Below are 54646 nucleotides of genomic sequence, written 5' to 3' on the forward strand. Positions count from 1 at the left end.
GCGCCTGCTATCACCCTCGTCTCGCAGGAGCGGGCGGCGCACTGGACGGCGGCGGTGGAAGCCGGGGCAAAGCTGGTCTGCGGCCCGCGCACCGCCTTTCGCACACCGGGCGGCGAGACCTGGGCGGACGGGCAATTTGGCCCACTGTCGGAGCTGGTAGGCGCGAAGCTGCTGCAATACGATTCTCTGCGCCCCACCCTCTCCCAGAAGGTCACGGGAAACGGCGGGGATTTTGAGGCACACGCTTGGGCCGAGAGCTATCGCCCACAGGGGGCCGAAACGCTTTACAGCTACTCCGGCGGCCCGCTGGACGGCCAGAGTGCGGTGATTCGCAACGGCAGCGTGACCGTGATCGGCGCGCACAGCGAGAAGCTCGTTGGCACCGTGCTGGCTGAAGTGCTGGCGGGTGCGTCCGTAACCGTCACGCCACTTCCCGATGGCGTGCGCCTGAGCCGGCGGGCCGGGAAAACGCTGCTTCAGAACTGGAACCCGGACGCGGTGGAGTGGAACGGACAGACACTGGAGCCAGTGAGTTTTACCGTGTTAGACCACGCTGTGCTGGAGAACGCTGTGCTGGAGAATAAAAATGCCTGAATGGAACCTCACGGTTGATCCGGCCACCGTGCGCGTGCTGATCAGCGGCTACCAGTCGTGGAGCGAGGCCGAACTGCGCCCGCTGACCGACGTACAGGCCACGCCCCTGATGCAGTGGCGGCAGGAGCAAGGTCACGATCCGGCCTTTCTTCCCAGTGGCGAGGCGGGCGTGTGGCGCAGCCATACCGTGCTGGCGCTGGTGCGCCCGGACGGCGGCGGCTGGGTGGGCGCAGCCAGGGACGCCACCCACAGCTTTATCCACTGGGAAGCGCGGGCCGAGGGCGACTCAGTAGACAGTGGCAGGGTGCGCGTGTCCGGCACGGTGGAGGGGCCAGAGGTGGAACTGACCTGGGATGAGACGGGCGATGTGATCGGCACGCTGGAACGCCGCGCCGCCAAACTGGGACAGACTATGCATGCCCGCACCCCCGCGCCGCAGCGGGTCTGGTGTAGCTGGTACAGCTATTACCGGGATGTGACGCTGGACGCCATGCTGGAGAACGCCCGGCTGGCCCGCGAACACAAGTTGCCCTTTGACGTCTTCCAACTGGACGACGGCTTTCAGAGCGATCTGGGTGATTGGTTCACCGCCTCGGACCACTTTGGCGGCCATGCGCGGGACCTTCCGGCAGGGTTAAAAGAGCTGGGCTTCACGGCGGGGCTGTGGCTGGCCCCCTTTCTGGCCTCGCCCACCTCGCAACTGTTCCGCGATCACCCGGACTGGATGCTGCGCGGCGGGGACGATAAGCCTCTGGCCGTCGGCTACAACTGGGGCGGGGCGTACCACGCGCTGGATACCACGCATCCCGAAGTGCTGGAGTGGCTGCGCGATCTGGCCGCCACCGCACGCGGCTGGGGCTACCCCTACCTGAAGCTGGACTTCCTGTACGGCGCGGCATTGCCTGGGGTGCGGCATGATCCGTCGGTGGGCCGGGCGGCGGCGTACCGCAACGGCCTTCAGGCATTGCGCGACGGCGCGGGAGAAGACGCCTTCCTGCTGGGCTGCGGCGCACCACTCGCCAGCAGCATCGGCATCGTGGATGCCATGCGCACCGGGCCGGACGTGGCCCCGCTGTGGGATGAGGAATCGCGCCGGGTGTGGCTGGGCGACGCCACCGGCCCCAGCGCCCGCAACGCGCTACACACGTCCCTTTCGCGCTGGTATCAGCACTCGTGGTATCAGCCGGACCCGGACGTGGCGATCTGCCGCCGCGAACTGAGCCTGCTGAACAGCACCGAACGCCACGCCATAGCCGCCATGCTGGACGTGGTGGGTGGCCTGCGCGCCAGCAGTGACCCGATTGCCATGCTGGACGCCGATGGGCTGGCACTGCTGCGAAAGTGTCTGGAGATCAGCACGCCGGACCGGCCCCTCACCCTGACCGAAAGTCTTGGAGGCGCAGTGACCCACTTTGGCCGCGCGACATTCAACCTGACCGACTCGGGTGTCGGTGACATTCCCGCGCATGGCGCAAAATGGCCGTTATGACCTCCACCGCCACCGGCCAGACCTACCAGCAGGAGTTCACCAAACCCGATGGCCGCCCGCTCACCCTTTACGGCCTGAACCCCATCGTGGTCACGTCCGTGATTCCCAGCCCCAGCACTGAGGCGGTGGACGCCCGCCCCGTCCTGCGCTGGCATCCTTTACGGGGCGAATGGGTCATGTACGCCGCGCACCGTCTGGGCCGCACTTTTCTGCCGCCGCCCGAATACAATCCTCTCGCGCCCACCTCTGACCCGGCGCATCCCACTGAGTTGCCGCGCGGCATTTACGATCTGGCCGTTTTCGCCAACCGTTTTCCCAGTCTGACGCTGAACGCTCCCGAGCCTCCAGTCGGCCCGGCCCAGACACGGGCAGGTGTGGGCGCGTGTGAAGTCGTGGTGTTCAGCCAGAACGCCGATGGCCGACTCTCTGACCTGAGCGACGCGCAGATGAGTTTGCTTTTATCCGTGTGGGCCGACAGAACCTCACGCTTCGCGGCAGGCGGCGTGATCAAAAGCGTGCTGGCCTTTGAAAACCGGGGCGTGGAGGTGGGCGTCACCCTTCACCACCCGCACGGCCAGATTTACGCCTATGACCACCTTCCCCCTGTGGCGACACGGATGCTGGAGATGGCGCAGAAACACCATGTAGAAACGGGAAACGCCTGGATTTCCGATTTCGTAGACGCCGAACGAGAAGCGGGGGAACGCATCGTCCATGACGAGGGCGCGGCGCTGAGCATCGTGCCACCCTTTGCCCGCTACACCTATGAAACATGGATTCTCCCGACGCGTCCAGTGGGCCTGCTCTCCGAGTTGACGGACGATGAGCGCGACGCCTTCGCCCGCACCTTCAAAGACGCGCTGCTGCGTCTGGACGCGCTGTTCGGCGTGCGGATGCCTTATCTGATGACAGTGCATCAGGCTCCGCTGGACGGGCCGCATCCTGAATTTCCGCTGCACATTGAGCTGTATCCGTACCTGCGGGCGGCGGGCCGCATGAAATATCTGGCTGGAACCGAGCAGGGTGCGGGCGAATTTGCCAACGACAAGTTCCCCGAAGTGGCGGCTGCAGAATTGCGGGCGGTGAATCTTGAAAACGTTTGAAGACGTGTTCGGGAGTGCGCCAGAGGTCACGGCCTCCGCGCCAGGCCGCGTGAATCTGCTGGGTGAACACACGGACTATCAGGGCGGCTTCGTGCTGCCCACGGCCATTCCACAGCGGGCGACGGTGGGCATTGGGCGCAGTAATTCCAATTCCCATGTCCTGTACAGCGCCAATCTGGAGAAGACCCTGCGCGTCCCGATGGGCGAAGTGGGCACCGAGTTCGCACCGTATCTGACGGGTTGCATTCAACTCAGCGGCGTGAATGAGGGGCTGAATGTCCACATTTCCAGCGAGGTGCCCAGCGGCGGCCTGAGCAGCAGCGCGGCGCTGGAAGTGGCGACGTTGCGGGCTTTGCGCGAGTTGTACGGGCTGGAGCTGGACGATGTGGCGCTGGCGTTGAGGGGCGTGCAGGTGGAACACGACTTCGTGGGCGTCAAGTGCGGCGTGATGGACCAGCTCGCCAGCAGTCTGGCCGACACCCACACCATGTTGCTGGTAGACACCCGCAGTCTGGAGCGCCGCGCCGTCCCCTTTCCGGCGGGGGCCGAGGTGCTGGTGATGGATTCCGGCGTGCCGCGCCGTCTGGCCGAGAGCGGCTACAACGAGCGCCGCGCCCAGGTGGAGGAAGCCGCCCGGCTGCTGGGCGTCAAGGAACTGCGCGACGTGACCGATATCAGCGTTGTGGAGGCACTCCCCTCACCGCTGAAAGAACGCGCCCGCCATGTGGTCAGCGAGAACGCCCGCGTGCTGGAAGGGTTAGAGGCCGATGCCACCCAGTTTGGCCTGTTGATGAACGCCACCCACGCCAGTCTGCGCGACGATTACGAGGTTTCGCACCCGCTGGTGGACGATCTTGTGGCCCTGCTTCAGGCCCAGCCGGACGTGTTCGGGGCGCGGATCACGGGCGCGGGTTTCGGCGGAGCAGTGGTGGCGCTGGTACGGGAAGGAACGGCGGCGGCAGTGGGCGCGGCGGTGCTGGCCGACTACGGCACGCTGGGGCTGGTGGTGGTGCCGTAACCCGCTGGACAGAAAAGGGGGAGGCATTCCGTCTGGAAGCCTCCCCTCTGCTGTTCAGGACGCGTTAAATCGAAACCCGGCCCGGCAGAGTGGTGGTGTCCTCCGGCTCCTCAAAACCGATGTCGGGGTTGCCGGGGCCGTCCTGCACCACGTTCGGGTTTTTCTCGTAACGGTCTGGAATCTTCCGCAGGCTCTCGGCGTCGCTGTGGTTCTCTGGCACTTCATCAAAATGTTCGTTGCTGGTGTGTCCGGTCATGCCTCTCAAGGTAAGCGGCGTGGGCGGCGGCTGGGTGTGTCAAAGGCCAAGACAGGTTCAGCCACAGCGTTTTACACTGACGGCAATCATGAAACCCACAGCGATGAAGAATCTGGCCGCACTCCTGACCCTCGCGCTGACGGCCTCGGCAGCGGCGCAGGCCGCCCCGCCAACCCCACGCACTCTGCTGGCCCAGGCCAGTCCTGTGGCCGCCCCGCCCGTCCCCGCCGACACCGCCCGCATCAACTATTACCGCCCGGACGGCAAATACGACGGCTGGGGCCTGCACGTCTGGGAGGACACCATCAAGCCCACCGAATGGACCGCGCCGCTGAACCAGACGGGGAAAAACGACTTCGGGGTGTACTGGGATGTGCCGATGAAAACCGACTGGAAGAAGCTGAATTTCATCATCCACAAGGGCGACGAGAAAGACCCCGGCCCGGATATGACGCTGCCTGCCGAGAAGGGCGCTCAGGCGTGGATCGTCAGCGGCAACCCGTCGGTCAACACCACCAGACCCGATACGGGGGTGCGGCAGGTGGGCGATCTGATGAAGCAACAGGCGATCATGCTGGGGCGCGATACCGTGGCGGTCAAGCCGGGATTCGCGCAGCCGGGCGCGTTCCTGACTCTGCACACCGCCCCCGACGCCTCGCTGAAGCTGACTCCGGCAGGGGTGGACGGCGGCACGACACTGACGCTGGAGGAGGTGGAGGGTGGCCTGACCCCCGAACTGAAGGCCAAGGTTCCGTATCTGGCCAATTACACGCTGCTGCGCGTGCGTGAGGAAGACCGGAGCAGGATCGAGGCGGCGCTGAAAGGCCAGCTGGCCGTGTCCTCGGTGATGCCCGACGGCACGGTGCTGGACGCGACGGGGGTGCAGACCGCGTGGGCGCTGGATGACCTGTACGCCTACAGCGGGCCGCTGGGCGTGACCTGGGCAGGCGATAAACCGACGGTACGCGTCTGGGCACCCACCGCGCAGGACGTGAAGCTGCATATCAGCGACGCGGACGGCAAGAATGAGAAAACCGTGGCCATGACCCGTGACAGGAGCGGCGTGTGGACGGTGGCGGGCGACGCGAGCTGGAAGAACCGCGCCTACCTGTTTGAAACCAGAGTGTTCGCGCCCAGCACAGGCAAGATCGAGACCAACCTCGTCACCGATCCTTATTCCGTGGGCCTGACGCCCAATAGCACGCGCAGCCTCCTGACTGACCTGAACGACGCGGCGCAGAAGCCTGCCGGGTGGGACACCCTCAAGAAGCCCGCCCTGAACTCCGTCAATGACCTCAGCTTCTACGAGTTACATCTGCGCGACTTCAGCGCCGCTGACACGACAGTTCCGGCGGCAGAGCGCGGTACGTATCTGGCCTTCACTCAGGGCGGCAGCGACGGCATGAAGCACCTGAAGGCACTGGCCGACGCGGGCCTCAAGGCCATCCACCTGCTGCCCACCTTCGATATCGCCACCATCAACGAGGACAAATCTCAGTGGAAGTCGCCGGGCGATCTGAGCAAATTTCCGCCCGACAGCGACGGGCAGCAGAAGGCGGTGAACGCCGTCAAGGACGCCGACGCCTACAACTGGGGCTATGACCCCTACCACTACATGGTGCCGGAGGGCAGTTACGCCGTGAAGGCTGACGAGCGCACCAGAGAGTACCGCCAGATGGTCATGGCGCTGAATGCGTCGGGCCTGCGCGTGATTCAGGACGTGGTGTTCAACCACACCAACGCCAATGGGCAGGCCGAGCGCAGCGTACTGGACAAGATCGTGCCCGGCTATTACCACCGCCTGAACGTGGACGGCGGCGTGGAGAACAGCACCTGCTGCTCCAACACCGCCACCGAACACAGCATGATGCGCCGCCTGATGATCGACACGCTGGTGCTGATGGCGCGACAGTACAGGGTGGATGGCTTCCGCTTCGATCTGATGGGCCACCACCTCGTGTCCGACATGAAGGCGGCGCGGGCTGCGCTGGACGCCCTGACCGTGCAAAAGGACGGCGTGGACGGCAGGAAGATCTACCTGTACGGCGAGGGCTGGGACTTTGGCGAGGTGCAGGGCAACAAGCGCGGCGTGAATGCCACGCAGGTCAATATGTATGGGCAGGGCATCGGCACCTTCAATGACCGGATTCGGGATGCGGTGCGCGGCGGCAATCCTTTCGGCGGCTTGCAGGAACAGGGCTTCGCCACCGGACTGGTGGGCCTGCCCAACGGCCAGAAGGGCGACACCGACACGGCCAAATTGCTGCAACTCTCGGACCTGATCCGGGTGGGCCTGACGGGCAACCTGCGCGACTACAAACTGATCAACGCGGCGGGGCAGACCGTAACCGGGGCAGGCATCAAATACGGCGATTCTCCCGCCGGGTACGCGGCCAGCCCGCAGGAAACCATCAACTACGCCAGCGCCCACGACAACCAGACGCTGTTCGACGCCGTGCTGCTCAAGGCACCACAGAATGCGACGGGGGCGCAGCGCACGCGGATGCAGAACCTCGCCAACAGCATCATTCTGCTGGGGCAAGGGCTGCCGTTCAGCACGTCGGGCGACGATCTGCTGCGTTCCAAGAGCTTCGACACCGACAGCTATAACAGCGGCGACTGGTTCAACACCATCGACTGGACGGGCCAGACCAACGGCTTTGGCCGGGGCCTGCCACTGGCCGAGAAGAACGCCGACAACTGGAATCTGTACCGCCCGATTCTGGGCAACGCGGCCCTGAAACCCAGCCCGGCGGACATTGCGCGGGCCTTCGACTCCTACCGCGAATTCCTGCGGGTGCGCTATTCCTCTGAGCTGTTCCGACTGGAGACGGCGGCGAAGGTGCAGCAGAATCTAACCTTCCTTAACACTGGCCCCAGACAGCTTCCGGGTGTCATCGCCATGAAACTCAGCGGGGCGGTGAGTGCCACGAATCCCTATAAAAACATCGTGGTGGTCTTCAACGGCAGCGGGAAAGACGTGACTGTAACCGACGCGAAGCTGGCGGGCCTGAATCTGAGCCTGCATCCTGCGCTGGCCGCCAGCACGGATTCCATCGTCAAGGCGAGCAAATACGCCGGAAACGGCGTGACCGTGCCGGGGCTGACGACAGCGGTCTTCGTCGGGAAATGAGCCAGAAGCCGCTGCTCGTCCTCGTGACGGGCGTACCGGGGAGCGGCAAGACCACGCTGGCCACTGCCTTGAACGAGCGACTAAGATTCGCCCTGCTCTCCCGCGATGACTTTCAGGTGCGGCTGTGGAACCTGTGGCAGGATCAGCCGGATCTGCTGCCACAGGTTTCCAGAGCGCACTGGGCGGCGTATTACGCCACGGTGGACGCCCTGCTGGATATGGGCGTCAGCGTAGTGGCCGAGGGCAGCGTCCACACCACGCGCGGCGCGGGCGAGATCGCGGCGCTGCTACCCAAAGCCGATGCGGTGGTCATCCATTGCACGGTCCCAAAAGCAGTCAGCCACGAGCGTTTTCGGGTACGGGCAGGAAAAGGGCGGCGGCTCCATCCCGCTTACACCGACGCCGAGAACTTCCGGCAGATGGAGGAGAATCCAGCCCGCTGGGCACACTTTGAGCAGCCCGTGGCGCTGGACATCCCCAAACTGGTTGTGGAGACCGGGAGCGGCTATCAGCCCGGACTGGAAAAGATCCTCAGCTTCATCCAGTCACGCGCTGAAACGTGCTCCTGAGACCCAGACCGACCTGGGGTGAGGAGCGTCTTTCACGCCTGAATAAAGACTGGCTCAGCGAAGTGGCAAACACGGATCAGCCTCCACCGCTTCTTCTGAGAAATATGAGCAACAGGGCCACAAAGTCACGCCCCTGTCTGGCGTTAGCCTTTCTTTTGTCACTGAGCCAGAGAAATACACTCAGCACCATCCCCACACCTCATCTGCATCTGACCTGGAGGTCTTCCATGAAAGTATCCACCCTGACCCGTTCCACCCTGGCTGTGCTGGCCGCGTCTCTGCTGGCCGCCGCCTCTGCCAAGCCGATCATCGTGGGAAGCAAGCTCGATCCCGAAGCGCAGATTCTGGGGCAGATGATCCTGCTGACCCTCAAGAACGCGGGCCTGGAAACCACCGACAAGACCAATCTGGGCGATACCGGTGTGAACCGCAAAGCCATCCTGGCCGGGGAAATCGACGTATATCCCGAATACACCGGCAACGCGGTCTACCTGTTCCCGGCGGCCAAGATCACGCCCAAGCAGGCGGGCAATCCCGGCACCATCTACGGGCTGGCGCGGCAACTGGACAGCAAGAACGGCATTTCGTGGCTCAAGCCCGCCAACGTGAACAACACCTGGGTGATCTCGGTGCCGCAGAAACTGGCGACGGCCCAGAAGCTCAAGAGCGTGGCGGACCTCGCCAAGTACGTCAATGGCGGTGGCAAGTTCAAGATCGCGGGCAGCCCCGAGTACTTCAACCGCTCCGACACCTTCCCGGCCTTCGAGGCCGCCTACGGTTTCAAGCTCAAGCCCGATCAGAAGCTGGTGCTGGCAGGCGCGACGCCTCCGCAGGCGCAGCAGGCCGCCTCTAACGGCACCAACGGCGTGAACGCGGCGATGGCTTACGGCACCGACGGCACACTGGCGGCCCTGAGCATGGTGGCCCTGACCGATCCCAAGGGCGCGCAGTTCGTGTACCAGCCCGCGCCGATCATCCGCACCAGCACCCTCAAGGAAAATCCGCAGGTGGAAGCGGCGCTGAACAAGGTGTTTGCCAGCCTGAACGCCAGCACCCTGCAAGGGCTGAACGCCAAGGTGGCGCTGGAAGGCCGCACCCCGCAGGCCGTGGCCGAGGAATACCTGAAGTCCAAGAACCTGATCAAGTAACCAGGGTTCTCAGAGCGGGCGGTGGAGAGGCCGGAGCAAACGGCACTCCATCGCCCCTTTTCTATCGCCTCTTCTTCATCTTTCAACAAGAAGTAAAGCGGATTGGGCAGTAAAGCATCCCGTCGTCCTCAATGATGGGAATGTTTTTCCGCCTACCCTTGCCCTCACCCCTGCCACCGTGCCCCTGATCCCAATTCCGAGGAGCTTCATCTTGACCGTCCTGAACACATGACCACCTCTCCCCTGAGTCCACAGGTCAAGCCTCGCCGCCTCGCCGCCTCGCCGGATGTGCAACTGATTTTTTGGCTGGGCGGCGCGCTGATGCTGGTGGCCTGCTTCCTGCCGTGGGCGCTGCTGCGGCCCAACCGTCTGGCATCTGGCATATATATGAATCTGCCTGTGGTCTGGATGGTGCTGAACGCGCTGCTGGCGCTGGCCGTTCCAGTCTCGGCCCGGTTCCTGCCGCGCCTGACTCCACTGCTGAGCGGCGCAGCCCTGGCGCTGGGCTTTTACCTGCTGGGGTCACAGATGACCGCCGCCATGCTGGATCAGCCGGAAATCGCGCGGGCCAGCGCCAGCAGCGGGCTGTGGGTGTGGTTGCTGGGGGCGGGGATTGCCGTGTATGGGGCCAGTCAACTGGCTTTGCCGGAGCGCTTCTGGAGCTGGCTGGCGTGGCTATGGCTGCCCGTGCTGATTGTGCTGGCCCTGACCGGACAACTGGCTGACTGGTCCGTGCTGCGCGAGCTGGACGCCCAGAAGTCGCGTTTTCTTCAGGAGGTAGGGCAGCACCTACGCCTGGTGCTGACCGGGCTGGGGCTGGCGGTGTTGATCGGTGCGCCGCTGGCGGTGTGGGTGTCACGGCGGCCCCGTGCAGCGGAGGCGGTGCTGGGCTTTGCCAACGGTATTCAGACCATTCCCAGTCTGGCGCTGCTGGGCCTGCTGATCGCGCCGCTGGGGGCACTGGCGAACGCGTTCCCATTTCTGCGAGAGGTGGGCGTCAGCGGCATTGGCACGGCCCCGGCGCTGACTGCACTGACTCTGTACGCGCTGCTGCCGGTGTTGAGGAACGGGCTGGTGGCCCTGCGTGGCGTATCACCTGGCGCGCTGGACGCCGCACGCGGCATGGGCATGACCGACAACCAGCGCTTCTGGCGGGTGCAGTTGCCGCTGGCGCTGCCCGTGTGGCTGTCTGGCATCCGGCAGGCGGCGGTGCTGCTGGTGGGCGTCGCCAGCATCGCGCAACTGATCGGCGCGGGGGGGCTGGGCTATTTCATCTTCAGCGGCCTGCAAACGGCGGCCAGCGACCTGATTTTGCTGGGTGCGATTCCCGCCGCGCTGCTGGCGATTGGCGTGGATACCCTGCTGCGCGGCCTGGAAGTCCTGCTGACCCGGCAATGGGGGAAGGCGTGAGACCGTCCGCGGACAACCCCAGAGACAGACCACCCATGCCACTTCCCACCTCCCCGGAGCAACCATGATTGAGTTGAAGAATCTGGAAAAGAAGTACGTCAACGAGACCTCCGGCGAGACCTTCTACGCCGTCAGAGACCTGAGCATTGTGTTCCCAGACGGCAAAATTACCGCGCTGCTGGGACCTTCGGGCTGTGGCAAGACCACCACGCTGCGGATGATCAACCGCCTGACCGAACCGACGGGCGGCAAAATTTTGCTGGACGGGCAGGACATCATGGCCCAGCGCCCGGAAGACCTGCGGAGGCAGATCGGTTACGTGATCCAGCAGATCGGGCTGTTTCCGCACCTGAGCGTGTTGCAGAACGTCGCCACCGTGCCGGACCTGCTGGGCCGCCCAAAGGCACAAACTCGGGAGCGGGCGCGCGAGCTGCTGGAGCTGGTGGGCTTGGAACCGGGGCAATTTGGGGGCAAGCATCCCCACGAGCTGTCCGGCGGACAGGCCCAGCGGGTGGGCGTGGCGCGGGCACTGGCCGCCGATCCCCCGGTGTTGCTGATGGACGAACCCTTCGGCGCGCTGGACCCGCTGGCCCGCGACAAGTTACAGGAAGCATTTCTGGACATCCAGCGCCGCCTGCAAAAAACGATTGTGCTGGTCACCCACGACATCGACGAGGCGCTGCGCCTGGGAGACCGCGTGGCCCTGCTGAACGCCGGGGAACTGGCCCAGTTCGGCACGCCCAATGATCTGGTGCGCCACCCCGAGAGCGAATTCGTGAGGCAGTTTCTGGGCGAGGACGCGCTGCTGCGCCAACTAGCGGGTCTGCGTGCCTCTCAACTGGCCCAGCCCGGCGACGCCACGGGCCTGCCGCAGATCAGCGGTTCTTTGAATGTCCGCAGTGCCCTGAGCGTCATGCTGGGCCAGCGCTCGGACGCCCTGGCCGTGCTGGACGCGGATGGGCAGATTGAGGGCGTCCTGACCTGGCAGGCGCTGGAAGAGGCGGGATGACCACAGCTCGCGCGACTGGGACGCGCCGCGCCGCCTCCACGCTGTTGCTGGCGTTGCTGTGGCCCGCGCTGCTGCTGATCTGCCTGATTCCGGGGGTGCTGTCGAGCCTGTTCGCGCCACTGTCGGCGGGGATTCCCCCTGAAACTGGAGACCGCCCCCTGTGGCGGTTGACCCTGATCCATCTGGAACTGGTGCTGGGCGCAGAACTGATCGTGCTGCTGATCGGCGTCCCGTTGGCGGTCTTCGTGACCCGTCCGGGCCGCGCCGCTTTAATGCGCCTGACCGAGACGATCACCGGGCTGGGGCAGACGGTGCCCACCATCGCCATTCTCGCCCTGGCCGTGCCGACACTGGGGCTGGGGTTGCCGCCCACCGTGCTGGGGCTGGTGCTGTACGGGCTGGTCCCGGTGCTGTCCAACGGCATCGCGGGCCTGCTGGCGGTAGATAAGGGCGTGCTGGACGCGGCGCGCGGCGTGGGCATGACGCCCCAGCAGCGCCTGATGCGGGTGGAATTGCCCCTGAGCCTGCCTGTGCTGATGGCTGGAATCCGCACCAGCACGGTCTATAACGTCGGCACGGCAACGATTGGTGCGGCGCTGGGGGCAGGCGGTCTGGGCAGCCTGATCATCAACGGACTGTCACAGCAAAATACGGGACTGGTATTGATCGGCGCGGTGCTGGCCGGATTGCTGGCGCTGAGTCTGGACGCTTTGCTGGCACTGGTTTCTCCAAGCGGGCGGTAAGAACTCCTGTTGGGTTCCTCACCCCGCCCTACAATGCCCCCCATGAGGATTCGTCTCGACCCCTGGCCTGTGGATACCCAGGATGGCCAGCTTACTTTGAAGCCCTTCGCCGGGCTGGTTTTTAATGCAGAGACGGAAGCGTGGGCCGCCATTGCGCCGCGTGATATTCCAGCGCGGCTGCGGCGCGTGCTGGTGGTGGACGGCAAACCACGTATGGAAGCCCGCCTGCTGCTGGACGACGAGGTAGGTGGAATGAGTCTGGCCGGATTCGGCGCGTTCGTGGCCGGAGCGGTGGACCTCTGCCCACACGGCACGCGTCAGGCCGAGTTGCTGGAAGTGGCTGCCCAGCGCATTCTGGCCTACAGCAGCGAGAGCGGCGCGGCGGTCAAGGCGGAGCGCCTCAGCCCGCGCAATCCACACACCGGGCGGCTGGAATACACGCCGCACGTCTTCACGGGCAGCCAGTTGGAGGGCGCAAAAAGCAAGGTGCAGCGCCTGATGCTGGATGCAGAGGCCGAGTTGAGCCACCGGCTGGCCTCCCCCCTGCCACTGGACGAGCATGATCCCAACGCCCTGCCCGACACGCTGGTCTTGCAGGACGGCCCGGTGCGGATCGGCGGAGCTGGCCGCGCGGTGCTGGGTTACGTCAAGACCTTGCACACCGATTACCTGGGTGCGGACCGGATTGGATTGCTGGGCACGCTGAAGCCCGGCGAACGCACCCCGGTCCTGCGCTTCCGTGTGGGCGATCAGGGCGATGGTCAGGGTTCCGAGGGCCGTGAACAGCGCTTTACGTGGTATGTCCGCCTATGCGATCCGCCGTTCTATCAGCACCCGCTGGCCGGGGTGATGCGCCTGGAAATGCACGCGCCGGAGGACAGCGACTTCGTGCCGCGTGGCGTGCTGGACATTGCCAACCTGTCGGGGCGACTGCTGTGCAAACTGGCAAGTGCGCCCCACAAGGACGCCCGCGCCCCGCAGAACCTGATTCCCACCGCCGCGCTGGAACAGGCGATGGGCCGCGCGATGGGCAGCGCCGAACTGGTCACGCGCCGCATCCGCTCGCATCTGGCCCGCGAACTGGGCAAGGAGGCGGTGGCATGACCGGAACCTCCGAGGCCCGGATTGGCATGGTGCTGGGCACCGAGGACGTGACGCCCACCGTCTTCTGGTTCGCCGTCAGTGCGGGCGCAAGCGTGCAACTGGATGACCTGATCGTGGTGGAAACCCTCAAGCCCGATGGCCGCCCGGTGCGCTTCTACGGTCTGGTGGACAATGTTCGCAAGCGGCATGAGGGCGTCACCTTCGAGAGTGATGTGGAGGACGTGGTGGCCGGAATCCTGCCCGCCAGCGTCAGCTACGCGGCGCGGGTGCTGGTCACGCGGGTGGACCCCGAGAACTTCATTCCGCCGCAGCCCGGCGACACGGTGCGGCACGCACGCGGCGACGACCTGAACATGGCCCTCAGCGCCGACAAGATGGGGCAGGCCAGCTTTCCCGGTGGCCTCCTGGCAGATGGTCAGCCCCTGCCCCTGAACTTCCGCTTCGTCAACGGCGAGAGCGGCGGTCACATCAACATCTCCGGCATTTCGGGCGTGGCGACCAAGACCAGTTACGCCCTCTTTTTGCTGCACAGTATCTTCCGTAGCGGGGTGATGGACCGCGTCGCCCAGGAAAGTGGCGGGCGCATGGCGGGCAGCGCGGGCGGGCGAGCAATCATCTTCAACGTCAAGGGCGAGGATTTGCTCTTCTTGGACAAACCGAACAGCAAGGTGGTGAAGAAGGAAGCCGAGGCGGGGGCCAACAAGGGTTTTGGCCGTGACCGCTACGCCATGCTGGGCCTGCCGATGACCCCTTTCCGCGATACCCAGTTTCTGGCCCCGCCGCGCCCCGGAGCCACTGGCAGCGCGATTGTCCCCCACACCGATCAGCGCTCGGAGGGCATCACGCCCTTCATCTTCACCCTGCGCGAGTTCTGCGCCAACCGCCTGCTGCAATACGTCTTCTCGGACGCGGGCAGCAGCCTGAATCTGGGCTTCGTGATCGGCAACATCGAGGAGAAACTGTTCCGACTGGCTGCGGCACAGACCGACAAGGGAACCGGCTTGAAGGTGGACGACTGGCAGGTAGAGCTAAGTGAGGTGCCACCCGAGGACCTGGAATTTGGCGATCTGGGCGGCATTAACCTCCGCACCTTTGACCAGTTGATCTCCTACATAGAATTCAAGCTGCTGGAGGACCGCGACGGCGAGGGCGATCCCAAGTGGGTGCTGAAACAGGCCCCCGGAACGCTGCGCGCCTTTACCCGGCGGCTACGCGGCGTGCAAAAGCACCTGACGCCCCTGATTCGTGGCGACTTAACGGAAGCCGAGGCCACCCGCTACCGCCCCAACCTGCTGAGCGGGGCGCAACTGAGCGTGGTGGACATTCACAACCTGTCCGGCCCGGCGCAAATGTTCGTGGTGGGCGTGCTGCTGCGGCAGGTCTTTGAACACAAGGAAAAATACGGGCGGCAGGACACCGTGTTTGTCGTGCTGGACGAGCTAAACAAGTACGCCCCGCGCGACGACGGCAGCCCTATTAAAGACATCCTGCTGGAAATCGCCGAGCGGGGGCGTTCGCTGGGCATCATCCTGATCGGCGCGCAGCAGACCGCTTCAGAGGTAGAGCGGCGCATCGTCTCCAACGCCGCCATTCGCGTGGTGGGCCGCTTGGATCTGGCCGAGGCCGAGCGCCCCGAATACCGTTTCCTGCCCCAAAGCTTCCGCGCCCGCGCCGGAATTTTGCAACCCGGCACCATGCTGGTGTCTCAGCCAGACGTGCCCAACCCCGTGCTGGTCAACTATCCCTTCCCGGCCTGGGCCACGCGCGGCGACGAGGTGGACGATCTGGGCGGGCGTGACGTGGTGGAAGTGGGCGAGGACTGGCTCCACTGAGCTGGGCATAAAAAAGTGCCCTTCCGGGCGTCATCAATGCTGTGAGTGACATTGGCATACAGGAGGACATGAGCGGTCAACCAGAGGGATCGCTCATGCCTTCTTGTTACAACTGCTGCACCAGAATCGGCGTGGTGGTGGGCTGCTCACTTCCGCCGGGCGGTTCCACGCTGACCGCCAGGGTCAGGCCGTTGGGGGCATCCTGCACCAGCTTGCCCTGCCCATCAATCACGCCCAGCGACACCGGAGTTTTGCCCTCAATCTTCCAGAGCTGGTAGACCTGCCCCTGCGGCGGCGCGGCGGTCAGATACAGAAAGGCGGTGCCATCACGCAAACGCACCACCTGGCCGATCTGGGATTTGTCCGCGCCAGTCAGGGGCTGGCTCACTGCGCCGGGCATGCCCGCGTAACGGGTCAGCGGATCGCTGGGAGGGCGCAATGCGAAGAACAGCGCCATCGCAGCAGCTAGGCCCAGCGTGCCCAGACCCAGGATCCAGCTTTTCCGGTCCGTGACGGGGGCATTCCCTGGGCCGGATGGTGGCCGAGCCTCAGAGAAGGACACATTGCCACTGGGAGCAGTGATTTGGGCCAGTTGCGAGGGCTTCTCGGCGCTCAAACGGGCCATCAATCGGTCAGCCGCTCCCTGCGGCACCTGACCGGGCGGCAGGCGCTCCGGCAGAGCGTGCAGGGCCGCCATATCGCTGCGGTACTCGGCCAGCAGGGCAGGGTCAGCCTGAAGGGCCGCCTGAACACGCGCCTCGTCCTGCGGCGACAGGGTTCCCAATGCCAGGGCGATCAGTTCGTCTGTTTGAATGGACATGCGTGTTCACCTGCCTTCTGCTCAGCGCCGCCACAATAAAGCGTGTGCGTTCCAATTTGAGCATATGGGATGAGAAATCGTAAAGAGAGGGCGAAGGGTCAGAGGGTGCCGGATGATCCCAGCAGGGTCTTCATGCGGCCCAGGGCCGAGCGGAGGCGTGATTTGACGGTGCCCACGGGCAGTCCCAGCAACACAGCCAGTTCGCTGTGGGTGTAGCCCCGATAGTAGGCCAGTTCGACCAACTTGCGGTGTTCCGGCTCCAGCCCCTGCACCGCTTGCTCTGCCATTAAACGGTCAGTGGGATCGGCGGCGGCAGTGGGCGCGTCCCAGTCTTCGATCTCCAGGGATGTATCAGGACGGTCTCGCAGTTCCTGCAAAAAACGGTGGTGCGCGATGCTGACCAGCCAAGTCTTGACGCTGGCCCGCGCCGGATCGAAACGTGCTGCATGCTTCCAGGCGTTCATGAAAGCGTCCTGCACACAACTTTCCACATCATCGGTCTGGCGAAGCATCCGGTAACCCAATGCGTAGAGTAGGCGGGCATACCGTTCATGAAGCTCGCGCAGGGCGTCTTCCTGCCCGCCCGCCATGGCCTGCATCAATGCCTCGTCGGGAAAATCGGGGGGAAGGGTGGGTTGATTCATGGAATGAGGATCACACTAGCAAACGTGAACTACCCTCCACTGTCACCCAGATTGGCATAACTTTATTGATCGGGGGCGCTGGGGTAAGCGCTGAGGTGAAAAACCCTATCTCAGGCTTCCACGCTCCGGGGGGTCACGGCGGCGGCGCTGATCGGGGCGGCGGCTACCTGGGCGGCAGACTGGGCCACGGTCACGGGCTGCTGGATCACGGGCGTGGCGACGATGTTCGCGCCGTCCAGTTCGTCCTTGAGACCCTGGGTACTCTTGCGGAACTCGCGCAGGCCGTGGCCTATGCTCTTGCCCAGTTCGGGCAGTTTGCGGGGGCCGAAGACCACCAAGGCAACCAGTAAAATCACGATCAGTTCTGCGGGGCCGATGTTGGGCATGGTGAAAACCTCCATTCAGGTGGGCGGGCGGGGAAACAGAACAGGGGACGGGTCGCCCGAAGGCTGACCTGCGTCCCCTGAGGACGGATGAACGTGTTCTTTAAAGCTTAGGCAGGCAGCAGTGGCCCGACGATCTTGGTCACGGTGGCCATGTCCAGAGGCTTCCAGAAGTCGGTGGGCGTGGGCGAGTAATCGAGGTTGAACATACTGGCATCAACGACGTTGTCACCGCCCTTGGGCTGGGGGGCCATGTCGGTCTGCAAGTTGGCCGGGGTGTAGCCCAACTGGCGGCGCAGTTCCTGAATACCGCTGGCGTGGTTGGCCTCAACGGCCAGCACACTGGCGGCGGCAGTCAGGTAGCCAGCGGTCAGGATCTTGTCGGCCTGACCCAGGTAAGCGCGAACACCGATCGGCTCGAAGCTGGCGGCCAGCGCCAGGAACAGCTTGTCGTCAATGGTCTTGGGCGACTTGTCGGGATTGGTCAGCAGCGGGGTGAAGTCGATCTTGGGCTTGGGAATCGCCTTTCCGCCCGCGTCCGTGATGGTCTTCTGAAGGAAGGAGACATGGGCGGATTCGTGCGCCGCGATCTGGTCGGCATACTGCTTGACGCGGGCATCGGTCAATTTGGTCCGCAATGCACCGCTGGCGGCAAACTTCAGGTAGAAATCTTCTTCCAGGTATTCCAGCAGCAGGGCGTAATTCAGGATTTCGAGATCCTGTGCCTTGCTCTTGGTGGCCACGCTGGTTTCAGCCAGGGCGGTCATGTTGATTCCGCCGAGCATCACAGCGCCAGCACCGGCTCCGGCGATTTTCAGGAACGAACGGCGGTTGGGGGTGGGGGTAGTCATGTGGAATTCTCCTCTGATTTCATGGGAACGGGTAACAGATGGCTTTGGGTCAAGCCGTTTACTTGATGACAGGCTTGACGATTGCCAGAACCTGATCCATGCTCAGCTCTTTCCAGAGGAACGTGGGGGTGGGGGAGTAATCAGCGTCAAAGTCACCCGCGATGAGGCTGGTGGGCTTTGCAGCGCTCTGAGGGGCAATATCGGTCTGACGAAGAGGGGTCTTGTTGTAGCCCAGCTTCACGCGCAGTTCCTGCACGGCAGACACATGGTTGGCCTCAACAGCGTGGATTTTCCCAGCAGCCACGATCAGCGCGGGGTTGCTCAGGCGGGCCACCTGACCCAGGTAAGCGCGCACGCCTACCGGCTCGAAGGTGGCGGCCAATGCCAGGAACAGCTCGTCATTGATGGGCTTGTTGCCGATCAGCGGGCCGAAATCAAAGGTAGGCTTCGTAACCGGCGTACCCTTCAGGCTGACGATGGTATCGGTCAGAACCTTGACGTGAGAATTCTCATGTCCCGCGATTTCAGCGGCATACTGCTTGACCTGAGCGTCCTTCAGATTGGTTGCATACTTGCCGCCCACCGCGAACATGTTGTAGAACTCGGCTTCCAGGTACTCCAGGGTCAGCGCGTAGTTCAGGATTTCGAGATCCTGCTTGGCGGCTTTCTCGGCAGGCGTCAGTTCCTTGGGCGGCGTGGGCTGATCCTGGGGGCTGCACGCCACCAGCGCTGCGCCTGCACCAGCGAGACCGATATAACCCATGAACTTGCGGCGTGACGTTGCCTGGCCCCCACTGATCTCTGCGTTCGTCATTTCCACTTTCTCCGGCATGAAACTCCTCCCTTGAGCGGCGTTGATCGCCTCTTCGTCCTCCCAGACCTTGGCAGTCTAGAAGGGGTCCAGCTCTCGCAGATGACCGCTGGGGCCTTCCGCATGAACTTTGCTCAATGGGGTATATGCACGCCTACGGGGATTGGATCACCCAGCCCAGGAGCCTAAAGGCCACATGAAGATCGGCCCGGCAATTCAGGGCACGGTCCAGGGCAGCGCCTAGACTGTCAGGCGTGAACGCTTCTTCTCCCCCTTCCCCACTGCATCTGGAGGCCACGCCGGGGCGTCTGGACGCCGTACTGGCCGCACTCACAGATCACAGCCGCTCGCAGGTGGCGGGCTGGATCGCGGGCGGCCATGTGCAGGTGGACGGCGGCGCTGCCCTTAAATCCAGCCTCAAACTGCGCGGCGGCGAACAATTGACGGTGCAGGTACCGCCCCCACCCGAAGCGGCAGTCGAGGCCGAACAGGTGCCGCTGGACGTGCTGTTCGAGGACGAGACCCTGATCGCCGTGAACAAACCCCCCGGCATGATCACCCACCCTGCGCCAGGGGTCCGCAGCGGCACGCTGGTCAATGCCCTGCTGGGCCGCATGGAATTGCCCCGGCAACTGGACTTCGACGGCGAGGGCGGCTACCGCCCCGGCATCGTCCACCGGCTGGACAAGGACACCAGCGGCGTGATCGTGGTGGCCAAGACGGTAGAGGCCCACGCCCGGCTGGCCGCCGCCTTCAAGGACCGCGACACCCGCAAGAGCTATCTGGCGATTGCCGCCGGAAGCTGGAAAGCCACCGAGCCGGTCCAGGTGGACGCGCCCGTGGGCCGCCATCCGGTCCAGCGCCAGCGCATGACCGTGGGCGGCGCGAACGCCCGCGATGCCCAGACCCTGTTCACGCCGCTCTCTGCCCACCCGGACGGGCATGGGCGCACGCTGGCGCTGGTCCGTGCCCAGCCGCGCACAGGGCGCACCCACCAGCTCCGGGTGCATCTGGCGCACCTGGGCAGCCCGATCCTGGGCGATACGGTCTATGGCCGCGCCAGCGAGGTGATCTCCCGGCAAGCCCTGCACGCGCAGTTTCTGGAACTGCCGCACCCGATGACAGGCGAGACGCTGCATCTGCACGCACCCGCGCCGGACGATCTGTTGAGCGCCTGGATAGCACTGGGCGGAGTCTTGCCGGACAACCTCGAAACGCTGGACTGAGCTGGGTTTCGATGATCCCGTCGGACAGCGGCAGAATTCGGGGCAGCGCCGCTTCCGACACTCCACACCCGGAATCTGTTTTTCTCTCTAGCAGACTGATCTGCTGTCGGTTCGATGCCCTCCAGTCACATCCAACTGAACACATCAAAAAGAGAGGGAGAGAGGACATCGCTGCCCGCCTCTCCCTCCTTTTCAATGGATCTGCGCCCAGTTGGTCTGCGCTCAGTGGCTCTGCGTTTCGGTCAGGGTGCCCGAGGGATAGCGCACGCTTTCCACCAGATCCTACACATGCTGGCTGGGGGCAGGGGTCAGGCGGCTGACCGCGAAGGCCACCACGAAGTTGATGACCATACCCACCGTACCGATACAGGTAGTGCTGATACCCAGGAACAGGTCGGCGGGCGCGCCTGTGCCGCCCAGGCTTGGGGTGAAGTTGATGATGTAGATCAGCGTGAAGCCCAGGCCCAGCAACAGCCCGGCCACCGTGATCGCCCGGCCAGCAGCCGCGCCGCTTCTCTGGCGTTGGAAATCATCGGCCTGTCATGGATGTCGTGTGATACGGATTCCGTCTGTAACGCTCTCAAACCGGGACAGCTCCGGTTCGTTCACTCCACGCCCGGAACCCGTTCTTCTCCTTCTCGCATTCGTCATGAACAGACTGTCGTCGTGGAAGAGCACCCGTATGGGGCTACTCCTCCCCATGAGGACGCTCTTCCCCTGCTAACGCAGCTCTGCGAGTCCCGCTCGGATTTCATCGTTTTTGCAAACGATTCAATCGGAGTCCGTGTACCACTGCCCCGGAGACAATTTTTCGGCTCGCCCGGCAGGCGGCGCTACAGTGAACGGCAGCCACACTCCACCGCCCGCCCTGCCGGGCCACGTTCCCGCATTTTTTTTGCCCCGGAGGTTTTTCCCGATGACGCATCCCACATCCAGCGACCACATCGACAACGTGCTGCACGAGACCCGAGTGATCCAGCCGCCCGCCGATTTCGCGGCCCAGGCGAAGGTCACGCGCGAGGAATACGACCGCCGCTACCGCCAGAGCCTGGATGACCCCGATACCTTCTGGGGCGAGGTGGCCGGGGAACTGACGTGGATGAAGCCCTGGGATCAGGTGCTGGACTGGCAGGAGCCGCACGCCCGCTGGTTCGTGGGCGGGCAGACCAACCTGGCCTACAACGCGCTGGACCGGCAGGTGGAGCGCGGTCTGGGCGATAAGCGCGCCTTTATCTGGGAGGGCGAGGACGGCGAGGTTCGCACCTTCACCTATTCGGAGTTGCTCTCACAGGTCAAGCGGGCCGCCAACGCCCTGCTGGCGCTGGACGTGCAGAGCGGGGACCGCGTGACCCTGTACCTGCCGCTGATCCCGGAGGCCGCGATTGCCATGCTGGCCTGCGCCCGGATCGGGGCCGTGCATAGCGTGGTCTTTGGGGGCTTCAGCGTTTCGGCGCTGGCAGACCGCATCAACGACTGCCAGAGCAAGCTGCTGATCACCGCCGATGCGGGGCTGCGGCGCGGCGGACTGGTGAACCTGAAAGCCAACGCGGACGACGCTGCCGCAAAGGCCCCCGGCCTGCAACACATGCTGGTAGTCAATCGCGCGGGCAGCAATCCATCCATGCAGGAGGGCCGCGACGTGTGGTGGCACGAGGCGCTGGCCGCCGCCTCTGACGAACACGAGGCCGTGGCGCTGGACAGCGAACATCCGCTGTTCGTGCTGTACACCTCCGGCAGCACGGGCAAGCCCAAGGGCGTGCTGCATACCACCGGCGGTTACATGGTCAGCACCTACCTGACGATGGAGACCGTGTTTGACCTCAAGGATGATGACGTGTTCTGGTGTACCGCCGACGTGGGCTGGGTCACCGGCCACAGCTACAGCGTCTACGGCCCGCTACTGAACGGCGCGACCGTGGTGCTGTACGAGGGCGCACCCAACCACCCGGACTGGGGCCGCTTCTGGGACATCGTGCAGAAACACAAGGTCACCATCCTGTACACCGCGCCCACCGCCATCCGCGCGCTGATGCGCCAAGGTGACGAGATCCCCGGCAGGTATGACCTAAGCAGCCTGCGCCTGCTGGGTTCGGTGGGCGAGCCGATCAACCCGGAGGCGTGGATGTGGTATGCCCGTGTGATCGGCGGGGACCGCTGCCCGGTCATCGACACGTGGTGGCAGACCGAAACTGGCAGCATCATGCTGACCACCCTGCCCGGCGCACACGCTGCCAAACCCGGCAGCGCGGGCCTGCCTATGTACGGCATCGAACCCGCCATCATGACCCGTGACGGCCAGGAACTGGGGCCGGACGACGGCGGCCTGCTGGTCATCAAGCGCCCGTGGCCCAGCATGTTGCGAACGGTGTACGGCGACGACGAGCGCTACCGCAAGAGCTACTGGGGCGAGATTCCGCATGTGTACTTTGCCGGGGACGGTGCGCGCCGCGACGCCGACGGCTACATCACCGTGATGGGCCGCGTGGATGACGTGCTGAACGTATCGGGACACCGTCTGGGAACGATGGAGATCGAATCGGCCCTGGTGGCCCATCCCAGCGTCTCCGAGGCTGCCGTGGTGGGCCGCCCCGACGACATCAAGGGCGAGTGCGTGGTGGCCTTCGTGCTGCCGCAAGGCGATCAGACCATTGATCCCAAGGAACTGCGGGCCTATGTGACCCGCGAGATCGGCGCGCTGGCCCGCCCGGACGCCATCTACATCGCTGACGCGCTGCCCAAGACCCGCAGCGGCAAGATCATGCGCCGTTTTCTGCGCCAGATCGCAGCGGGCAAGGCCATTGAGGGCGACACCAGCACCCTGGAAGACCCCGGCGTGCTGGAGCGTCTGGCCGAGACGAACGCCGTTTAAGCGGGCTGAAGATGGCCCCTTCCTACCTACTGGCCGCGCTGCCACCCCCTGAACTGGCCGCACGTATCCAGACCTTCCGCGCTGCCCACCAACTCAGGGACGCCGCTGCCGTGCCGCACATCACTGTCAAGGCCCGCAGCGGCCTCCTGCCGGAACTGGACTGGCAGGCGAACTTGCGTGAGGTGGTGGCCCGGCACGCGCCCCTGCCCATCTCGGTCGGCGGGCCGCGCCTGTTCAGCAATGGGACCGCCGTGTATCTGGAGGCGGCCAGCGTGGAGGGCGTGGACCTGCATCTGACCCTGCTGGACGCCCTCAGGCCAGCGCGTTTCTTCGGTTACGAGGGGCCGAGGCTTCAGCTTCACCTCTCGCTGGTGCTGAAACGGCGCGGCGTGGAGTTATCAGAATTGCTCACAGCGGCCCAGACCGAATTCGCCGATCTGGAGCGCGAGCCGCTGGCTTTCACGGCACGAAGGATCACCCTGATGCGCAAGCCGGGGCCGGGTGGCATTTACGCACCGTTGGAAGAGTGGCCGCTGCTGGGCTGAGGGCCACGAAGGTGCCCGGAACCGTTCGTCCCGCCCCGCGCGCACAAAAGTGTCCGACAATAGGGCATGCAAGAGAACGGCATGCCAGAAATCAGAGTGAACGGCCTGAGCGTCCGTCCCAGACGGAAAAGGATGGCGCTGCCGGACCTGGGCGGGTTTTTCATGTTCTTCGGCGTTTCCGGCACCGATCATGGCCGTGCGGCCCGACTGGAACGCCGCTTCGAGCTGGAACACTTCTCGAACGTGGTCACGCTGGACCTCGCCTCGCCGCTGGGGCCGGGGCAGTACGTGCTGCGCGGCCTGCCCCACGAGGCCAACAAACGCGGCTGGACGGTGGAAGGGGGCGACTCTGCCACAGGCCACCTGAGCGACGATGGGCTGGAGGAACTGCGGGCCTGGATGGGCCAGGGCAACCGGCGGGTGCAGGCTGAGGCCATCGCCCCGCCATCCTGAGCAGCCCACGCGTTCTGATACGGATTCCGATTGAAAGATTTACGGAAACCTTGAAATCCGAGCGGATGCGAGTGGGAAAGAACATGGGTTCCGCGTATGAACTGCGCATCCGTACCGCCCCGTACCGACAGACCCGCCCGCCTCGGCTAGTGTGAGGTATGAACACTCTGATTCTCGGGGCCACCGGCGGCATCGGCGCAGCGACGGCGCGGGCACTGGCCGGGGCCGACACCACCCTGACCCTCAGTGGGCGCGACGAGGCCAAGCTCTTGGCCCTGGCCACCGAACTGGGCGCAACATCTCACGTTGCAGACCTGGGCTACGAAAGCCACGTCAAGGCGCTATTCGATGGGCTGGAGGGACTGGACACGCTGGTCTATGCGGCGGGGGCGGCCATGCCCGAACCCCTCAAGGACGCGGACCCCGGCAAGGTGCGCGCCGTGTGGAACGCCAACTACTTTGGGGCGCTGTGGGTGCTGAAGCACGGGCTGGGGCGCATGAACAAGGGCGGGCGGGTCTACCTGCTAGGCGCACGCCCAGAGCTGGTCACGGCGCGCGGCTTCTCGCAGTACGCTGCCAGCAAGGCCGCCCTGGCCCGCGCCGCCGAGATCGCCCGCATGGAGGCGCGCGGAGTCACAGTAGCGCTGGTGCTGCCCCCCGCCGTGGATACCGAATTGTGGGCGCAGGTAGGTAAGGCTCCCAAGGGTTCCATCTCGCCGCAGGAAGTGGCGCAGGCCATCGCCACAGACCGCGCCGGAGCCGGGGAACTGGAGATCCGGGTCTTGGGCTGAGCGCTGCTCTACCCTGAGCCGATGTCGCCCACCTTCCTGCGCCCTGCCCGCCTTCCCCCCGGCTCCCGTATCGCGGCCCTGAGCCTGTCCAGCGGTTTCGTGACCGAGGTGATGGGCCGCTACCGCGCAGGAGTGCGTCAGGTGGCCGACGAATTCGGCTGGGAGATCACGCCCGCGCCGAATGCCTTGCGAGGCGAGAACTATCTGTACGCCCATCCGCAGGCCCGCGCCGACGACTTGCACTGGGCGCTGGAAAATCCTGAGATGGATGGCCTGCTGAGCATGATCGGCGGCGACGACAGCGTGCGCCTGCTGCCCTTCCTGAATCTGGACGTGATCCGCGCCCATCCCAAGCCGTTTCTGGGCTTCAGCGACAACACGGTCACGCTGTTGGCCTTCTTGCGGGCCGGGGTGATGGCCTACCACGGCCCCGCGCTGCTGACCGATCTGGCTGAAAACGGCGGCATGCACCCTTTCACCGTGCAGGGCGTCCGCCGGACACTGATAGATGAACCCCAGACTTTTGACCTCTGCCCCGCCCCGGAGTGGAGCGAACATTTCAGCGATTGGGGGGATGAAACCTTGCAGGAGATTCGCCATCCCTTCCAACCCGGCGACGGCTGGAAGTGGCTTCAGGGCGACGCGCCCGCGCAGGGCCACCTGATCGGCGGCTGCCTGGAAGTGCTGGACATGCTGAACGGCACCCCGGGCTGGCCTGTCCCGGAGTTGTGGCACGGCGCGGTGCTGGCGCTGGAAACCAGCGAGGATGTTCCCGCGCCGAATCAGGTGGGCTACTGGCTCAGAAATTACGCCGCGCAGGGCATTCTGACGCAAGCTGCTGGATTGATGCTGGCCCGCCCCAGGGGCTACACGCCGAATATGGTGCAGGAGTTATACGGCTGGGTTCGCCGCGTGCTGTGCGAGGCTGGACGCGAGGGGATGCCCGTGGTGGCGAACGTGGACTTCGGCCACACCAGCCCGCAACTCACGCTGCCTTTCGGGGCACAGGTAAGGTTGGATCCAGCGGCGGGACGGGTAACGGTCCTGCCCTGAAACCTAGTCTCCCAGCGCTAGCTCTGCCGTCTGCACATTCGGCCCTTCAAGCGGCAGGTCCAGCCCCAGCATGGCGTGGACCGAGGCCGTCCAACCCCCATTGTCCAGCGTGCGGTAATGGTGTGCCCACTGCCAGTGACGGTAGGCATCGGCGGCACGGGCCATGTGGGCCTCGTCTGCGGTGGCGTCGGCCAGCGGGTTGGCGGGGGGGGCGCTCAGGTGGTGGCGGGTCAACGCGCCTTCCAGTTCCGATAGGGTCTTCGGCCCCAGCGCGAAGGCCACCTTCCCTGGAGGCACTGCGCCGCCCGAGGTCAACCAACGCCGCAGATCGTCCTCGGTGGGCAGGGCGTACAGGATCAGTTCGTCCCCAGACCAGAGGTCCCCCGCCTCTACCAGCCGCACGCCCGGCACATTGTCGCGCAGGTAATCGGCCACGGCTGGCGTGGCGTAGGCGCTGGCCCCGGCAGTCAGGCGCTGCATGGCGGCCTTGGGATTCAGGCGGGGCAGGTCCAGACCATCAGGAACGAAGAGGTCCAGAGACACCTGAGCGGGTGGACGCAGCGCCTGCGCATGGTATTCCAGCCGGGTCTGACCGCGCCACTCGCTGACCACCAGACCGGTTGCCAGATCACGTTCTCCTGGCGTGGCGTCGTGTTCGCCGTATTTAATGCCGCGCAGTGCCCCGACGCGAAATTGCAGGCTGTCTCCGCGTTTGCCCACCAGCCGCGTCTCGGTCAATTCGTCCCGCACGTGCCACAGCGGGGGCAGATGGCCCTCGCCGAACGGCTCGAAGGTGCTGGCCCCGTCCACCAGCTCAAGCGTGGCGCCCAGCGTGGGCAGCGCCGCGTCCAGCCGCACACGCGGCACGGGCGACGGAAACTGCTGCACGTAGGCGTGGATGCGCTCGCGGAAAGCCCCGAACTGCGCCTCGTCCAGCGAGAAACCCGCTGCTCCGGTATGGCCGCCGTAGCGCTTGAGCAGATCCCTGCTGTACGTCAGCCCATTCACGGCGCTGATGCCGGGGGTGCTGCGAACCGAACCCTTGCCCTGCGCCACGATAAACACGGGCTTGTGGTAGGTCTCCACCAGCTTGCTGGCCACGATGCCCATCACGCCCGCGTGCCACTCCGGGTGCGTGACCACCAGGGCCGGGTCACTGGGATCGGCGATCTGCAACGCCTGCGCGAACATCTCGTCCTGCAACTTGCGCCGTTCTACGTTGCGAATTTCCAGATACTCGGCCAGTCGCGTGGCCTCGTGGCGGCTGGGCGTGGTCAGCAGGTCCAGCGCGACATCCGCCTCGCCCAGCCGCCCGGCAGCGTTGATTCTGGGGGCGAGGACAAAGGCCACATCCCGCGCCGTGGGCCGCTGCACCCGCCCGGAATCCAGCAGGGCGCGCAGACCGGGCAGTTCGGTCTCCCGCAACGCCTCCAGACCAGCGCGCACCAGAGCGCGGTTCTCGCCGATCAGCGGGGCCACGTCGGCCACGGTGCCCAGCGTCGCTAGGGCGGACAGCGCTCTCGGCTCGGCCAAGCCCAGCTCAGCATGGATGGCCCACAGCAGATGGTAGGCCACCCCCGCGCCGGTCAGGTTGTGCAGGGCCGGGTCATAGCCGCCCGTGAGGCTGGGGTGAACCACCAGCGCCGCCGGGAAATTGTCGCCCGGCGTGTGATGATCGGTGACAATCACCTCGGTTCCCAGCTTGAGCAGGGCGGCCACCTCGTCCACGTTGCTGACGCCGCAGTCCACCGTGACCAGCAGATCGCAGCTCTCTGCGTGTTCAGTAACCTTGTCGGGATGGACGCCGTAACCCTCGTTCAGACGGTGGGGGATGAAGCCGTGGACATTCGCGCCCAGCGCCCGCAGGCCCAGCACCAGCACGGCGGTGGCACTCACACCGTCTGCGTCGTAATCGCCGTGGATGCGGATGCGTTTCTTGCCACGTACCGCGCCCACGATGCGCCGGGCCGCCTCACGCAGCGCCGGATTGGGGGTCAGAACCAGCGGCGGATCCAGCAGCGCCGGGGTCAGGCCGCGTCCGTGCAGCACCTGCGCCAGCGGCGGCGAGACACGCCATTGCCGCATGGTCGAGAGCAGTTCCTCGCGGCTGGCAGGGGGGGCCAGCAGCCAGCGGGCCGCAGGCACAGCAGTCGGGGAAACGGCCTTCATAGAGGCTGCCTCTCGTCCGAACCGGGCACAGGACTGTTGGTCAGAAGTGCCGATGGCATGGCCCCCAGCCGCGCTTGCAGGGTAGCGGTCAGCCGTTCCTCTACCGCACGGCGCTCGCGGCGTTCATGGCGGCGGCGCAGACGCTCCTGCCAGACCGGGGGAAACAGCAACAGCGCCGCATAGGCCGCGCCGATCAGCGCGAACAAGGCCACCGTCACACCCACTGACAGCGACAGTTCGCCCCGCCCAAACGGCAGCGGCAGACGCACCAGCGCCGGGTTTTCCAGCGTGAATAGGGTCAGGTAAGCCAGGATCGCCAGTAGCAGCAGCACCTGGAGAAAGGAGACGAGGCGCATGGGAAACAGTCTAGCGCCGCTGAAGGGATTGAATGGGCATGGGCAGGTAGAGACTGAGCTGCCCAGCCAGGCCAAGACACAGGCACGAAAAAAGAAACACGAAAAAACTGGCCCCCACATAGGAGGCCAGCTTCAGGAACTCAGGGAAGGGCTTAGAAGTAGAACTTCAGGCCGGCCTTGACTGCGCCGCCGAAGCCCTTGGTGGTCTTGGCAGCAGCAGTGCTGCCGTTGTTGAAGTCGGTGCCGGTGTTGTCCGTACGGACGTTGCTCAGACCTGTGCCAAAGCCCTTGTTGGTCAGGTAGTAGCGCCCGTTGCCTTCCACGAAAGCAGCAATACTGTCGGTGACGCGGAAGTCCACACCCACCAGCGCGTTGATGTAGGTGTCAGTCGCGTTGGTCTTGGCGGTGGAGGTGCGCGACTGGCTGCTCGTCAGACCCAGGCCCGCGCCCACGTAGGGGTGAAGGTTGCCCGCACTCAGGTTGTAGGTCGCGTTCACGTCGGCGTGAATGGCGTTGTAGCCAGGCTGGTACTGGGCGGCCACACGCGCGCCGACCGGGCCGATCACGCTGGTGGAGCCGATCATCGCGCCGGCAGTGACGCACAGGTTGATCTGGGGGCTGTTCTTCTGCAACTTGTTGAGGCAGTTGCTGGAACCGTCCACGAAGTTCGCGCCGCCGCTGATCCCGGCGTACAGCGTCTTGGCGCTGGCCATGCTCATGTCGGTGCTGGGTTCGCCGATCACGACAGTGGTGCCGGGAGCAGGCGTGGGGGTGGGTGCAGGGGTGACCGTGGTGGTCGTGCCCGCAGCACCAGCGGCTCCGGCAGGACCCGCAGGACCGGCGGGGCCAGCAGGACCGACAGGGCCAGCAGGACCGGTTGCGCCAGCAGGACCGGCAGGAATGTTCTGCACAGCGGCTTCCAGCGCATCGATACGGGCCGTCAGGGCGGCAGTGTCGGCACCGGCGCTCATGTTGCCCATCTCGTTGATCTTGGCTTCCAGCGCGTCGATACGGGCCTGCTGGTCAGCGTTCAGCTTTTCCAGGTCGGTCACGCGGCCAGCGATGGCGGCCATCTCGGTGCTGACTTCCTGCATGCCGTTGGCAACAGCAGCCATGCCTTCCTGATCCATGCCGCAGTTGCTCAGCGCGCCGGTCTGGAGAAGACGGTAGAAAATCAGGGCGGCCTGGTAGCGCGTCAGGTTCTCGTTGCCACGGAAGGTACCGTCGGGGAAGCCCTGGATCAGTCCGCACTGGACAATCCGGTCCACGGCGTCCTTGGCCCAGTGCCCGGCGGGAACGTCGGTAATGGTCACGGGGACGGGGCTGGTGGCGGGCGCAGCGGTCTGCGCGCCGGCAACGCCGAGGCTCAGGGCAAGGGTGGTGATCAAAATAAGGGGTTTACGCATGTGAGGATCTCCTTGAAACTGGGCAGAGCTGAGGTTCTGAATACAGAGCAGTCCTCCTGTTTCCTACGACTACCGTAGGCACAGGACGTGAGTAGATTGTGAAATCGGCAACTTTCCCTCTTGCCCTTTTCATCAGAAGTGAGTTAGATAAGGATTCTAACATCTTACATGAGTGATGGGTGAGCAATCAATCACCATTCATATTCACCAGGAACACCGTCTCACACTCTTTTTAAGAAGTTTGTGTCCAACCACAATCGACCAGTCAAAATATAGAAACAGAATCTATCTCATGAGAGAATGCTGGCGCGCAAGAATACGGCTCAGCCTGTCAACCCCTGAGTTCCGGCACGTTGGGACCGTCTTCCCAGGATTACCGTCATTTCAGACTTCCGACTCTCCATCAACTCTTCAGATTTCCCGCAACTTTCCAGATCGCGGTCCCTTTCCCAGCCACTTCCATCAGGAAAAGCAGACCTGAAGCGCGGTCTTCACCCAGCCTGCCGTGTCAAAGTGGGGCCATGACGCAGCCGGATACGCAGTTGGATGAAATGGAATTCGAGAATGTGCAGATCGACCGCCACGGCCCGATTGCGGTCCTGACGGTCAATCGGCCCCGGGCGCTGAATGCCCTGAACGCCGAGACCCTGGGCGAGATCAGCGCGGCAGTGGATATGATCGTGGAGGACGCAGAGATCGGTGCGCTGATCATCACCGGGGGCGGGGACCGGGCCTTTGTGGCCGGGGCCGATATTGCCGAGTTCAAGTCGCTGGACGGCGTGTACGCGGGCCGCGAGCTTTCGCTGGCCGGGCAGGACGTGATGCACCAGATCGCTACGCTGCCCATTCCGGTGATCGCGGCCATCAACGGCTTTGCGCTGGGCGGCGGGCTGGAACTGGCGCTGGCCTGCGACATCCGTGTGGCTTCCACCCACGCCAAAATGGGTCTGCCCGAAGTGACGCTGGGCCTGCTGCCCGGTTTCGGCGGCACGCAGCGTCTGGCCCGACTGATCGGGGCGGGGCGCGCCCTGGACATGATGCTCACAGCTCGCCAGGTGGAGGCCGCCGAGGCTTTTGGCATGGGCCTGGTCAACTACGTGGCCGACGACGCCCTGAGCAAATCGCGCGAGGTGGCCGAACAGATCCTGAAGAACGCGCCGATTGCCCTATCGCTGGTCAAGGAGGCGGTGCGCCGGGGACTGGACACCACGCTGGAAGCCGGGCTGGAGGTCGAGGCCGATCTGTTCGGGCTGCTGGTGGCCACCAAAGACTTTGGCGAGGGTGTGGACGCCTTCCTGAACAAGCGCAAGGCAGATTTCCAGGGTGAGTGACCACACCCGCCCCAACCAGAAACTGTCGCGCAGGCCAGATCAGAAATTTAAACTGAGCGTGCAGGCAGGCAACGTGCAGGATGTGGTTGGGGTGCAGACCGAGCCTTCGCTCAGCGCTGGGCAGCCGGGCCGCGTCGTCGAGTTCACCACCCCACGCTCCAAGATCATTCAGGAGGCCGACGCCGCCATCCGTGACGATCTGGAGCATTTTCCGCGTGCGCTGGCCGCCTACACCGCCCTGGCCACGGACCCTGAAGCGCTGGCCTGCTGGGACATGGCGAACTACATCACCATGCGTAAGCTGGGCTACAACGATCACGGGCGGGTGCATTCCTTCATCACCGGGGCGGCCAGCCTCGCCATCACCGAATTGCTGCTGGAAGGCGGCGTCAAACCCGACATCATGGATTCGGGGGTGGGCGACGCCGACGACGTGTATCTGGCCGTGATTCTGGGCACCATGCTGCACGACATCGGCAACCAGATTCACCGTGCCAGTCACGAGCAGCACGGCGTGGCGCTGGCGCTGCCGATTCTGGACCGGATCATGGGACCGCTGTACGCCGATCCGTTCAAGCGGGCCAAGGTGCGCTCGTTCATCCTGGGATCCATCAACTGTCACGATCTGAACCCGCCGCCGCTGACGCTGGAAGGCGGCATCACCGCCGTGGCCGACGGCACCGACATCACCAAGGGGCGCGGGCGCAAGGCGTTCAGCCTGGGCAGCGTGGACATCCACTCGATCAGCGCGCTGGCCGTGGATGAAGTGGTGATCGAGCGGGGCCGCAATGCCCCGGTGCTGATCAGCGTGACCATGAACAATTCCGGCGGTATCTTTCAGGTCGAAGAAATCCTGGCCCCCAAAGTCATCCGCACCCCGATGCGCCGGTACGTGGAACTGCGCGCCGCCACCCGCCCGGAAGGCGAGGAACAGATCCTGTCGCGCGTGCGGCTGGACGGAGATCATTTCGTGATGGACCTGGAAAACGGCCAGCAGGTGGCTGTGGAGGTGGACGACAGTCAGAAACGGGCGCAGGAGGCGCTCGCCTCCGCGCTGGATACCGGGGTGGAGCGGCGATAAATGAGGACAGTCAGGAAAGCGGCCCCGATTTAGACGTCGGGGCCGCTGCTTTGTTGATCTCTACTTCTTGTCGCCCGGCAGCGGTTTGCTGCGCGCCGGGCCACCGTCCACACCGCCGCTGTGAGCAGTGCCCTCGCCGCCGCGCTCATCGCCTTCCAGATCGCCGCCGGTCAGGTTGTTGGGATCGCCCTGGCGCACCTCGCCGTCCCAGTCACCCTGGATGCCGTCCATGAAGCCAGGCTGGTCGTTGGGGTTGCGGCGGTCCGCCTTGGTGTCCTGCCTTAGCAGGTCCTCGGCCACCATCTTGTCTTGCAGGATCTCGCGGTCCACGCCCTCGTCCTGCACCTCGCCTCTAATTTCACGGTCATCGTCGTATCGGGTCATGTCCGGCAGCCTAGGCGCGCGGGATGGCCCGGCGCTGAACCGGGCCTTTACGAAACACCGGGTCTTTACCGAACGCCGACACTTTCCGAAACCCGGATGGCAGGTTTTGCCCAAAGCGGCCTATACTGAAAGTTCTATGACTCAGGAACGCATCACCATGACCCAGCGCGGCTACGACAAGCTGGCCGAAACCCTGCACCACCTGAAAACCGTGCGCCGCGAGCAGATTTCGGAGTACATGGGCATCGCCATCGCCGACGGAGACCTGAGCGAGAGCGCGGCCTACGACGAGGCCCGCATGCAGCAGAGCGAGAACGAGACCCGCATCGTCGAGATCGAGAACCAACTGGAACGCGCCGAGATCATCGCGGGCGACGCCAGCAAGGGCGCGGGCCTGGGCGCAAAGATCAAGGTGCGCGACGAGAAGGGCAACGAGCGCCAGTTCGAGCTTGTCGGCACCTACGAGGTGGACGTGCCCAATGGCCGCGTCAGCGACGCCAGCCCCTTCGGTCAGGCCCTGGCGGGCAAGCGCGAGGGTGACAAGGTGACGGTGCAACTGCCCAAGGGAACGGCCAAGTTTGAAGTGCTGGCCGTGACCTACGACTGAGAAACAGTTGAGGGCGAGAGCTTCAGGCCAGCACCAGATCCAGCGTCGCCACCCTTAAAAAGCCCTCGCCCGTGTGATGGATTCCCGCCGGGCCAGGCACAAGACTGAGCGGCTGGGCAAAATCTGGCCCGTCCACCACAACGGTGTGATACTCGCCGTTCTCGCCGCAGGCGTCGGCCCCCAGACCCTCGATCTCAGCCACCAGTTCGGCGTCCAGCATCCTGCCCAGCAACCGTGCAGGCAGGGCGTCCTCTTTCACGGCAACGATCAGGGCGCGGAAGCCCAGGCCCAGCAGTTCGTCCACCAGCGTGCGGCGCGGTTCGAGCCACAGGGGCAAACTGACCCGTAGGCCCGCCGCCGCGCAGACCTTTTCCTCCCACTCGCGGTGGGCGGCCAGATCGATGTCTCCGAAGACCGCAGCGGTTGCGCCGTCCACCGCCGCACCTGCCAGCAGCGCCGTGAATTCGCTCTCGTAGGTGGCCCAGGAGGCGCGCGCCGTTCTGAGCGGCACCCCCAGCGCCGAAGCCTGCGCCTCCAGGACTTCCGGGCGCAGACCGTGTGAGCGTGAACGCCGCCCCGCCTCATCCAGCATGTTGATGACGGCGAGGGGAATGCCTCCGGCCCGTCTAGCACGGTGAAACGCCAGGGCACTGTCCTTGCCGCCGCTCCAGGAGGTGACGAATTTCTCCCCTTTCATGGGCAGATCACAGGCAGGTCACGGGCGAGGCTTCAGGGCGGGAATCCGCAGGCCGCCGCGTCCGTCCCAGCCCTTGAAGGCGTAAAAGCGGCCCGGCTCCCCGGTTTTCAGAAAGTCGCTGAGGGGTTCGCGCATGGGCGGGGATTCCAGTTTTTCCAGCGCCTCCTCGGTGGTGCAGAAGCGGGCCTCGACGATGAAGCCATCAGGATCGGCGGGGTTCAGAAGACCCTCCCAGGTGGCTTCAAAGGCCACGGCGATGGCGCGTTCGCCCCGGCGCTCGTCCTCGATATGCACGGTGTAGGCCATGTGCAGAATGCCAGTCAGGCGCAGTCCGGTTTCCTCGAAGATTTCACGGTACAGGGCCTCGGGCAGCGTTTCGCCGTTCTCCACGACGCCGCCGGGCAGGGTGTGACGCACGCGCCCGTGGCCCTGCCAGTCGTTGCCCACCAGCAGCACCCGCCCAAACCGGTCCCGCAGGATGCCTGCCGCCACCAGCAGGTCACGCCGCGCCATACTGCCCGCCCCGGCCTGTGCCCTCGTCTTGATCGGTCCCGTCCTGATCTGCCAGCTCCATCAACTGCCGTTCCTTCTCGGCGCGGGCCAGTCCCGCCACCACTGGCCCAAGCGCGCCGTTGATCACGCTGTCCAGCGGGTGGTTCTTGTCATCGCCTTCCAGCCGATGATCGGTGACACGGTTCTGGGGATAGTTGTAGGTGCGGATCTTCTCGCTGCGGTCCCCGCTGCCCACCTGCGAGGCGCGCTCGTTGCGTTCCAACTCGTCGCGGGCGGCGCGTTCGCGTTCGGCCAGACGCGAGGCCAGGACCACCAGCGCCTTCTCGCGGTTCTTGATCTGCGAACGCCCGTCCTGGCAGATCACCATGATCTCGTCCGGGGTTCCGGCACGGTACACGGCGCGTACAGCGCTGTCGGTGGTGTTGACGCTCTGCCCACCCGCACCCTGCGAACGGTACACGTCAATGCGAACTTCCGAGAGGTCCAGATGAATCTCGTCCTGCTCGACTTCCGGCAGCACGGCCACCGTGACGGTGCTGGTGTGGATGCGGCCCGCCGATTCGGTGGCTGGCACGCGCTGGACGCGGTGGACGCCCCGCTCCCACTTGAAGGCGCGGAAGGCAGAGTCGCCCGTCACTTCCGCCACCACCTTGCTGGCCCCGCCCAGATCACTCTCGTTGGCGTCCATGACATTGACTTTGAGATTCAGACCCTCGGCGTAACGGGTGTACATCCGCAGCAGGTCGGTGACGAACAGCCCGGCCTCCGCGCCGCCCGCGCCCGCGCGCAGTTCCAGAATCACGTCCTTGGCGTCGTCGGGATCGGTGGGCAGCAGCAGGACTTCCAGCTCGGACTCGATTTCTGCGAGGCGAGCGTTGATGGTCTTGACCTCGCCTGTCGCCAGCTCTTTCATGTCGGGATCAGCAAGCAGTTCACGCGCCCCGGCCAGATCGGTTTCCAGGCCATCGCGCTCGCGCAGCAGCGTGACCAGGGGCAGCAGTTCGCGGTGACGGCGGGTCAGCTTGCCGTATTCGCGGCCATCGGCCAGGGCCGCCGGATCACCCAGGCGACGCTCCACCAGCCCAAATTCAGACTGGAGTTCCTGAAGACGCGAACTCATACGGACTCCGATTGAAAGGTGTTGGAGACACCTGGAAATCCGAACGGAGTGAGCAGGAGAAAGACGGGTTCCGGGCATGGAGTGCAGGAATCGGGACAGCACCGATTCCTGCACGAAATAGACGGAATCCGTCTCATAAGACAGACGCAGCACGCGGCGCACAGAGGCGCGGCGGACTTTCAGCCGTTGGACAATCCAACAACAGACAGAATTTAGACACAGGTAACATGCGGCGCAGTCTAGCGTTCCCCCGGCTAGACGACTTGGAGCGAGGTCACAGGGCCGGACCTGGGGAGGTGCGGCCCACACCTAACCCGGCCCCGGCCCCCCTTCCGATACCGCGTTAAGGTTGGGGGCATGAGAACTGTTACCGTGGGCGTTCTGGGCAGCGGCACTGTCGGCCAGGACGTGCTGAACCTGATCGAACGCCGGGAAAGCGTGTTTAGCGATATGAGCGTGAAGATCGAGATTTCTGGGGTGCTGGTGCGCGACGTGAACAAGGTGCGCGACGTGCCGCCCGGAACGCGCGTGACCACCGATCCGGGCTTTTTGCAGGAATGCGGGGTGGTCATCGAGGCGATGGGCGGGGTGGACCGCCCGCTGGAAATGCTGCTGCCGTACCTACGTTCAGGCCGCCCGGTCATTACCGCCAACAAGGCGCTATTGGCCGAACGCTGGGACGTGCTGCGCGAGTACGCCCTGGCTGGAAGCCTGTATTACGAGGCCAGCGTGATGGCCGGAACCCCGGTGATCGGCCCGATGAGTACCGTCCTGCGCGCCAGCACCTTCACCCGCCTGCAAGCCGTGCTGAACGGAACGTGCCTGTACATCCTGAACCAGATGGAAGAAGGCAGAGACTACGCCGACGCGCTGGCCGGGGCGCAAGCGCTGGGTTACGCCGAGACCCCGCCCACGCTGGATGTCGGCGGCTTCGACACCGCGCACAAGCTGGCGGTGCTGGCCCGCTTCTGCGCCGACGGCAATTTTCCGTACAGCGCCGTGCAGGTGCAGGGCATCGAGGACATCACCCAGAAGGACATTCAGGACGCCCGCGCGGCAGGCGAACGCATCAAGTTGGTGGCCGAACTGGAACGCGACGGGACAGGCTGGCGGGCTACGGTTGCGCCGCAGCGCCTGCCCGAGAGCCATCCGCTGTGTACCGCCGGGGCTGGCCGCAACGCACTGATGTACGAGGGTGAGGAATGCGGAATGCTGATCTTTGCCGGGGGCGGCGCGGGCGGCATGATCACCGCCAGCGCGATGGTGGGCGATCTTTTAGATTGGGTTATAGGCTTTCCCGGCCACGTTCCCCTGCACTGAGACATCTAAAAATCGAACCTCCACATCCTGAAAGCTCTGGATCACTTTCGGGGTGGAGAGGTCAGACTGTGCGCTTTTACCTCAGACGATCAGTAGCCGACTGTGTAATACGCCGTGTCGCTGATCCAGTCGGTCTGGGCCACGGGCTGCGTCACGGGGCTGGGGACCGGGTCCACCACGATGCTCAGCGCCTGCGCCAGACCCTGGCTGGTCTTGGGCTTGACGACGGCAAAGTTGCCGCCGTTCTGATAGCTGCTCAGCTCGTTCAGGTTCAGGGCGCGGCGGCTGGCGATGACCAGCACCCGGTTCAGGCCGTAGGGACCGGCCACGTCGAAGGTGAACTGATCACCGCTGGCCGGGAAGGCGCGGGTCTGTCCGGCGCGCACATAATTGCTGGAGCTGATGCGGTTGGGCAGAATCTGATCAGTACTGCCGTCCGGGTTGACGTTGAACAGGTAGACGTAGGCGTTCTCATTGACGCTGGTGTACAGCGTGATGTGTTCGCCGATGCGGTAGCTGGGATTCTGCGTGCCGCTGGGATCGCGATTCACCCACACGCGGGCGCTGAGGTTGGTGGCCACTGGATTGACGATGATGCTCTGGGCGCTGATCTTCGGCGCGGCGAAAGCGGGCGCGGCTAGGCCCAGCAGGGCGGCAGAAACGGCGAGCAGCAGGGCGGACTTCTTGAGGGACGCTGTTTTAGGGAATGCAGTCATGTTGGAGCCTCCGGGGAGAAGCAGGCGTCGCCGGTCACGCAGGGAGCCTCCCAGCGCGCGCTTTCGGTGCGTCTTTGCTTGTGTCCATACGCTACGCCCCCGCATCTGACGCCCGGTGAATGCAGGCTGACTGAAGGTGAGGAAGCTGACGTTCAGTTTCATGAGGCGTGCCCACCACTCAACAAATCAAAAAAGCAGCCTCCCAGTGATGTGGGGGCTGCCTCTCTTTGTTCTCTCTTGGCTGTGGCAGGGATACCAGGATTCGAACCTGAACAAACAGATCCAAAATCTGTTGTGCTGCCATTACACCATATCCCTATGGGTTGTTCCGCCTTCACAGTGCGGCGGTTAAAAGTATAACGGCGGCGGGCACGGGGGGTCAACTGCCGTTTGGACGGCCTTCACCCGGCATCCACACTGTAGGGACGGCAACGGGCGGCGCGTCTGACGGATGCCACGCTGGCCCCATGACCTTTAAGAAAGGCGATCAGGTGAGCTGGAACAGCCACGGCGGCGAGGCCAGGGGCCGGGTGGTCCGCGTGGCGCACGAGGACGGCGAGGTCAGCGGCTTTCAGTACTGCGCCACTCAGGACGATCCCCGCTACATCATCGAGGTGGAGGGCGGCAAGCATGTCGCGCATACGGCGGACGCCCTGTCGAAAGCCTGAGCTGGGGCCGTTTGCCTTAGCATGGCGGGCGTGAGTATTCTGCCCGACTGGCGTATCCGCGAACTGGCCCTCGCGGGCATGATCGACCCCTTCGAGGACCGTCTGGTCCGCACTGCCGAGAATCAGCAGGTGATCAGCTACGGCCTGAGCAGCTTTGGCTATGACCTGCGCTGCGCCGACGAGTGGAAGATCTTTACCAACGTCAACAGCGCCATCGTGGACCCCAAACATTTCGATGAGCGCAGTTTCGTGGACATCACGGCCAGCGAGATTATCATTCCGCCGAACTCGTTTGCGCTGGCCCGCAGCCTGGAATACCTGAAAATTCCCGATAACGTGATGGTGGTGGCGCTGGGAAAATCGACGTATGCGCGTTGCGGGTTGGTCGCAAACGTAACTCCTCTGGAACCCGGCTGGGAGGGACACGTCACCCTCGAATTCTCCAACACCACGCCGCTGCCTGCCAAGATGTACGCCTTCGAGGGCTGTGTTCAGCTTCTCTTCTTTGAAGGCGAACGCCCGGAAGTGACTTACGGGGACCGCAAGGGCAAGTACCAGGGCCAGCGGGGCGTGACGCTGCCCAAGCTTTGAGCGCCGTGAGCGTTCGCCCGCGCACCGATGCCGACTTTCCCGCGCTGGCAGAAGCCCTGCGCGGAACACACCACGCCGATGCCTACCCCTCGGTGTGGCCTGCCGATCCCGCCGCATTCCTTGCGCCGCCACTGACGCTGGGGGCCTGGGTGGCCGAGGTCAGGGGTGTGCCTGTGGGTCAGGTGGTCCTGCGGGCCGCGCCGGAGCCGGTGCCGGAATGGATTGCGGCCACCGGGTTACCAGCGCGGAAAGTCGCCTTCCTCTCACGGCTGCTCGTCGCACCGGAATCTCAGGGACAGGGGCTGGCACGTCAACTCTTCCGCGCTGCCTGGGCAGAGGCGCGGCGGCTGAATCGGCGGGCCATCCTGGATGTTCAGGCCGACGCCCCTGCCCCCATTGCCCTGTACGACAGCGAGGGCTGGGCGCGGGTGGCCACCCTGCCCGCACCCTGGACCGGGGCCGATGGCCGTCATCCGCAGATTTATGTCTACGTCTCGCCCGCCTGAGTTTGCTTGGTCCCGTCTTCATCTCTGAACGCGGCTTGAGACTTCTCTCTCCCCAGTGGGCCAATGAGCTGTCAGCCTTGCCCCATGCCAGACAAAGACGATAAGAACAGCGGCCACACCAGCCTGCCCGAGCAGTACGAGCGCAGCAAGGATGAGGTCAAGGAGATCGAAGACGGCCACAAGCCCTCTTTCAAGGGCAACAATGACCGTGAGGCGACTGCGGGCCGCAACACCGAACACGACAGCCTGAAGGAAAAGAAAGACGTGGAGGAAGCGCGTTCAGTGCCAGCCACCAAGCAGGGCTGAACACAGCAGAAAGAGAACACAGCAAAACGAGCGGGGCCAGGAGGCGAGACTTCCTGGCCCCCTTGCCGTGTCTGCGCCGCTACAGTGGGCCATGTCCGAAACTGCTCATTCCAAAGCTGACCGCCCTGGCCCCGGCGTGCTGGCCCTGGCCGCCCTGTTCGCAGCCGCAGGTATCACGCATTTTGTTGCGCCACAGTTTTTTGACCGGATCGTGCCGCCGGGCCTGCCCATGTCGGCGCGCACGGCCACGCTGATCAGCGGCGCGGCAGAGTTGGCAGGCGGGCTGGGGCTGCTGCACCCCGCCACCCGGCCCGCCGCCCGCCTGGGCCTGCTGGCCCTGCTGCTGGCAGTCTTCCCCGCCAACATCTACATGGCGCAGGAACCGCAGAAATTCGGCGTTCCCGCGTGGGTGGCCTGGGGCAGATTGCCGCTCCAGCCGCTGCTGATGTGGCTGGTCTGGCGGGCGGGGCGCAGAGGGGACTGATCTCTCTACCGACCAGGACACGTATACTCCGCAGGTAAACAAATTCTAAAGGAGCGGTTCTGGCACGAGTCGCAAGGCAGACCGTTCAAAGAGAGGTAGGGATGCCAGCACTGCTGGGACTTGCACGCGCAATAGACCGTTTTTCATCCTGGCTGGGCATCCTGATCGGCGGAGTGACGCTGCTGATGATCGGCGTCGGCCTCTTCAACGTGTTCGGGCGTTTCGCGGACCGGTATCTGGGCACCGCGTTTTCCAGCAATTCCCTGCTGGAACTCCAGTGGTACCTGTTCAGCGTGATCTTTCTGCTGGGCGGCGCATACGTGCTGAGCCTGGACGAGCATGTGCGGGTGGACGTGCTGTACGGGCGGCTGGCCCCCAAACGCCGGGCGCTGATCAATCTGCTGGGCACGCTGCTGTTTCTGCTGCCGTTCTGCGTGATCGTGCTGTGGGTGGCGATTCCGTGGTTCCAGCTCAGTTACGGCATTCAGGAAACCAGCTCCGATCCGGGTGGGCTGCTGCGCTGGCCGATCAAGCTGCTGCTGCCCATCGGCTTCGTATTCCTGTTCATTCAGGGCGTCAGCGAGGCCATTAAGGCGGCAGGCGCGCTGACTGGCCACTACGAGTACCGCACCCAGGACGAGCTGGACGAGCTGGCGGCCCTGGCTGCCGACGTACAACTGGACCGCGCTGGGCTGGACGGGTTGCTGGTGGGCCTCCCCGACGAGGCCGAGAAACAGATGAATGAAAACCAGAGGAAAAAATAGTGGACGCCATCGGCCTGTGGATGTTTTTCGGGGCGTTCATTCTCATTTTCAGCGGTTTCCCAGTGGCCTTCTCGCTGGCCGGAACCGCCATTATTTTTGGGTTGATCGGGCTGGGGACCGGCCACTTCGACGCGCTGCTGCTGCGCGCCATTCCAGACCGCATCTTCGGCACCATGAGCAACTTCACCCTGCTGGCGATTCCGTATTTCGTGTTTATGGGCGGCATTCTGGGCAAGAGCGGGCTGGCCGAGGACCTGCTGCGAACGGCGGGCCTGCTGTTCGGGCGGCTGCGCGGCGGCATTGCGGTGGCCGTGGTGCTGGTGGGCCTGCTGCTGGCCGCCACGACGGGGGTGGTGGCCGCCACGGTGGTCACGATGGGTCTGATCAGCCTGCCGATCATGCTGCGCTACGGCTACGACAAGGGGCTGGCCAGCGGCGTGATCGCGGCGTCGGGCACGCTGGGGCAGGTGATTCCGCCCAGCGTGGTGCTGGTGGTGCTGGGAAGCGAACTGGGCGTGTCGGTAGGCGATCTGTTCCTGGGTTCGCTGGTGCCGGGGCTGATGCTGGCGGCGCTGTACATCGTGTACGTGATCGTGCGTTCGGCCATGAATCCCAAGCTGGCCCCGGCCATGCCCGCCGCCGAGCTGAACATCAAGCCCGCCGCGATGGCGCTGCAAGTGCTGCGGGCCATGATCCCGCCGCTGCTGCTGATCTTCGCGGTGCTAGGGTCCATCTTCTTCGGCCTTGCAACAGCCACCGAAGCCGGGGCCGTCGGGGCGCTGGGCGCGGTGCTGCTGGCCCTCGCCAACCGCAAGATGACGCGCGCGGCGTTGTGGGAAGTGACCCTCTCCACCGCCCGCCTGACCACCTTCGTCATCTTCATCCTGATCGGCTCCACGTCGTTCTCGCTGGTGTTCCGGGCGCTGGACGGCGATCTGTACATGCAGAATATCCTGGCCAACCTGCCAGGCGGGGTGCTGGGCTTCCTGATCGTGACCAATCTGGCCATCTTCATCCTGGGCTTCTTTCTGGATTTCTTTGAAATCGCCTTTATCCTGCTGCCGATCTTCGCGCCCGTTGCCCGTGATCTGGGCGTGGACATGATCTGGTACGGCATCCTGCTGGGGATCAACCTCCAGACCAGTTTCCTGACGCCGCCGTTTGGGTTCTCGCTGTTCTACCTGCGCGGTATCGCGGGCAAATATCTGGCCACCACCGACATTTACCGGGGGGTGGTGCCGTTCATCTTCATCCAGATTTTCGTACTGGTGCTGTGCGTGGCCTTCCCCGGCCTGACCGGACTGCGGGCAGCGGGGCCGTGAAAAAATGGCAGAGGTGGAGCGCACAAAAGGCTCCACCTCTTTCCCAGATTGCCTCGCTTCCAGATTGCTATAGAACAGAGGCCCGCACAAATTCAGTGCGGGCCTCTGTTCTGTTGAGGGGCTTTAGCTGGTGAAGTCAATCATGGGGCGGTCATTGACCTGATGCCAGGCGCGCACATCGCGGCGGAAGGCGTTCCAGGGCGTGTACACCTTCTTGTAATCGGCATTCTTGGCCGAGTTCTCGGCGTGCAGTTCCTGGGTGGCCTTGTTGCCCGCCTTGAGGATGTCGCTGGAGTAACGGCGGATCAGGGTGCCGCCCTTCTTGAGGCGTTGCAGCGCAGCCTGGTTCTTGGCGTCGTAGTCGGCGGCGACGGCCAGGTTGGCCTCGGCACAGGCACTCGCCAGAATTTCCTTGTACGCCTTGGGCAGCGCGGCGTAGGCTTTCTTCCCCACCATCAGATCAAAGGCCGCGCTGGGTTCCCACCAGCCGGGAGCGTAGTAGAACTTGGCAGCTTTTTGCAGCCCCAGTTTCTCGTCGTCGTATGGCCCGACCCACTCGGCGGCGTCAATCGCGCCACGGTCCAGCGCCAGATAGATCTCGCCGCCGGGCAGCACCTGCACGTTCACGCCCAGCTTGGCCATGACCTGCCCGCCGATGCCGGGAATGCGCATCTTGAGGCCCTTGAAGTCCGCCGCTGTCTTGACTTCCTTCTTGAACCAGCCACCCATCTGCGCGGTGGTGTTGCCCGCCGGAAACTGGATGATCCCGAAGTCGTCATAGACGGCGCGCATCAGCTCCAGGCCGCCCGCGCTGTAAATCCAGGCGTTCTGCTCGGAGGCGGTCAGGCCGAAGGGAACGCCAGTGGCAAAACCCAGGGTGGGGTTCTTGCCCACGTAGTAGTACCCGGCGCTGTGGCCGCATTCCACGGTGCCCTGCTGCACGGCGTCCAGCACCTGCAAACCGGGGACCAGTTCGCCCGCCTCGTAGGCCCGGATGGTGAACTTGCCGTCGGTCATGGCGCTCACACGGTCCGCGATCATCTGCGCGCCGCCGAACAGAACGTCCAGGCTCTTGGGCCAGCTCGTGGCGCATTTCCAGCGCACGTTGCCGGTCTGGGCGAAGCTGTGGGGCGAGAAAACGGTGCTGGCCGCAGCGGTGGCGGCAGCTCCTTTCAAGAACTTACGGCGGTCAATTCCCATGAATACCCTCCTGTGAACGCCCCTGAACCTTATGGCACACGACGTTTTTTCTGGTTGAAGATGGCGGCAGTATAACGGGCAATCCCGATCTGCACTTCATACAGAGGATCAGCCCGGTCTCAACCGATGGTCAAGGCTTCCAGCGCCGCCCGTAGAACCGGGGGCAGGTCCACCGGACGCCGCGAGGCCCGGTCCACGTAGACATGCACGAAATGACCCTGTGCGGCAGCTTCTTCTGCCCCTTCTTGAAACACTGCCAGCTCGTAGCGCACGCTGCTGCGGCCCAGTTTTGCCACCCGCACACCCACACTCAGCGGTTCAGGAAAAGAGACAGGCGCGAAGAAGGCGCAGCCTGTCTCTACCACCAGACCGATCACCTCTCCCCCACGGATGTCCAGCGCGCCCTGGGCGGCCAGATAAGCGTTGACCGCCGTATCAAAGTAGGCGTAGTAGGTCACGTTGTTGACATGGCCATACACGTCGTTGTCGGCCCAGCGGGTCTGGATCGGGTGATGGTACGGATAGGCGGCGCGGGGCTGAGGCGTGGGACGGGTCATAGAGCCAGAGTAAAGCCGCCCGCTAGACTTGGGCCATGACTCAAAACGCAGCTCAGAACAACCCGAAAATCGTGATCGTGGCGGCGCGGCGCACGCCGATTGGCAGCTTCATGGGCGGATTGAAGGACGTATCCGCCGCTGAACTGGGCGTGGCGGCGGCGCGGGCGGTGGCCGAAGGGCTGCCCGGCGACGATATTGCCGACGTGATCGTGGGCAACGTGCTTCAGGCCGGGAATGGCATGAACGTGGCCCGGCAGGTGGCGCTGGGCACTGGGCTGGCGGACCATGTGCCGGGATTGACGGTCAACCGCGTGTGCGGCAGCGGCTTGCAGTCGGTGATCAGCGCCGCACAGGGGTTGAAATCTGGCGATGGCAGACTGTATCTGGCGGGCGGCACCGAGTCCATGAGCCGCGCCCCATACCTGCTGCCGCGCGCCCGCGAGGGCTACCGTCTGGGCCACGCAACGGCACTGGACAGCATCCTCAGCGAAGGGCTGACCGACGTGTTCAACGATTACCATATGGGCATCACGGCAGAAAATATTGCCGCCCAGTGGGGCATTACACGCGAAGAACAGGACGCCTTCGCGCTGGAAAGCCAGAACCGCGCCGCTGCCGCGCTGGCTGGCGGACACTTTGCCGACGAACTGGTGGCGATAGAAGTGCCCGGCAAGAAAGGCCCCACCACCTTTGACACCGACGAGTACCCGCGCGCCACCTCTGCCGAAGCCCTGGCGAAATTGCGCCCGGCCTTCAAGAAAGACGGCACCGTGACGGCGGGCAACGCCAGCGGCCTGAACGATGGGGCAGCCATGCTGGCCGTGACCACCGAGGACTACGCCAGAGCCAATGGCCTGAGCATTCTGGCCGAGATCAGCGGTTACGCGGCGATTGGCGTGGACCCCAAAGTCATGGGCATCGGCCCAGCAAAAGCCGTTCCTATCGCGCTGGAGCGGGCCGGGCTAACCCTGGCTGACGTGGATCTACTGGAGCTGAACGAGGCGTTCGCCGCCCAGTCGCTGGCCGTGCTGCGCGATCTGGGGGCGGACCCGGCAAAGGTGAACATCACCGGGGGCGCGATTGCGCTGGGCCACCCCATCGGCGCAAGTGGGGCGCGGGTGCTGGTCACGCTGATTCACGCGCTGCGGCGCACCGAGAAGGAAATCGGAGTGGCCAGCCTGTGCATCGGCGGCGGCATGGGCATCGCTGTGGTGATCCGGGCCAGGAACTGACGTGACCACCGAAGCCGAGAAGGAACTGTTCCTGGCGATCCGCGCCAACGACGCCGGAGCTGTGCGCGAGTTGGTGGGCGAGGACCGCGCACTGCTGACAGCACTCAGCCCGATGGGCGTGTCCCCGGTGCTGTTCGCCGCCTATTACCGACATCCCGAGATGGCCCGCGTGCTGGTGCAGGAGGGCGCGGCGCTGGATATTTTTGAGGCAGCGGCAATTGGGGAAACAGCGCATGTGCGCGAGTTGCTGGACGCCGATTCCGCGCTGCTCAATAACGTCAACTCAGACGGCTTTTCCCCGCTGGGCCTGTCTGCTTTCTTCGGTCAGGAGGAGGTGGCGGCGCTGCTCCTTTCGCTTGGGGCAGACGCGAATACGGTCAGCCAGAATGCCATGCAAGTTGGGCCGCTGCATTCGGCGGTGACGGGGAACCACACCAACCTCGTTCGGAAGTTGCTGGAAGCTGGGGCGGATGTGAATGCCGTCCAGAATAGCGGTTTTACCCCGCTGATGGGCGCGGCACAGAACGGCAACGCCGAACTAGTCAGGCTGCTGCTCTCGCACGGGGCGGGAACCGGGGCCGTGAATGAGGACGGATTCAGCGCCGCCGATCTGGCGCAGGAGGAGGGCCACGGCGAGGTGCTGATCCTGCTGGCGGGGCCGCCCTGAACAGGCGTTCATAGACCCTCAAGAAACTGGGAAGGCGGGCCGTATCCGCCTCAGCCTGCCACGGCACACACTGAGATATGAGTGACGAGCGCAGAACAGACGTTCCCAACCCCAACGTGATCGGCCCCGAAACCGATGGGAAAACGGGCGCAGTGACAGGGTTCAGCACGCCGGACCCCAAGGACCACCACACGGTTGTTTACACCACCACACCTGGGGATGACCGGGTGGGCAGCGCGGACCACGGCGAGAATGCGCCGCCAGCAATGGAGTCCGCACACGAGACCACCGGCAAATATGACCATCTGGCCACGCGGGACGTAGAAGCGATGGAACACACGCCCGAAGCCCCCGAATTTGCCGGGGCGCAGACGGTGGCGGGCCTGGGCGGCGAGGCGCTGGATGAGGTCATTCCCACGGCGGGCCTGGGCGTGAATCCGGCGGCGGCGCTGAGCCGTGGCCCCGTGGTGGGCCGCGCCGACCAGAACCCCGGCTACACGCCCCCCAGCGAGAAGGTCGTGCCGCACGTCCGCGAGCAGCCCGGCGATCTGCTGCCCGGTCAATCCGAGGAACTGGAAGACGAGATCAGCGGTAACCAGCGCTGACCTGCCTGTCCTGAACTGACTGCCCAACTGAAGAGGCCGCACGGAGCTGATCCGGCGGCCTTTTCAGTTGGGCAGTTCTAGAGAGGGGAAACGTACACCACGCCGTCCTCGACTTCAGTTCTGAACAGCCTGACAGGCTTTACGGCGGGCAGCGATTTGGCCTTGCCCGTCGCCAGCTCGAACTTCGCGCCGTGTTTCTGGCAGGTGATCCGGCCCATCTGGACCTCGCCGCCCAGCAGGGGGTAATCCTGGTGGGTGCAGTTGTTTCGCAGGGCATAGAACACGCCCTCGTAATTCACCACCAGCACGCTGATGCCGTCCATGTCCACGGCGGTCTGGTGGCCTTCGGGCATCTCGGCTTCTGGACCCACCCGGACCCGCTCACTGCTCGTCGCTGCGCTCATTGCTGCGAGTCTAGAGCAGTTCCAGCAGTGGGCGGCTGGACGCCACCAGAGGGCAGGCCACTCAGCGCATCCGTGTGTTCCGTAGCAGGGCGGCGCGGCCCTTTCTGACCATTGATTGAAAAAGGGTCTGGTGGGTCTTGCGTGCCCCCGCAGACCCTTTGACCCCTAGCACTTCAGGCGAACTTCGGCTGCCGTCCCAGCGCCCGCAGGCAAATCATGCTGCTGATATAGACGGCGGTGGTCAGGCCGAGGAGGGCCAACAGGACGACAAACGCAGCCTGCAGCCCCAGCTCTGGCGGTGACGGTGGCGCGCGGATCAATGCTGTACACCACGCCGCCCCGGTCCTTGGCGGCTTTCAGGTAATGCATGATCGGCGGCAGGGTTACGGCGATATCCGCGCCCACCAGCAGGATCAGGTCACTGCCCGCCATGTCCCCCAGCGGAAAGCCCGGCCCCCGGTCATAGTCCACCGTGCGGTTCAGCGCCGCCGAGGCCGAGGCCATGCAGTAGCGCCCGTTGTAGTCAATGTTGGGCGTCTTCAAGGCCAGCGGCGCGAATTTGCCCAGCAGATACGTCTTCTTGTTGGTCAGGCTACCGCTGCCGAAGACACCTACCGCCGCCGGATTGCTGTCCAGCAAAGGCGTCAGCGCGTCCCGCACGTAGGCCAACGCCTCGGCCCAGGACACGGGCACCAGTTGACCGTTCTTGCGGAGCAGCGGATCGGTCAGGCGTTCGGGGTGACGCAGATCGTTCAGGGCCGCCAGTCCCTTCTTACAGACCATGCCGCGCGCCACCGGGCATTCCCTGGTGGGCATCAGCTTCACAGCCAGCCCGTTTTCGACATGAACATCGAAGTTGCACTGCACTGCGCAGTGCGGACAGTGGTGCGGACGACGCGTGGGCCGGATGATGGAAGGGAGGGCGCAGTCATGGGTCTGAGCCTGCAGGAGAGCTTGCGATCTGTCAAGGATATATTTGACTAAACGGCGCTAATTTTGGATCATATTGCAGATTATATTTAGATTTTTTGCAATCTGTTTAAATATCTCTTGACAAATTGTATAAGATCGGTCCAAATGGGCAGCAGGTCTGGCCCCACGCCAGCCCGACTCCCCCGCCCCCAACCGTGGAGGACGTTTCAGGAGCCTTGCTATGCCTCAACCACACAACCAACCTTCAACTCTGCCCGCCTCAGCACACCCGCCCCCGTTACCGGGCGGCACTGCTCTGCCCGCCCACACCAACGCCCTGATCTGCTCATGCGAGAACTTGCGCGCCGACGCCGTATGCGCCACGATTGGGGATGGGGCGCGCGATATCAAGGCGCTGAAAAGTTGCACCGGGGCCGGGACAGGCTGCGGCGGCTGCGTGCCCAGCCTGCACGGCCTGCTGCAAAGCGAGTTGCAGCGGCTGGGTGAGACGGTCAGCAACCACCTGTACGAACACTTTGCGTACTCGCGCCAGGAACTGTTTGATCTGATCCGGGGCAGGGGATACCGCGCCTGGGACGACGTGCTGGCCGCGCACGGCACGGGTCTGGGCTGCGAGGTCTGCAAGCCCGCCGTGGGCAGCATCCTTGCCAGCCTGCACAACGAATACGTGCTGAAGCCGCAGCACGCCCCCCCTCAGGACACCAACGACGCCTTTCTGGCCAACATCCAGAAGAACGGCACGTATTCGGTGATGCCGCGCGTGCCAGGCGGGGAAGTCACGGCAGACGGGCTGATCGCCATTGGCGAGGTGGCGCGCAGATACAGCCTGTACTGCAAGATCACGGGCGGGCAACGCATTGATCTGCTGGGCGCACAGCGCGACGACTTGCCCGCCATCTGGGCCGAGCTGATCGCGGCGGGCTTTGAGAGCGGTCACGCCTACGGCAAGAGCCTGCGGACAATCAAGAGTTGTATGGATTCAACGTGGTGCCGCTACGGCATGCAGGACAGCACCACGCTGGCGATCCGACTGGAACTGCGCTACCGGGGCCTTCGCAGCCCGCACAAGCTGAAAAGCGGCGTTTCCGGCTGCATCCGCGAGTGTGCCGAGGCCCGCAGCAAGGACTTCGGCATCATCGCCACCGAGGCGGGCTGGAACCTGTACGTGGGCGGCAACGGCGGCGTGACCCCCAAACATGCCCTGCTGCTGGCCGAGGGACTGGATGAGCCAACGCTGACCCGCACGGTTGACCGCTACCTGATGTTCTATATCCGCACCGCAGACCGCCTCCAGCGCACCAGCGCGTGGCTGGAAGGCGGCCTGGATTATCTGCGCGGGGCGATTGGACGACTCGCTGGGCCTGGGCGCCGATGTGGACGCTGCGATGGATCAGCACGCCCTCAGCTACGAGGACGAGTGGGCCGCCGCCCTGGCCGATCCCGCCACGCCCGCCCGGTTTCGCACCTTCGTGAATGCCGACACCCGCGACACCGGATTGCAGTGGGTGGAGGAACGCGGCCAGTTGCGCCCAGCGTTCGTCCATGAGATGACGCAAGGTCTGACGCCGCTGCCGATGGCGGGCGGGGACGACTAGCAAACAGCCTTCAGACCTCCAGCCCTTCAGCCTTTTTAACTCTCAGACCACTCCAAGGAGTTCCCATAACCCTCAACCTCAACACCCATTCCACCCCTTCCCTTCCCTCCTGGCAGCGCGTGTGCGGACTGGCGGACATTCTGCCGGGCCTGGGCGTCTGCGCGCTGGTGGAGGGGCGGCAGATCGCCGTCTTTCATGTGGCCGGGCGGGTCTGCGCCGTGGGCAACCGCAATCCCTTCACCGGGGCGGACGTGATCTCGCGCGGGCTGACCGGGAGTTACCGCAGCGGAGATGCAGAGGAACGGCCTAAGGTGGCCTCGCCGCTGCTGAAACACACCTTTGATCTGGCAACGGAGCAGGCGCTGGACCACGCGGACATGACCCTGCCCACCTACTCTGCGCGGGTTGAGGGAGGTGAGGTATGGATTGGTTTGGTGGACTGAAGGTGCTGAGTCTGGAATCGCGCCGCGCCGAGGAAATGGGAACGCTCATCGGCAAGTACGGCGGCGTGCCCGTGGTGGCCCCCAGCATGCGTGAGCAGAAACTGGACCTGACCCGCGCGCTGGACGCCTTTGAGCGGGCGTTGGCCGCCGGGGACATTCATGCGCTGGCCTGCATGACCGGCGTGGGCACCCGCATGTTCCTGCGCGAACTGGCCGCCCGTGACCCGCGCCATCTGGACACCTTGCGCGGCATTCAACTGGTGGCGCGCGGCAACAAACCTATGCAGGCGCTCAAGGAATTCGGTCTGCTGGGCGTGAATGTCGCCAAACCCCACACCTGGCACGAGGTTCAGGCCCACCTGCTGACCACGTTGGAAGCCGGGCAGCACGCGGTTCTGCTGGAATACGGCGAGGCCATGCCCGCCCCGATGCTACGCGAACTGTCTTTTGCGGGCCTGCGCGTGACCAGCCTGCCGGTCTACCGCTGCGCCTTTCCGCTGGACACTGGCCCACTGGACGCAGCGGTGCGCGACTGCATTCTGGGCGGCCCGGACGTGCTGCTGCTGTCCAGCGGCACCCAGGCCCTGCACTTCCTGAAATACGCTGAGGGGCTGGGGCTGCTCTCGCACGCCCGCGATGCGCTGAACCGTCTGATGATCGTCAGCATCGGCCCAGCGTGCAGCGAGGCCGCCGCCGATCTGGGCCTGCGAATCGACCTGGAAGCCAACCCCCACAAGATGGGGATTCTGGTGCGTCTGGCCGCCCAACACGCGCCGGGCATTATTGAGAAGCGGCGGCTTTTGCGGGCAGGTTAGGGAACTCAACCCCCATCCCTCAATACAGCGGGAGAATGCCGTGCCAGAAGCGCAAGAGGGATTTTCCTTACAGCAACCGCCCGTCATCCCCAGCGTCCGGCGTCTGCACGGGCACGCCGCGCGCATTCAGGGCCTCGCGCAGCATGGGGATATTCTTGAGGGCGTGGCCTTTAGTCGTATTTTCAAAAAAGATATAGATTTCCGATAAATCCTCGGCCACCAGCGCAATTTTCTCGGCCCACTCGTCCATCTCGGCGCGGTTGTACAGGTAATCGTGGCGTTCGGCGGCGCTTTTGCCCTCCCACCAGCTTCCCTCGTTGCGCCCGTGCAGGCGCAGGTAGCCCACGTCCCCGGTGACATGCACCTGCGGTTCGGGCATGCCGCCCACCGGGGGGTAATCGGGACTGACCCAGAGCAGGCCAAATTCCCCCATGCCCTCGCGCACCTCAGGCTTGTCCCAACTGCCGTGGCGCAACTCCACGGCCAGTTCATGTCCAGCAAAGCGTTCAGACAGCGCCAGCAGGTATTTGCGGTTGTCGGCGGTGCGGTGAAACGAGTACGGAAACTGCGCCAGATACGGCCCCATCAATCCGGCGTCGCGCAGAGGCTCAGGGCTTTGCAGCATCCGGTCATAGTCGGCATCGGTGGGGGCGCGGTCATGCGTGAACGCCTTGTTCAGCTTGACGGCAAAACGCGTGCGCCCGCCCGACTTGCGTGCCATGCCCTCAAAGGCTTTCAGGCCGGGAATAGCATAGAAAGAGCTGTTGAGTTCCACGGCGTCGAAATGCCGGGCATAGGCGTCCAGATAGCCGTCTTTTTTCACGCCTTCGTAGATCAGGCCAGGGGCCGTCCAGTCGTCGTTGCTGTAGCCGCCGCAGCCGATATACACGCGCATGGCTTCAGGGTAAAGCGTGGCCCAGACCAAAGGGGCGGGGATGAAGGCGGGTTCAAGGCGGAAGGCAAAAGAAGAGGCGCGGAACACCGTCCACGCCTCTCTTTCCAGTGAACCTGTCAGTACAGGCGCGGATGCCGATTCAGGTTGGTCCAGAACGCCTGGATGGTGTGCATCGCCTCGCTGAACTGGGCAAAATCCAGTGGCTTGATCACGTAGGCGCTTGCGCCGTGCGCGTAGGCGTCACGGATATCGCGGTCCTCACCGCTGGTGGTCAGCATCACCACCGGGATATCGCGCAGGTCCCCATCGGCGCGCACGGCGTCCAGTACGCCCAGACCGTCCATCTGCGGCATTTTCAGGTCCAGCAGGATCAGGTCCGGCAGGGGCCGCCCACACTTGACCGCGCAGCGCAGCAGCCGGAGCGCTTCCTGACCGCCCCCGGCCACCACGACTTCAGGCATGGACTCGCCCACCTTCTCGCCGCCGATGGCGGACAGGGCCAGTTCCAGATCATTGGGGTTGTCGTCTACGAGCAGAATTCGGTGGGTGATCACGGCATTCTCCAGTCAGGCATGGCCGGAAGACCGCCCTTTAAAAAAGAGGTCGATCAGAGGTGACTGGCTTGGCCTGGGGAAGCCACCAGATGACCCGAGTTTAGCATAAAGAATGAAGGGAACTTAAAGGTTGGATGGCATTGTGAGATAGTGTGCAGTAGACAAATACTGTGTGCATAAGGCCACAATGTGGACTTTTTAGTACAGAGCGACTCTCATCTTTACGATAGTAAATGGGTTTTTCGGGCAGCATAGGAAAAGGCTAAATCTGGATTCCAGAAAGCACGCAGACGCCCTTCAACGAGGGCCTGGGCTGAAGCATCGAAATGAAACAGCCCTGCCCCGGTCAACGCCTGCACCATCCCACACCCGGCCCTCGCGTAAACTTCTGGGCATGTTGACCAAGCGCATCATTCCCTGTCTGGACGTGCAAAATGGCCGGGTGGTCAAGAACGTCCGTTTTTTCGAGGACCACCGCGATGCGGGCGATCCCCTCGTGCTGGCGCAGGCGTACGAGCAGCAGCAGGCCGATGAACTGGTCTTTTATGACATCACCGCCACGCACGAGGGCCGGGGCCTGATGCTGGACGTGGCCGCGCGCGTGGCCGAGCAGGTCATGATGCCGCTGACCGTGGGCGGCGGCGTGAACGCGCTCTCAGACTTCCGGCAACTGCTGATGGCTGGGGCCGACAAGATCAGTGTGAACAGCGGCGCACTGTCGCGCCCCGAACTGATCCGTGAGGCCAGTGACCACCACGGCGCACAGTGCGTGATGCTGTCCATTGACGCCAAACGCCGCCCAGACGGCAGCGGCTGGAACGTGTTCCGCGCAGGTGGAAGGGTGGATACCGGGTTGGATCTGCTGGAATGGGCCGTGCGCGGGCAGACGCTGGGCGCGGGCGAGATCTGCCTGAATATCATGGACGCCGACGGCACGCGGGCGGGCTTCGATCTGGAAGCCACCCACACCGTGGCACGCGCCGTGGACCTGCCCGTGATCGCTTCCGGCGGAGCAGGGCAACTTTCAGACTTCTATGACGTGCTGACTGCCGGGCAGGCCGACGCCGCGCTGGCCGCCAGCGTCTTTCACTTCGGAGAACTGACCGTGCCGCAGGTCAAGGCGTACCTGCACGGGCGGAATGTGGCTGTGAGGCCCGAGTGGCAGGACACGGCCCTCCAGGAAGCCGCGCTGCAAGGCGGCACCCGATGAGCGGGGCACCATTGCCGGACCTCTCGGCCCTGAAATTCGGCGCAGATGGGCTGATTCCGGTGGTCACGCAGGACGCACGCACGGGGGCGGTGCTGATGCAGGCCTATGCGGACCGGGACGCGCTGGAACGGACCCTGACCACCCGCGAGGCCACCTATTACAGCCGTTCACGCGGCGAACAGTGGATCAAGGGGAAAACCAGCGGGCACACCCAGCGCATCGTGGGCGTGTCTGTGGACTGCGACGGCGACAGCGTGCTGTACCGCGTGGAGCAGACCGGGGCCGCCTGCCACACCGGGGAATACTCCTGCTTTTACACGCCGCTGCTGGAGGAACAGACATCCACAACTGGTCTGGACGGCACGCTGGAACGCGTGTACGCCACCATCACCGAACGCCTCGCCACGCTGCCGGAGGGCAGTTATGTGGCGCGCCTGCACGCCGGGGGTTTGGACCGGGTGCTGAAGAAAATCAGCGAGGAAAGCGGCGAGGTGCTGCTGGCCGCCAAGAACAATGACCGCGCCGAACTGGCAACGGAGGTGGCCGATCTGCTGTTCCACACCCTGTTCGCGATGGCCGAGGTGGGCGTCTCGCCGGGGGACGTGGCCGCCGTCTTGCAGATGCGCGAGGGAAAAAGTGGTTTGAAGGGGCCAAAAGAAGCGGGTTGACCAAACCACCAACCTCTGATGAGGCGGGCCTAAAGATTGGGCCAAGACCGGGAGGTGATCCACCTGACCAGATCCTGCTTATCCCTGTCTGAAGCCCCCGTCCCGACGCTGTGCCACATGTTCGTCCAGATCATGTGGGACTTTTTCTATCTCTTTTGGAGGATTTACCATGAAGAAAATGATTGCTCTGGCCGCCGTTTCCGCCCTTCTGCTCAGCGCCTGTAGCCAGGGACCGGTTGGTCCGGCGGGTCCTGCTGGCCCGGCGGGACCCACTGGCCCAACTGGACCGTCTGGCCCCACCGGCCCTGCGGGTTCGGACGCACCCCTGGGCCGCACCGCGTATGGCCTGGATGCTGGCGGCAAGCTGGCCTCCTTCGGGCTGGACAACCCCGCCACGAGCTACAAGACCCTGACCCTGACCGGCCTGGGCGCAGGGCAGACGCTGGTGGACCTGGATTTCTGGAACAAGGACGGAGCGCTATACACCATGTCCAACACGGGCGCGCTGTACCGCGTCAACACGGCGACTGGCGCACTGACCCTGGACACCCCCAGCATCGTGGGAACCCCCGCCGCCATCGACTTCAACCCGGCGGCCTTCCGCCTGCGCGTGTTCAACACCACCGACGACAACTTCCGCCTGACCCCCTCCACGGGCGAGAGTCCCAATCTG

59 protein-coding genes and 1 tRNA gene (2 of these 60 running past the window's edge) are annotated in these 54646 nt (G+C 64.5%); 38 read left to right on the forward strand and 22 right to left on the reverse strand.

What is annotated here, in order from left to right; translation table 11 throughout:
- The 4 genes in view from DAAJ005_RS16245 to galK are tightly spaced (each overlapping or abutting the next) and all read left to right on the forward strand, a layout consistent with a single transcriptional unit that may run on beyond the window.
- Positions 1-594 carry the 3' end of a beta-galactosidase gene (locus DAAJ005_RS16245; protein WP_151848013.1) on the forward strand. Its footprint begins 1446 nt before the window's first position, so only the last 594 of its 2040 coding nucleotides appear in the window; its start codon lies beyond the left edge, outside the window; its stop codon occupies positions 592-594.
- Entirely contained in the window at positions 587-2083 is a 1497-nt protein-coding gene (locus DAAJ005_RS16250; RefSeq protein WP_151848014.1) for a glycoside hydrolase family 36 protein, read from the forward strand. The genes DAAJ005_RS16245 and DAAJ005_RS16250 overlap by 8 nt, the downstream gene beginning before the upstream one ends.
- On the forward strand, positions 2080-3186 hold the full coding sequence (gene galT / locus DAAJ005_RS16255) for a galactose-1-phosphate uridylyltransferase (protein ID WP_151848015.1): 1107 nt from the start codon (positions 2080-2082) through the stop codon (positions 3184-3186). The genes DAAJ005_RS16250 and galT overlap by 4 nt, the downstream gene beginning before the upstream one ends.
- A complete protein-coding gene (galK, locus tag DAAJ005_RS16260) occupies positions 3173-4204 on the forward strand; it encodes a galactokinase (protein WP_192930806.1) in 1032 nt (343 codons plus the stop codon). Before galT ends, galK begins: the two co-directional genes overlap by 14 nt.
- A gap of 64 nt (positions 4205-4268) precedes the next feature.
- Here galK and DAAJ005_RS16265 read toward each other — a convergent pair whose 3' ends face one another.
- Positions 4269-4460, reverse strand: a complete 192-nt coding sequence (locus DAAJ005_RS16265; RefSeq protein WP_151848017.1) for a hypothetical protein — start codon at positions 4458-4460, stop codon at positions 4269-4271.
- 88 nt (positions 4461-4548) lie between these two features.
- Between DAAJ005_RS16265 and pulA the strand changes: the two genes are divergently transcribed.
- The 8 genes from pulA to DAAJ005_RS16305 all read left to right on the forward strand — a co-directional run bounded on the left by pulA (position 4549) and on the right by DAAJ005_RS16305 (position 15408).
- Positions 4549-7593, forward strand: coding sequence for a pullulanase-type alpha-1,6-glucosidase (gene pulA / locus DAAJ005_RS16270; protein WP_226342484.1), 3045 nt, complete (start codon positions 4549-4551; stop codon positions 7591-7593).
- The gene (locus tag DAAJ005_RS16275; RefSeq protein WP_151848018.1) at positions 7590-8162 is read left to right on the forward strand and encodes an AAA family ATPase; all 573 of its coding nucleotides are present in this window, start codon (positions 7590-7592) and stop codon (positions 8160-8162) included. Before pulA ends, DAAJ005_RS16275 begins: the two co-directional genes overlap by 4 nt.
- A 227-nt stretch (positions 8163-8389) precedes the next feature.
- Positions 8390-9310 (forward strand): glycine betaine ABC transporter substrate-binding protein, encoded by a 921-nt coding sequence (locus tag DAAJ005_RS16280; RefSeq protein ID WP_151848019.1) that lies wholly within the window; start codon positions 8390-8392, stop codon positions 9308-9310.
- A gap of 228 nt (positions 9311-9538) precedes the next feature.
- Positions 9539-10720: an ABC transporter permease gene (locus DAAJ005_RS16285; protein ID WP_151848020.1), complete on the forward strand. Its 1182-nt coding sequence runs from the start codon at positions 9539-9541 to the stop codon at positions 10718-10720.
- Positions 10721-10784: 64 nt separating this feature from the next.
- Positions 10785-11729, forward strand: coding sequence for an ABC transporter ATP-binding protein (locus tag DAAJ005_RS16290; RefSeq protein WP_151848021.1), 945 nt, complete (start codon positions 10785-10787; stop codon positions 11727-11729).
- Positions 11726-12472, forward strand: coding sequence for an ABC transporter permease (locus DAAJ005_RS16295; RefSeq protein ID WP_151848022.1), 747 nt, complete (start codon positions 11726-11728; stop codon positions 12470-12472). Before DAAJ005_RS16290 ends, DAAJ005_RS16295 begins: the two co-directional genes overlap by 4 nt.
- Positions 12473-12514: 42 nt before the next feature.
- Positions 12515-13576: a DNA double-strand break repair nuclease NurA gene (locus DAAJ005_RS16300; RefSeq protein WP_151848023.1), complete on the forward strand. Its 1062-nt coding sequence runs from the start codon at positions 12515-12517 to the stop codon at positions 13574-13576.
- Positions 13573-15408, forward strand: a complete 1836-nt coding sequence (locus DAAJ005_RS16305) for an ATP-binding protein (RefSeq protein WP_151848024.1) — start codon at positions 13573-13575, stop codon at positions 15406-15408. The genes DAAJ005_RS16300 and DAAJ005_RS16305 overlap by 4 nt, the downstream gene beginning before the upstream one ends.
- A gap of 106 nt (positions 15409-15514) precedes the next feature.
- Here the strand turns inward: DAAJ005_RS16305 and DAAJ005_RS16310 are convergent, their stop codons facing one another.
- From DAAJ005_RS16310 to DAAJ005_RS16330, 5 genes are all read right to left on the reverse strand, one after another.
- On the reverse strand, positions 15515-16228 hold the full coding sequence (locus DAAJ005_RS16310) for an anti-sigma factor domain-containing protein (RefSeq protein ID WP_151848025.1): 714 nt from the start codon (positions 16226-16228) through the stop codon (positions 15515-15517).
- Between the two features lie 98 nt (positions 16229-16326).
- Positions 16327-16872 carry an RNA polymerase sigma factor gene (locus DAAJ005_RS16315; RefSeq protein WP_226342485.1) on the reverse strand — a complete coding sequence of 182 codons (546 nt, stop codon included), beginning with the start codon at positions 16870-16872 and terminating at the stop codon, positions 16327-16329.
- A gap of 110 nt (positions 16873-16982) precedes the next feature.
- The gene (locus DAAJ005_RS16320; RefSeq protein WP_151848026.1) at positions 16983-17258 is read right to left on the reverse strand and encodes a twin-arginine translocase TatA/TatE family subunit; all 276 of its coding nucleotides are present in this window, start codon (positions 17256-17258) and stop codon (positions 16983-16985) included.
- Between the two features lie 107 nt (positions 17259-17365).
- Positions 17366-18106 (reverse strand): ferritin-like domain-containing protein, encoded by a 741-nt coding sequence (locus DAAJ005_RS16325; protein WP_151848027.1) that lies wholly within the window; start codon positions 18104-18106, stop codon positions 17366-17368.
- Positions 18107-18164: 58 nt separating this feature from the next.
- A complete protein-coding gene (locus DAAJ005_RS16330; protein ID WP_151848028.1) occupies positions 18165-18920 on the reverse strand; it encodes a ferritin-like domain-containing protein in 756 nt (251 codons plus the stop codon).
- Between the two features lie 251 nt (positions 18921-19171).
- On the opposite strand from DAAJ005_RS16330, the gene DAAJ005_RS16335 reads away from it, so the two are divergent.
- A complete protein-coding gene (locus tag DAAJ005_RS16335) occupies positions 19172-20143 on the forward strand; it encodes an RluA family pseudouridine synthase (RefSeq protein ID WP_192930807.1) in 972 nt (323 codons plus the stop codon).
- Positions 20144-20425: 282 nt separating this feature from the next.
- On the opposite strand, the gene DAAJ005_RS16340 is transcribed toward DAAJ005_RS16335, so the two are convergent.
- Positions 20426-20626 (reverse strand): hypothetical protein, encoded by a 201-nt coding sequence (locus tag DAAJ005_RS16340; protein WP_151848030.1) that lies wholly within the window; start codon positions 20624-20626, stop codon positions 20426-20428.
- A gap of 433 nt (positions 20627-21059) precedes the next feature.
- On the opposite strand from DAAJ005_RS16340, the gene acs reads away from it, so the two are divergent.
- From acs to DAAJ005_RS16365, 5 genes are all read left to right on the forward strand, one after another.
- Entirely contained in the window at positions 21060-23012 is a 1953-nt protein-coding gene (gene acs / locus DAAJ005_RS16345) for an acetate--CoA ligase (RefSeq protein WP_151848031.1), read from the forward strand.
- Positions 23013-23023: 11 nt separating this feature from the next.
- Positions 23024-23557, forward strand: coding sequence for a 2'-5' RNA ligase family protein (locus DAAJ005_RS16350; RefSeq protein ID WP_151848032.1), 534 nt, complete (start codon positions 23024-23026; stop codon positions 23555-23557).
- Between the two features lie 81 nt (positions 23558-23638).
- A complete protein-coding gene (locus DAAJ005_RS16355; RefSeq protein WP_151848033.1) occupies positions 23639-24010 on the forward strand; it encodes a hypothetical protein in 372 nt (123 codons plus the stop codon).
- Positions 24011-24168: 158 nt separating this feature from the next.
- The gene (locus DAAJ005_RS16360; protein ID WP_151848034.1) at positions 24169-24801 is read left to right on the forward strand and encodes an SDR family NAD(P)-dependent oxidoreductase; all 633 of its coding nucleotides are present in this window, start codon (positions 24169-24171) and stop codon (positions 24799-24801) included.
- Positions 24802-24822: 21 nt separating this feature from the next.
- Entirely contained in the window at positions 24823-25854 is a 1032-nt protein-coding gene (locus tag DAAJ005_RS16365; RefSeq protein WP_151848035.1) for a S66 peptidase family protein, read from the forward strand.
- 3 nt (positions 25855-25857) lie between these two features.
- Here DAAJ005_RS16365 and DAAJ005_RS16370 read toward each other — a convergent pair whose 3' ends face one another.
- From DAAJ005_RS16370 to DAAJ005_RS16380, 3 genes are all read right to left on the reverse strand, one after another.
- Positions 25858-28023 carry a DHH family phosphoesterase gene (locus DAAJ005_RS16370; protein WP_151848036.1) on the reverse strand — a complete coding sequence of 722 codons (2166 nt, stop codon included), beginning with the start codon at positions 28021-28023 and terminating at the stop codon, positions 25858-25860.
- On the reverse strand, positions 28020-28379 hold the full coding sequence (locus DAAJ005_RS16375; protein ID WP_151848037.1) for a lipopolysaccharide assembly protein LapA domain-containing protein: 360 nt from the start codon (positions 28377-28379) through the stop codon (positions 28020-28022). Before DAAJ005_RS16375 ends, DAAJ005_RS16370 begins: the two co-directional genes overlap by 4 nt.
- A 152-nt stretch (positions 28380-28531) precedes the next feature.
- Complete coding sequence (locus DAAJ005_RS16380; RefSeq protein WP_151848038.1) at positions 28532-29785, reverse strand: S-layer homology domain-containing protein; 1254 nt, start codon at positions 29783-29785, stop codon at positions 28532-28534.
- Between the two features lie 521 nt (positions 29786-30306).
- On the opposite strand from DAAJ005_RS16380, the gene DAAJ005_RS16385 reads away from it, so the two are divergent.
- On the forward strand, positions 30307-31116 hold the full coding sequence (locus DAAJ005_RS16385; RefSeq protein WP_151848039.1) for an enoyl-CoA hydratase/isomerase family protein: 810 nt from the start codon (positions 30307-30309) through the stop codon (positions 31114-31116).
- Positions 31109-32197 carry a phosphohydrolase gene (locus tag DAAJ005_RS16390; RefSeq protein WP_226342486.1) on the forward strand — a complete coding sequence of 363 codons (1089 nt, stop codon included), beginning with the start codon at positions 31109-31111 and terminating at the stop codon, positions 32195-32197. The genes DAAJ005_RS16385 and DAAJ005_RS16390 overlap by 8 nt, the downstream gene beginning before the upstream one ends.
- Positions 32198-32257: 60 nt before the next feature.
- Here DAAJ005_RS16390 and DAAJ005_RS16395 read toward each other — a convergent pair whose 3' ends face one another.
- Positions 32258-32581, reverse strand: a complete 324-nt coding sequence (locus DAAJ005_RS16395; RefSeq protein ID WP_151848040.1) for a hypothetical protein — start codon at positions 32579-32581, stop codon at positions 32258-32260.
- Between the two features lie 136 nt (positions 32582-32717).
- On the opposite strand from DAAJ005_RS16395, the gene greA reads away from it, so the two are divergent.
- On the forward strand, positions 32718-33188 hold the full coding sequence (gene greA / locus DAAJ005_RS16400) for a transcription elongation factor GreA (RefSeq protein WP_151848041.1): 471 nt from the start codon (positions 32718-32720) through the stop codon (positions 33186-33188).
- A 22-nt stretch (positions 33189-33210) separates the two neighbouring features.
- Here greA and DAAJ005_RS16405 read toward each other — a convergent pair whose 3' ends face one another.
- From DAAJ005_RS16405 to prfA, 3 genes are read right to left on the reverse strand one after another with little or no spacing between them, the layout of a single operon-like run.
- The gene (locus DAAJ005_RS16405) at positions 33211-33885 is read right to left on the reverse strand and encodes a diphthine--ammonia ligase (protein WP_151848042.1); all 675 of its coding nucleotides are present in this window, start codon (positions 33883-33885) and stop codon (positions 33211-33213) included.
- Positions 33886-33903: 18 nt separating this feature from the next.
- Entirely contained in the window at positions 33904-34398 is a 495-nt protein-coding gene (locus DAAJ005_RS16410; RefSeq protein WP_151848043.1) for an NUDIX hydrolase, read from the reverse strand.
- Positions 34385-35518, reverse strand: coding sequence for a peptide chain release factor 1 (prfA, locus tag DAAJ005_RS16415; protein ID WP_151848044.1), 1134 nt, complete (start codon positions 35516-35518; stop codon positions 34385-34387). Before prfA ends, DAAJ005_RS16410 begins: the two co-directional genes overlap by 14 nt.
- A gap of 357 nt (positions 35519-35875) precedes the next feature.
- Between prfA and DAAJ005_RS16420 the strand changes: the two genes are divergently transcribed.
- Positions 35876-36838, forward strand: a complete 963-nt coding sequence (locus DAAJ005_RS16420) for a homoserine dehydrogenase (protein ID WP_151848045.1) — start codon at positions 35876-35878, stop codon at positions 36836-36838.
- Between the two features lie 89 nt (positions 36839-36927).
- On the opposite strand, the gene DAAJ005_RS16425 is transcribed toward DAAJ005_RS16420, so the two are convergent.
- Together DAAJ005_RS16425 and DAAJ005_RS16430 are read right to left on the reverse strand one after the other, a co-directional pair.
- A complete protein-coding gene (locus DAAJ005_RS16425) occupies positions 36928-37554 on the reverse strand; it encodes a DUF4384 domain-containing protein (RefSeq protein WP_151848046.1) in 627 nt (208 codons plus the stop codon).
- Between the two features lie 244 nt (positions 37555-37798).
- Positions 37799-37872, reverse strand: a tRNA-Gln gene (locus DAAJ005_RS16430).
- A gap of 149 nt (positions 37873-38021) precedes the next feature.
- Between DAAJ005_RS16430 and DAAJ005_RS16435 the strand changes: the two genes are divergently transcribed.
- The 7 genes from DAAJ005_RS16435 to DAAJ005_RS16465 all read left to right on the forward strand — a co-directional run bounded on the left by DAAJ005_RS16435 (position 38022) and on the right by DAAJ005_RS16465 (position 42195).
- The gene (locus DAAJ005_RS16435) at positions 38022-38222 is read left to right on the forward strand and encodes a DUF2945 domain-containing protein (protein ID WP_151848047.1); all 201 of its coding nucleotides are present in this window, start codon (positions 38022-38024) and stop codon (positions 38220-38222) included.
- 30 nt (positions 38223-38252) lie between these two features.
- Positions 38253-38813: a dCTP deaminase gene (gene dcd, locus DAAJ005_RS16440; RefSeq protein WP_151848048.1), complete on the forward strand. Its 561-nt coding sequence runs from the start codon at positions 38253-38255 to the stop codon at positions 38811-38813.
- Between the two features lie 5 nt (positions 38814-38818).
- Entirely contained in the window at positions 38819-39319 is a 501-nt protein-coding gene (locus tag DAAJ005_RS16445; protein WP_226342488.1) for a GNAT family N-acetyltransferase, read from the forward strand.
- Positions 39320-39403: 84 nt separating this feature from the next.
- Positions 39404-39625, forward strand: a complete 222-nt coding sequence (locus DAAJ005_RS16450) for a hypothetical protein (protein ID WP_075831434.1) — start codon at positions 39404-39406, stop codon at positions 39623-39625.
- A 91-nt stretch (positions 39626-39716) separates the two neighbouring features.
- Positions 39717-40109, forward strand: a complete 393-nt coding sequence (locus tag DAAJ005_RS16455) for a hypothetical protein (protein WP_151848050.1) — start codon at positions 39717-39719, stop codon at positions 40107-40109.
- A 101-nt stretch (positions 40110-40210) separates the two neighbouring features.
- Complete coding sequence (locus DAAJ005_RS16460) at positions 40211-40873, forward strand: TRAP transporter small permease subunit (protein ID WP_151848051.1); 663 nt, start codon at positions 40211-40213, stop codon at positions 40871-40873.
- Entirely contained in the window at positions 40873-42195 is a 1323-nt protein-coding gene (locus tag DAAJ005_RS16465) for a TRAP transporter large permease subunit (protein WP_226342489.1), read from the forward strand. Before DAAJ005_RS16460 ends, DAAJ005_RS16465 begins: the two co-directional genes overlap by 1 nt.
- Positions 42196-42318: 123 nt before the next feature.
- On the opposite strand, the gene DAAJ005_RS16470 is transcribed toward DAAJ005_RS16465, so the two are convergent.
- Both DAAJ005_RS16470 and DAAJ005_RS16475 read right to left on the reverse strand, forming a co-directional pair.
- Positions 42319-43395: a TRAP transporter substrate-binding protein gene (locus DAAJ005_RS16470; protein ID WP_175607397.1), complete on the reverse strand. Its 1077-nt coding sequence runs from the start codon at positions 43393-43395 to the stop codon at positions 42319-42321.
- A gap of 119 nt (positions 43396-43514) precedes the next feature.
- Entirely contained in the window at positions 43515-43952 is a 438-nt protein-coding gene (locus DAAJ005_RS16475; protein ID WP_151848052.1) for a thioesterase family protein, read from the reverse strand.
- A 35-nt stretch (positions 43953-43987) separates the two neighbouring features.
- Here DAAJ005_RS16475 and DAAJ005_RS16480 point away from each other — a divergent pair, with 35 nt between their 5' ends.
- The 3 genes from DAAJ005_RS16480 to DAAJ005_RS16490 all read left to right on the forward strand — a co-directional run bounded on the left by DAAJ005_RS16480 (position 43988) and on the right by DAAJ005_RS16490 (position 46456).
- Positions 43988-45184 (forward strand): acetyl-CoA C-acetyltransferase, encoded by a 1197-nt coding sequence (locus tag DAAJ005_RS16480; RefSeq protein ID WP_151848053.1) that lies wholly within the window; start codon positions 43988-43990, stop codon positions 45182-45184.
- Between the two features lies 1 nt (position 45185).
- Positions 45186-45851 carry an ankyrin repeat domain-containing protein gene (locus tag DAAJ005_RS16485; protein ID WP_151848054.1) on the forward strand — a complete coding sequence of 222 codons (666 nt, stop codon included), beginning with the start codon at positions 45186-45188 and terminating at the stop codon, positions 45849-45851.
- Between the two features lie 77 nt (positions 45852-45928).
- Positions 45929-46456, forward strand: a complete 528-nt coding sequence (locus tag DAAJ005_RS16490; RefSeq protein WP_151848055.1) for a hypothetical protein — start codon at positions 45929-45931, stop codon at positions 46454-46456.
- Between the two features lie 77 nt (positions 46457-46533).
- Here the strand turns inward: DAAJ005_RS16490 and DAAJ005_RS16495 are convergent, their stop codons facing one another.
- Positions 46534-46860 (reverse strand): non-heme iron oxygenase ferredoxin subunit, encoded by a 327-nt coding sequence (locus DAAJ005_RS16495; RefSeq protein WP_151848056.1) that lies wholly within the window; start codon positions 46858-46860, stop codon positions 46534-46536.
- Positions 46861-47025: 165 nt separating this feature from the next.
- Positions 47026-47727, reverse strand: coding sequence for a molybdopterin oxidoreductase family protein (locus DAAJ005_RS16500; RefSeq protein ID WP_370519734.1), 702 nt, complete (start codon positions 47725-47727; stop codon positions 47026-47028).
- 286 nt (positions 47728-48013) lie between these two features.
- Between DAAJ005_RS16500 and DAAJ005_RS16505 the strand changes: the two genes are divergently transcribed.
- The 3 genes from DAAJ005_RS16505 (at position 48014) to DAAJ005_RS16515 (ending at position 50646) form a co-directional block, all read left to right on the forward strand.
- Positions 48014-49339 (forward strand): (2Fe-2S)-binding protein, encoded by a 1326-nt coding sequence (locus tag DAAJ005_RS16505; protein ID WP_226342490.1) that lies wholly within the window; start codon positions 48014-48016, stop codon positions 49337-49339.
- 168 nt (positions 49340-49507) lie between these two features.
- The gene (locus DAAJ005_RS16510; protein WP_226342491.1) at positions 49508-49831 is read left to right on the forward strand and encodes a nitrite reductase (NAD(P)H) small subunit; all 324 of its coding nucleotides are present in this window, start codon (positions 49508-49510) and stop codon (positions 49829-49831) included.
- Positions 49810-50646 carry a uroporphyrinogen-III synthase gene (locus tag DAAJ005_RS16515; protein ID WP_151848058.1) on the forward strand — a complete coding sequence of 279 codons (837 nt, stop codon included), beginning with the start codon at positions 49810-49812 and terminating at the stop codon, positions 50644-50646. The genes DAAJ005_RS16510 and DAAJ005_RS16515 overlap by 22 nt, the downstream gene beginning before the upstream one ends.
- A gap of 67 nt (positions 50647-50713) precedes the next feature.
- Here the strand turns inward: DAAJ005_RS16515 and DAAJ005_RS16520 are convergent, their stop codons facing one another.
- Positions 50714-51541 (reverse strand): DUF72 domain-containing protein, encoded by an 828-nt coding sequence (locus DAAJ005_RS16520; protein ID WP_151848059.1) that lies wholly within the window; start codon positions 51539-51541, stop codon positions 50714-50716.
- Positions 51542-51657: 116 nt separating this feature from the next.
- Positions 51658-52095, reverse strand: a complete 438-nt coding sequence (locus DAAJ005_RS16525; RefSeq protein ID WP_151848060.1) for a response regulator — start codon at positions 52093-52095, stop codon at positions 51658-51660.
- Positions 52096-52489: 394 nt separating this feature from the next.
- Here DAAJ005_RS16525 and hisF point away from each other — a divergent pair, with 394 nt between their 5' ends.
- From hisF to DAAJ005_RS16540, 3 genes are all read left to right on the forward strand, one after another.
- Positions 52490-53305, forward strand: a complete 816-nt coding sequence (gene hisF / locus DAAJ005_RS16530; RefSeq protein WP_151848061.1) for an imidazole glycerol phosphate synthase subunit HisF — start codon at positions 52490-52492, stop codon at positions 53303-53305.
- Positions 53302-53973: a bifunctional phosphoribosyl-AMP cyclohydrolase/phosphoribosyl-ATP diphosphatase HisIE gene (gene hisIE / locus DAAJ005_RS16535; protein WP_192930808.1), complete on the forward strand. Its 672-nt coding sequence runs from the start codon at positions 53302-53304 to the stop codon at positions 53971-53973. Before hisF ends, hisIE begins: the two co-directional genes overlap by 4 nt.
- Before the next feature lie 169 nt (positions 53974-54142).
- Positions 54143-54646 carry the 5' portion of a DUF4394 domain-containing protein gene (locus DAAJ005_RS16540; protein ID WP_151848062.1) on the forward strand. Its footprint extends 399 nt past the window's final position, so 504 of the gene's 903 nt are visible here — the first part of the coding sequence; its start codon is at positions 54143-54145; its stop codon lies off the right edge, out of view.

The organism is Deinococcus sp. AJ005, from assembly GCF_009017495.1.
Classification (GTDB): Bacteria; Deinococcota; Deinococci; order Deinococcales; family Deinococcaceae; genus Deinococcus.

What these genes read in the sequence shown, in the direction of transcription:
- DAAJ005_RS16305 (WP_151848024.1), top strand. Translation starts at nt 13,573, where the DNA reads ATGACCGGAACCTCCGAGGCCCGGATTGGCATGGTGCTGGGCACCGAG.
- DAAJ005_RS16290 (WP_151848021.1), top strand. Translation starts at nt 10,785, where the DNA reads ATGATTGAGTTGAAGAATCTGGAAAAGAAGTACGTCAACGAGACCTCC.
- DAAJ005_RS16250 (WP_151848014.1), top strand. Translation starts at nt 587, where the DNA reads ATGCCTGAATGGAACCTCACGGTTGATCCGGCCACCGTGCGCGTGCTG.
- DAAJ005_RS16460 (WP_151848051.1), top strand. Translation starts at nt 40,211, where the DNA reads ATGCCAGCACTGCTGGGACTTGCACGCGCAATAGACCGTTTTTCATCC.
- hisF (WP_151848061.1), top strand. Translation starts at nt 52,490, where the DNA reads ATGTTGACCAAGCGCATCATTCCCTGTCTGGACGTGCAAAATGGCCGG.
- prfA (WP_151848044.1), bottom strand. Translation starts at nt 35,518, where the DNA reads ATGAGTTCGCGTCTTCAGGAACTCCAGTCTGAATTTGGGCTGGTGGAG.
- DAAJ005_RS16520 (WP_151848059.1), bottom strand. Translation starts at nt 51,541, where the DNA reads ATGCGCGTGTATATCGGCTGCGGCGGCTACAGCAACGACGACTGGACG.
- DAAJ005_RS16480 (WP_151848053.1), top strand. Translation starts at nt 43,988, where the DNA reads ATGACTCAAAACGCAGCTCAGAACAACCCGAAAATCGTGATCGTGGCG.
- DAAJ005_RS16475 (WP_151848052.1), bottom strand. Translation starts at nt 43,952, where the DNA reads ATGACCCGTCCCACGCCTCAGCCCCGCGCCGCCTATCCGTACCATCAC.
- DAAJ005_RS16515 (WP_151848058.1), top strand. Translation starts at nt 49,810, where the DNA reads ATGGATTGGTTTGGTGGACTGAAGGTGCTGAGTCTGGAATCGCGCCGC.
- DAAJ005_RS16405 (WP_151848042.1), bottom strand. Translation starts at nt 33,885, where the DNA reads ATGAAAGGGGAGAAATTCGTCACCTCCTGGAGCGGCGGCAAGGACAGT.
- greA (WP_151848041.1), top strand. Translation starts at nt 32,718, where the DNA reads ATGACTCAGGAACGCATCACCATGACCCAGCGCGGCTACGACAAGCTG.
- DAAJ005_RS16375 (WP_151848037.1), bottom strand. Translation starts at nt 28,379, where the DNA reads ATGCGCCTCGTCTCCTTTCTCCAGGTGCTGCTGCTACTGGCGATCCTG.
- DAAJ005_RS16285 (WP_151848020.1), top strand. Translation starts at nt 9,539, where the DNA reads ATGACCACCTCTCCCCTGAGTCCACAGGTCAAGCCTCGCCGCCTCGCC.
- DAAJ005_RS16490 (WP_151848055.1), top strand. Translation starts at nt 45,929, where the DNA reads ATGAGTGACGAGCGCAGAACAGACGTTCCCAACCCCAACGTGATCGGC.
- DAAJ005_RS16470 (WP_175607397.1), bottom strand. Translation starts at nt 43,395, where the DNA reads ATGGGAATTGACCGCCGTAAGTTCTTGAAAGGAGCTGCCGCCACCGCT.
- DAAJ005_RS16350 (WP_151848032.1), top strand. Translation starts at nt 23,024, where the DNA reads ATGGCCCCTTCCTACCTACTGGCCGCGCTGCCACCCCCTGAACTGGCC.
- DAAJ005_RS16310 (WP_151848025.1), bottom strand. Translation starts at nt 16,228, where the DNA reads ATGTCCATTCAAACAGACGAACTGATCGCCCTGGCATTGGGAACCCTG.
- DAAJ005_RS16450 (WP_075831434.1), top strand. Translation starts at nt 39,404, where the DNA reads ATGCCAGACAAAGACGATAAGAACAGCGGCCACACCAGCCTGCCCGAG.
- DAAJ005_RS16505 (WP_226342490.1), top strand. Translation starts at nt 48,014, where the DNA reads ATGCCTCAACCACACAACCAACCTTCAACTCTGCCCGCCTCAGCACAC.
- DAAJ005_RS16265 (WP_151848017.1), bottom strand. Translation starts at nt 4,460, where the DNA reads ATGACCGGACACACCAGCAACGAACATTTTGATGAAGTGCCAGAGAAC.
- pulA (WP_226342484.1), top strand. Translation starts at nt 4,549, where the DNA reads ATGAAACCCACAGCGATGAAGAATCTGGCCGCACTCCTGACCCTCGCG.
- DAAJ005_RS16355 (WP_151848033.1), top strand. Translation starts at nt 23,639, where the DNA reads ATGCCAGAAATCAGAGTGAACGGCCTGAGCGTCCGTCCCAGACGGAAA.
- DAAJ005_RS16320 (WP_151848026.1), bottom strand. Translation starts at nt 17,258, where the DNA reads ATGCCCAACATCGGCCCCGCAGAACTGATCGTGATTTTACTGGTTGCC.
- DAAJ005_RS16295 (WP_151848022.1), top strand. Translation starts at nt 11,726, where the DNA reads ATGACCACAGCTCGCGCGACTGGGACGCGCCGCGCCGCCTCCACGCTG.
- acs (WP_151848031.1), top strand. Translation starts at nt 21,060, where the DNA reads ATGACGCATCCCACATCCAGCGACCACATCGACAACGTGCTGCACGAG.
- DAAJ005_RS16385 (WP_151848039.1), top strand. Translation starts at nt 30,307, where the DNA reads ATGACGCAGCCGGATACGCAGTTGGATGAAATGGAATTCGAGAATGTG.
- DAAJ005_RS16380 (WP_151848038.1), bottom strand. Translation starts at nt 29,785, where the DNA reads ATGCGTAAACCCCTTATTTTGATCACCACCCTTGCCCTGAGCCTCGGC.
- DAAJ005_RS16325 (WP_151848027.1), bottom strand. Translation starts at nt 18,106, where the DNA reads ATGACTACCCCCACCCCCAACCGCCGTTCGTTCCTGAAAATCGCCGGA.
- galT (WP_151848015.1), top strand. Translation starts at nt 2,080, where the DNA reads ATGACCTCCACCGCCACCGGCCAGACCTACCAGCAGGAGTTCACCAAA.
- DAAJ005_RS16495 (WP_151848056.1), bottom strand. Translation starts at nt 46,860, where the DNA reads ATGAGCGCAGCGACGAGCAGTGAGCGGGTCCGGGTGGGTCCAGAAGCC.
- DAAJ005_RS16395 (WP_151848040.1), bottom strand. Translation starts at nt 32,581, where the DNA reads ATGACCCGATACGACGATGACCGTGAAATTAGAGGCGAGGTGCAGGAC.
- DAAJ005_RS16370 (WP_151848036.1), bottom strand. Translation starts at nt 28,023, where the DNA reads ATGAAGGCCGTTTCCCCGACTGCTGTGCCTGCGGCCCGCTGGCTGCTG.
- DAAJ005_RS16435 (WP_151848047.1), top strand. Translation starts at nt 38,022, where the DNA reads ATGACCTTTAAGAAAGGCGATCAGGTGAGCTGGAACAGCCACGGCGGC.
- DAAJ005_RS16360 (WP_151848034.1), top strand. Translation starts at nt 24,169, where the DNA reads ATGAACACTCTGATTCTCGGGGCCACCGGCGGCATCGGCGCAGCGACG.
- hisIE (WP_192930808.1), top strand. Translation starts at nt 53,302, where the DNA reads ATGAGCGGGGCACCATTGCCGGACCTCTCGGCCCTGAAATTCGGCGCA.
- DAAJ005_RS16455 (WP_151848050.1), top strand. Translation starts at nt 39,717, where the DNA reads ATGTCCGAAACTGCTCATTCCAAAGCTGACCGCCCTGGCCCCGGCGTG.
- DAAJ005_RS16300 (WP_151848023.1), top strand. Translation starts at nt 12,515, where the DNA reads ATGAGGATTCGTCTCGACCCCTGGCCTGTGGATACCCAGGATGGCCAG.
- DAAJ005_RS16315 (WP_226342485.1), bottom strand. Translation starts at nt 16,872, where the DNA reads ATGAATCAACCCACCCTTCCCCCCGATTTTCCCGACGAGGCATTGATG.
- DAAJ005_RS16280 (WP_151848019.1), top strand. Translation starts at nt 8,390, where the DNA reads ATGAAAGTATCCACCCTGACCCGTTCCACCCTGGCTGTGCTGGCCGCG.
- DAAJ005_RS16420 (WP_151848045.1), top strand. Translation starts at nt 35,876, where the DNA reads ATGAGAACTGTTACCGTGGGCGTTCTGGGCAGCGGCACTGTCGGCCAG.
- DAAJ005_RS16275 (WP_151848018.1), top strand. Translation starts at nt 7,590, where the DNA reads ATGAGCCAGAAGCCGCTGCTCGTCCTCGTGACGGGCGTACCGGGGAGC.
- DAAJ005_RS16365 (WP_151848035.1), top strand. Translation starts at nt 24,823, where the DNA reads ATGTCGCCCACCTTCCTGCGCCCTGCCCGCCTTCCCCCCGGCTCCCGT.
- DAAJ005_RS16410 (WP_151848043.1), bottom strand. Translation starts at nt 34,398, where the DNA reads ATGGCGCGGCGTGACCTGCTGGTGGCGGCAGGCATCCTGCGGGACCGG.
- DAAJ005_RS16330 (WP_151848028.1), bottom strand. Translation starts at nt 18,920, where the DNA reads ATGACGAACGCAGAGATCAGTGGGGGCCAGGCAACGTCACGCCGCAAG.
- DAAJ005_RS16425 (WP_151848046.1), bottom strand. Translation starts at nt 37,554, where the DNA reads ATGACTGCATTCCCTAAAACAGCGTCCCTCAAGAAGTCCGCCCTGCTG.